Consider the following 55,208-nt stretch of genomic DNA (forward strand, 5'->3'; position numbering starts at 1 on the left):
TACAGTATCTCTCTACGATGATCAGAATAACAAAACCGCCGCAGCGCAAAGCTGCGGCGGTTTTGCGTTGGAGGGGGGTAATCTCCCGACCAGCAAGAACCATATGACGCCCGGTTACCCGGACCTGTGTTGGGCATCCGCTTGACGCTGCCCAAAGCCCTGTCACAGTAGCGGCGACAGTCGACGTTGGGAGGCGGGGCATGGATATCGAGACGCTCTTTGGCTTGGAGGGAAAGACCGCTTTGATCACCGGCGGGGCCACGGGCATCGGGCGGATGGCGGCCGAGGCTTTGGTTCGGGCCGGGGCACGGGTCCTTTTGGCCAGCCGGAACGGAGAGGTCTGCGCGGCGGTGGCCGATGAGCTGAATGCGCTTGGCGCGCGGGGCAGCGCCGAAGGATTCGCGGGCGATGTGGGGACTGAGGCTGGCGTGGATGCGCTCGTGGCTGAGGTTCAGACACGCAGCGATCAGCTGCATATCTTGATGAACAACGCGGGCGTGACTTGGGGTGCGCCCTTGGGGCAGTTCCCTTACCGGGCTTGGGATAAGGTCATGGGCGTCAATGTCGCCGGGCTTTTCGATCTTACGCAAAAGTTGTTGCCGCTTCTCAGCGCCGGGGCCACGGTAGATGATCCCGCGCGGGTCGTCAATGTCGGGTCGGTCATGGGGGAGCGCGAGATGGGCGACGGCGCCTATAGCTATGCCGCGTCCAAGGCTGCGGTCATTCATCTGAGCAAAATCCTCGCCAAGGAGTTGGCCGGGGAAGGGATCACCGTGAATGCACTGGCGCCGGGGCCCTTCGTCTCGCGCATGACGGCTTTCGCCACGGGCGATGAGAAGACGCGGGCCGCGGTGGGGCAGGATGTCCCGCTTGGCCGTGTTGGACGGGATGAAGATATCGCGGGCTGCATGCTGTTTCTCTGCGGACGCGGCGGCGCCTATGTCACCGGGGCCGTGATCCCGGTCAGCGGCGGCATCAATGTGATGTCGGGACCGAATATTTTTGAAAAGGCATTGTGATGCCGAACGATAGACCCCGAACGGAGACCCCATATGCGTGACGACAGCCATCTACCCCAAGCCCTGCGCGGCCTGCGCCTGCCGCTGGTCGCCTCGCCGATGTTCATTCTATCGGGGCCTGAGCTGGTCATCGCGCAGTGCAAGGCGGGGATCGTCGGGTCTTTCCCGGCGCTGAATGCGCGGGAGGCGGAGGGTGAGCCGCCCTTGTTGGATGCTTGGTTGACCCAGATCACCGAAGCCTTGGACAAGCACAATCAGGATAACCCCGACCGGCCCGCGGCCCCTTTCGCGGTCAACCAGATCGTGCATCGGTCGAATGCCCGGTTGGAGCGTGATCTTGAGATTTGCGTCAAACATAAGGTGCCGATCTGGATCACCTCGCTCGGCGCGCGGGTCGAGGTGAACGAGGCCGCACATTCCTGTGGCGGCGTGACGCTGCATGACGTCATCAACAACCGTTTCGCGCGCAAGGCGATCGAGAAGGGCGCGGATGGGCTGATTGCCGTGGCCGCGGGGGCCGGGGGCCATGCGGGGCCGCAGTCGCCCTTCGCGCTGATCCGCGAAATCCGCGAATGGTTCGACGGGCCGCTTTTGCTTTCCGGGGCCTTGGCCACGGGCGAGGGGCTGTTGGCAGCCCGCGCCATGGGGGCCGATTTGGGCTACATGGGCTCGGCCTTCATCGCCACGCGAGAGGCGAACGCCGTGCCGGGCTACAAGGATATGATCGTCTCGGGCGGGGCGGATGACATTGTGACCTCTTCGCTCTTCACCGGGGTGTCGGGCAACTATCTGCGCCCATCGATCGAGGCGGCGGGGCTCGACCCGGACAATCTGCCATCGGCGGATGCCTCTTCGATGAATTTTGGCTCTGGATCGTCCAAACCCAAGGCGTGGAAGGAAATCTGGGGCGCGGGGCAGGGGATTGGCGCTGTCAAAGAGATCGGCGGCGCGGCCGACTTGGTGGACCGTATCGAGGCGGAGTATCGCGCCGCTGGCGCAAGGTTGGCAGCGGAGTTCGCACAGTGAGCACGGATACCCAAACCCTGAATGAGGACGCCGTTTGCCGCTGGTTGGAGGCGAACCTGCCGGGCTTTGCAGGGCCGTTGGAGGTCACGAAGTTTCGGGCCGGGCAGTCCAATCCGACATTCCTGCTTTCGACCCCGGCGCATGACTATGTGCTGCGCCGCAAACCCCCGGGGGTGCTGTTGAAATCGGCCCATGCGGTGGATCGGGAGTTTCGGGTGCAGAAGGCTTTGGCGGGCAGTCAGGTGCCTGTCGCTCGGATGCATCTGCTTTGCGAAGACGAGAGCGTCATCGGCTCGATGTTCTATGTCATGGACCATGTCCCGGGGCGCAACTTCAACGATCCCACGCTGCCGGAGCTCACCCCGGCAGAGCGTGGCGCGGTCATGGATGAGATGAATGGCGTGCTGGCCGCGCTGCATGAGGTCGATATCGACGCCGCGGGGCTGTCAGATTATGGCCCGCCCGGCAACTATTTCGAGCGGCAGGTGGCGCGCTGGTCGAAACAATACCGCGCGTCGGAGACCGAGCCGCAGCCGGATATGGATAGGCTGGTGCAGCGCCTCAGCGCCGAGCTGCCCGAGGAGGACGGGCAGCGGACGTTGGTGCATGGCGATTACCGGATCGACAATATGATCTTCGACACCCATGGCACCGCCTGCCGTGCGGTTTTGGATTGGGAACTGTCGACCATCGGCCATCCCTTTGCCGATCTCGCCGCCGTTATCATGCAGTGGCAGATGCCCGTGGGGGCCGAGGGGCGCGGCTTGGCCGGGGTGGACCGCAGGGCGCTTGGCCTGCCCAGCGATGCCGAATTCATCGCCGCCTATTGCCGCAGGCGCGGGCTGAAGGGCATCGACAACTTCGGCTATTACCTCGCCTTTTGCTTTTTCCGCATGGCGGCGATCATCCAAGGCGTGTTGAAACGCGCCTTGGAGGGCAATGCCTCAAACCCCGAATATGGGTTGAAATTAGGGCAATACGTCCCGGTTTTTGCGCGCCACGGGCTGGAGGCGCTGGATCGCGACCGCTGAGCGGGCGGCGGGGCGTTTGGCGCTTGAGCTTTGTGGTGAAAACCTGTTGCTAGGGCCGAAACACCCCGGCCCGAAAGGATGACCCATGACCAATGCTGCGCGGCAATTGCTTGATCTGTTGGATATCGAACAGCTTGAGGTCGATCTGTTTCGGGGCACGGGTGCTGGCGGTGAGACCTCAATGCGGATTTTCGGCGGTCATGTTATCGCGCAGGCGCTGATGGCGGCTTACCGGACGGTGCCAGACCGGGCCTGCCATTCGCTTCATGCCTATTTCATCCGGCCCGGCGACCCGAAAATTCCGGTGATCTATCAGGTCGATCGCGCCCGCGACGGGGGCAGTTTCACGACCCGGCGTGTGGTGGCGATCCAGCATGGCAAGCAGATCCTGAACCTCTCCGCCTCTTTTCAGGTCGAAGAGGAGGGGTTCGATTGGCAGCATGAGATGCCGCAGGTTTCGGCCCCTGAGAACTGGCCCGACCGGCCTGAATTGCGCGAGGCCTTTGCCGAGAAGCTGCCCGAGAAATACCGTGGGGACTTCCTGCGCGAGCGCCCCATCGAGATTCGCGAGGTCGAGCCGCGCGATTTCATGACGCCGGAAAAAGTGAGCGACCGCAACTATCTGTGGTTCCGCATGGGGGCCGCCGAAGGGCAAAACCCGGTGATGCAGCACGCGCTGCTGGCCTATGCCTCGGACATGAACCTGCTCGGCTCCTCTCTGCGGCCTCATGGGCTGACGTGGTTTCAAGGCAAGGTAATGACGGCCAGCCTTGATCACGCCATGTGGTTTCACGCGCCGATCCGCTTTGACGAGTGGCACCTCTATGCGCTCGACGCGCCCTTTACCGGGGGGGCGCGGGGGTTCAATCGTGGGATGATCTACAATCAAAACGGGCAATTGGTGGCGAGCGTGGCGCAGGAGGGGCTGCTGCGCCCGATCCGGCCCAAGGGTGAGAGCTAGGGGCCGCTAGCTTTCTTTCGCCGCCCCAAAGCGCCGGTTCAGCTTGCGCATTCCGCCGATCCAGCGGTCATAATCCTGCGCCTTGCCTCGCATATAGTCGCGCACCTGCGGATGCGGCAGCACCAGAAAGACCTCATCGCGGATCGCCTGCACGCAGGCTTCGGCCACCGGCTCAGGCTCCAACATGCCGTCAATCGCGGCGACATGGTCCTCCAGTCCGCGCATCATCTCGGTCCGGACCGCTTGCGGGCAGAGCACAGAGACCTTGATTCCGTCGTCGCCATAGCTCATCGCCAGCCATTCGGCGAGGCCGACGGCGGCGTGTTTTGTCACCCCATAGGGCGCCGCGCCGACCTGATTAAGCAGCCCCGCCGCCGAGGCGGTGTTGAGCAGATAGCCACCCCCGCGCGCCCGCATCAGCGGCACCAGATGCCGCGCTGCGCGGACATGGCTCATCAGGTTGATCTCCCAAATGCGCTGCCACTCGGCATCCGGGACTTCGACGCCGCCCTCGACCGAGATACCGGCGTTGGAGCAGAAAAGATCAATCGGCCCGATGTCACGTTCGACCGTGGCGATCAGCGGGACGATCTCCGCCTCGCGCGCGACATCGACGCGAAAGGCCGTGCCGCCGACCTCAGCCGCCGTCGCCTCGGCCCCCGCGCTGTCGATGTCTACACAGACGATATGCGCAGGCGCCTCCTCGGCAAAGCGCAGCGCCAAGGCCCGCCCGATGCCGCTGGCGGCCCCGGTGATGACGATGACGCGGCCCGCGAGCTCCATATCAGCTGTCGCTGCCAGAGCCGCGCGCGTTCGACGCCTGAAAGGCCTTCACCTCGGCCCGGGCGATCACCTGATGGTGCACTTCATCCGGCCCATCGGCAAAGCGCAGCGCGCGCTGCCACGTGTACATGCCCGAAAGCGGGCTCCACTGGCTCATCCCCATCGCCCCATGCACCTGCATGGAGGCGTCGATGATCTCGCAGGCCTTTTCCGGCACCAGCGCCTTGATCATGCTGACCCAGATGCGCGCCTCTTTATTGCCCAAGACATCCATCGCCTTGGCCGCTTTCAACACCATCAGCCGCATGGCTTCAATGTCGATCCGCGCGCGGCTGATCGTTTCCATGTTCTTGCCGAGGTCGATGATCTTCTTGCCAAAAGCCTCGCGCCCGAGCCCGCGTTCGATCATCAGGTCCAGCGCCTTTTCCGCCGCCCCGATCGAGCGCATGCAGTGGTGAATCCGCCCCGGCCCAAGCCGCACCTGACTGATCTCGAACCCACGCCCTTCGCCCCAAAGCACGTTTTCGCGCGGCACGCGCACATCGGTGAAACGGATATGCATATGCCCATGCGGCGCGTCATCATGGCCAAAGACATGCATCGGCCCGAGGATCTCCACCCCCGGCGTGTCCATGGGCACGAGGATCTGGCTCTGCTGGCGGAAAGTCTCGGCCTCGGGCGAGGTTTTCACCATGACAATCATGATCTTGCAACGCGGATCGCCCGCGCCGGAGATGTAGAACTTCTCGCCATTAATCACCCAATCGTCGCCATCCAGCACCGCGCTGGTCGAGATATTCCGCGCGTCCGAAGACGCCACATCCGGCTCTGTCATGGCAAAGGCCGAGCGGATTTCGCCCGCAAGCAACGGCTTCAACCAGCGCTCTTTCTGCTCAGGCGTGCCCACACGCTCCAACACCTCCATATTGCCGGTATCGGGGGCGGAACAGTTCAGGCTCTCCGGGGCCAGCGGGCTCTTGCCCAATTCGGCGGCGATATAGGCGTAATCAAGGTTCGCCAGCCCTTCACCGGTTTCGGCATTGGGCAGGAAGAAGTTCCACAATCCCGCCTCCCGCGCTTTTTGCTTGGCCCCGTCGAGCAATTCCAACTGACCGGGCGCATAGGACCAGCGGTCGGCGCGGCCTTCGCCAAGGCGAAAGAACTCCTCGGTGATCGGATCGACATTCTCACGGATGTGCTTGATGACCGCCGCCAGCAGTGGCTTGGCCTTCTCCGACATTTCGAGATTGTTCATATCCAAGGTCTGATCGATCATCCTATGCTCCCGGTGATGATGGTTCGCGGTGCTGCCCGGTTCCTCCACAGGCGGCCCTTTGGGGCGAGCCTATGCAATCGCCGCGGCCTTGCCAATCGCGGGCAGGGGGCGGCAGGCTTTACGCCGCGTCATTAAGCCGTTGAAACCCGCGCGCAGGCGCTTAGATCAGGCCTATGACAGATGCATTGATCAAAGACGTTCTCACCCGCACCCGCCGCATTGCGGTGGTCGGTGTTTCCCCCAATCCGGCGCGGCCCAGCCACTATGTCGCTGAATACCTTGCACAAAAAGGGTATGACGTGGTTCCGGTAAACCCGGTGCACGCGGGCAAGGAGGTCTTTGGCAAGACCATCGTCGCCACTCTGGCCGAGATCGACCCGCCGGTGCAAATGGTCGATATTTTTCGCCGGTCCGAGGATGTGCCCCCCGTCGTGGATGAGGCGCTAGAGGCTTTCCCCGAGCTTGAGACCATCTGGATGCAAATGGGCATCACCAATGCCGAAGCGGCGGCCAAGGCCGAAGCACGCGGCGTGGATGTGATCCAAGACCGCTGCCCCAAAATGGAAATTCCACGCCTTATGGGCTGATTATTTCCGGGCGGCCTTTTCGGCGATGCCGGAGGTCGATTGCCGCCGCGCCAACTCATCCAGCACATCGCTCAGCGGCACATCTCGGGCCGCCAGCATCACCAACAGGTGGTAGAGCACATCCGCGGCTTCCGAGGTCAGACCTTTGCGGTCATCCTTCACCGCCTCGATGATTGCCTCGACCGCCTCTTCGCCGAACTTTTCAGCGCATTTCTCTGGCCCCTTGGCCAACAGTTGCGCGGTCCAACTGCTTGAAGGATCAGCGTTTTTGCGGCTCAGAATGGTGGCGTATAGGTCATCGAGTGTCATGAAAGCCTCATCGGAATGCCAGCGGCAGCCATATGCTGTTTTGCCTCCTGCACGGTATATTCGCCAAAGTGAAAGATGGAGGCGGCCAGCACCGCCGAGGCGCCACCTTCGATCACCCCATCGACAAGATGATCCAAATTGCCGACCCCGCCGGAGGCGATCACCGGCACAGACACGGCATCAGAGATCGCGCGGGTCAGCGGCAGGTTGAACCCCTGTTTGGTGCCATCGCGGTCCATGGAAGTCAGCAGAATTTCACCTGCGCCCTTGGCGGCCACGGTGCGGGCGAATTCGACCGCATCGATGCCCGTGGGCTTGCGCCCACCATGGGTGAAAATCTCCCATTTGCCGGGGCTTACGGTCTTGGCGTCAATCGCGCAGACGATGCACTGGCTGCCAAAATGATCCGCCGCTTCGGCGATTACATCGGGGTTTGCCACAGCGGCGGAGTTGAAACTGACCTTATCGGCCCCCGCCAGCAGCAAGGCCCGCACATCCGCCACGGTCCGCACGCCGCCGCCCACGGTCAGCGGGATATAGCAATGCTCAGCGGTGCGGGTGACCAGATCGAACATCGTGCCGCGATTTTCATGGGTGGCGTGAATGTCGAGAAAACAAAGCTCATCCGCCCCCGCCGCATCATAGGCAATCGCGGCATCCACCGGATCGCCCGCATCACGCAGGCCGACGAAGTTCACACCCTTGACCACACGGCCATCGGCCACGTCGAGACAGGGGATGATGCGGGTCTTTAGCATGGCTCAGCCCTTCAACATCTTCATGGCTTCGGCCAGATCAATCGCGCCATCATAAAGCGCGCGCCCCGAGATCGCGCCCTCGATGACCCCGGTGTCCCGCAACGCGCCCAAGTCTTCGAGCGATGACACCCCGCCCGAGGCAATCACCGGGATCGAAACGGCCCGCGCCAGATCGGCTGTCGCTTCCACATTCGGCCCGCCCATCGCGCCATCGCGCATGATGTCAGTGTAGATGATCGCGGCCACACCTGCGTCCTCAAAGGATTTCGCGAGGTCGGTGGCCATGACATCGGTCTCCGTCGCCCAACCTTTGGTCGCGACCTTTCCATTCCGTGCGTCGATCCCCACAGCAACTTGCCCGGGAAAGGCGCGCGCCGCCTCGCGGACCAGTTCGGGGTTCTCAACCGCCACGGTGCCCAGAATGACCCGCGCGAGCCCCTTATCCAACCAGCCCTCGATCGTCGCCATATCGCGAATGCCACCGCCCAATTGCGCAGGCACCTTGCAGGCTTTCAAAATCGCCTCTACCGGGGCGGCGTTCACCGGGGTCCCGGCAAAAGCGCCATTAAGGTCAACAAGATGCAGCCAATCACAGCCCGCTTCAACAAAGCTAAGCGCCTGTGCGGCGGGATCGTCGTTAAAAACGGTGGCGCGGTCCATGTCGCCATGCACAAGGCGCACGGCCTGACCGTCTTTGAGATCGATAGCGGGGTAAAGGATCATGGCCGGGCCCTTGTTAGAGAAGTCGCTTTCCTTTTGCACGTCGCCAGGGATTTTGCAACGCGACCCGAGGTCAGTCTTGCCCGATTGAAAGTTGTGGCTAACACTAAAGCCAGATCGGGAGGAGAGATCATGAAACAGCTTTTTGCAGCGGCCCTTCTGGGCCTTGGCCTGACCGGCGCCGCCCATGCCGCGGATCCGGCAGTCGGTACTTGGAAAACTCAAGTGGATGACGGCGCCTATGCCCATGTCAAAATGGCCCCTGCGGCGGGGCGATCTGCGGCACCATCGCGCGCACCTTCAACGGCAGCGGCGAGTATAAATCTCCCAATATCGGCAAAACGCTCGTCATCGACATGAAGCCTCAGGGCGGCGGCAAATACGCCGGTAAGGTTTGGCGTCCGTCAAACGGCAAAATCTACATCGGGAAGATGAATGTCTCAGGCAACTCGCTGAAACTCTCGGGCTGCGTCGCGGGCGGGCTGATCTGCTCGAAACAGACCTGGGCGCGCATCAAGTAAGGGCAGTTCACCTCTGCCAAGGTCGGAAGGCGCGGGGCAAGACCTTCGCGCCTTCTTTGCCTTTTGCGTGAGGAAAGCGCATCGCAGAGGTATTTGTAAAAGGATGAAGTTGAAGAGGAACTTTCTTCATCTTCATCCTTTCTTAAATACCTTCCGACGTTTCAACAGGCGCGGGTTAAGGCGCCCAAGTCAGGAAGTTCGAGATCAGCCGCAGGCCGGTGGTTTGGCTTTTCTCCGGGTGAAACTGCATGCCCAGCATCGTGTCGCGGCCGATGATCGCCGTGACTTCGCCGCCGTAGTCGACATGGGCCAGACGTTCGGCGGGGTCGGCGACGGCCATGTGATAGCTGTGCACGAAATAGGTGTGATCGCCGGTTTGCAGCCCGTCGAAGACCGCGTGGTCGTGATCGATCACCAAGTCGTTCCAGCCCATATGGGGGACTTTGAGCTTCGGGTCTTTCGGGGTGATCTGGGTCACCTCGCCACCGATCCAGCCCAAACCGGGGGTGTCTTCATATTCGCGGCCCATGCTGGCCATCAGTTGCATGCCGACGCAGATGCCGAGGAAGGGGCGGCCCTTTTCCTCGACCGCCTCGACCATCGCATCATAGAGACCGCCAGCCCCTTTCAGGGCGGCCATACAGGCCGGAAAAGCGCCATCGCCGGGCAGGACCAGACGGTCGGCGCGGGCCACGACCTCGGCCTCCGAGGTCACGATGACTTCGCCTGCGTCGTGCTCGCGGGCCATACGCTCGAAGGCTTTATGCGCGGAGTGCAGGTTGCCGGATTCGTAGTCGATGATCGCTGTCAGCATTGGCTTACAAGGCACCCTTGGTCGAGGGGATGGCGTCCGCTTTGCGCGGGTCGGTCTCGACCGCTTCGCGCAGGGCGCGGGCGACGGATTTGAAAGCGGCTTCGGCGATGTGGTGGCTGTTGAACCCGTGGAGCGCGTCGACATGTAGGGTGATGCCGCCGTGGGTGCTGAGCGCTTGGAAGAACTCGCGGACCAGTTCGGTGTCGAACTTGCCGATGCTGCTGGTGGGGAAATCCACGTTCCAGATCAGGAAGGGCCGCGCAGAGAGGTCGAGCGCGCAGCGGATCTGCGCGTCGTCCATCGCCAGCAAGCAGGAGCCGTAGCGGCGGATGCCGCGTTTGTCGCCGAGCGCTTGGGTCAGTGCTTGGCCCAGGGTGATGCCCACATCTTCGACGGTGTGATGGTCGTCGATGTGCAGATCGCCCTTGGCACGCACCTTGATGTCGATCAGCGAGTGGCGCGAGAGTTGGTCGAGCATATGGTCAAAAAAGCCGACGCCGGTTTCATTGTCATAGCTGCCGGTGCCGTCGAGGTTGATCTCGAGCGTGATGTCGGTTTCGGCAGTGGTGCGGGTCAGGGTGCTGCGACGCATGGGGCATCTCCGAAGGCAATTGCTGCGCCCTTATAACAGGGCCTGCCGCCGCGCCAAGCCCAAGCGGTGAAACGCCGTTAGGCACGGGCAGCGCGATCGGGGATTGCGGGGGCAGGGCCCATATGTCAGCTTGAACCAAATCCCAGAAAGAGGCGCGACATGACCACCTGCGTATTCATCCAGATCCGCTGCCGACCGGGCACGACCTATCGTGTGGCCGAAGAGATCGCCCTGCGCGAAATCCATTCCGAACTTTATTCCACCTCAGGCGAATATGATCTTTTGATGAAGCTTTATATTCCGAAGGGCGAAGATGTGGGCGTCTACATCAATGACAATCTGTTGGACATCGAAGGCATCGAGCGGTCTTTGACCACGATGACCTTCAAGGTCTTTTGAGGTGGCGCGCCAGCTCATCCTGACAGCAGCCGTCTGTTCTGCTTTGTCGATCGCCGCGCTCGTGGCCTTTCCCGGCAGGGCCACGGCGGGTACGCGGGTCTATGAGGGGCGCGAAGCCGCGGCCCTGCGCTGTGCCAATACGCTGGCGCTGACGGCCGTGGCACTTTCCGCGGCGGAGTTGATTGGCGAGGGGGAGAAGAATGTGATGCTGGGCGTGACCGTGCGCATTCTCGACCGCCACGTTGAGGGGACCTGGGCGCAGAAACGTGCCGCGATGGAGGTGATGCGCGACCGGCGCAGCGTGCCTGACACGCTTGAGGATTACCGCCGCATCGCCGAACGCTGTTTGGTGCAATTCCCCATCAACTGAATGCGTAAACCCGCCCATGAGGCGGGTTTTTCTTGAGGCGATTGCCTTGTCGTCAATGGGCGGCGGAGACGGAGGGTTTCTCGGTCGGGGGGGTGTCGAGCTTGACCTTCTGCCGCATCGCGACGCGACGAATGGCGCGGTCGAATGTTTTTCTGACCCGCTGAGTGCGGCTGGCATTGGGCTGGATCGGGCCACCGACGGAGAGCATCACTGCCATCGGGCTGTTGTCGTCATGGCGCAGGTCCATGCCGTCCAGCTCCCCTTGGATGAGCACCTCGATCTCGGGCCAAGCGGGCAGGCTGTCACCTGTCACGATGCACAGCAGCGTGCCGGATCCGTTATGGGTCATCAGCAGTTGGGGGCAATCGACCACGCGCGCGATGGCCTCGGCCGCAGCAGCGATGGCGCGGGCGAATTCGGCAGTGTTGCAGGTCGCGTAAAGCTCATCGATGTGTTCGATTTTTGCCGCGAAAACCTGACAGATATCAAGGTGTTGGCGTGAAAGCTGCGACAGGTAATTGCCCAAGGAGAAGGGCAGCACCAATTGATCGACCCCATTGATATGCACAGGATCCGCCAGCGCGAAATCGTGGACACCGGGCTCGCCCACGTCTTTCAAATGCTGCGGATCAAGGCGCGGGGCGCGCTGGGTGTTCTCCAGCATCCGCTCGGCGATATGCACGCGGGTTGCAATGTCCTTCACGTCAAAAGGTTTGGTCACATAGTCGTTGGCCCCGGCGGCAAAGGCGCTTTCGATCGCAGTCGCGTCGGCGCGTGAGGTCACCATCAGGATCGGCGTGTCCTGATAGGCTTCCAGCGTGCGGATGCGGCGGCATAGGGTGATGCCGTCCATCTCGGGCATCTCGATGTCCAAGAGCAGGCAGTCGAAATGTTCTTTAGTGGTTTCGAGCAGTTCCAGAGCGGCAGTGCCGGAGGCGGCCAATGTCAAATGGGGGTAATCGGCTTCGCGGAAAACAACGGGCAGCAATTCGCGGATAAATGGGTCATCGTCGACAGCAAGAATTTTCATTTTTGGCACCTCTTTCGTGGGGCAGACGGGCAGTCCGGGTGTCTTTATAATCTGTTCATATCTAGTCGTATAAACCCGGCGAAATTGTGACGCTTTTGCACCAATACCTTGTGCCGTTGCATAAATTATTAACCATATTTTGAAGCCTCGCGAAACCATTGAATTGGCGAAGAGAGATGGCCGTGGCCCCTTGCTTTCCCGCATTACGGGAGGTGATTGCGTGGAAATTGTGCAGGCTTTCAGGCGCTATTGGGCGCGTGAGGGTGCGAAATCGGGGCGAGAATTTGCGGTTCTTGTGATCGCGCGAATTTCGCGCTGCGACTCGCTGGCCAAAAATGAGCGGTCGGGGGAATTTTATCGGCTGTGGTGCGTAACGCCCAGTTGACGCTTTGCCTGTCGCGCGCTCAACTGCGGCGCGATACGTGAAGAGGATGAGTTAAATGCGTTTGCCCGATGATGTTTTGGCGGAATTCTTGTTGCCCACGCGAGAGCTTAGGGAGGATCTGCCGTTCTTCACCAAGGTGCTGGGCATGCGGCTTGAGACGATCTTTCCCGCGGATGATCCTTCGGTGGCCAGTTTTTCGGGCCATGGGGTGCGGGTGAGGCTTGAGCGGGGGGCGGATGTGGCACCGGGGCATCTGCGCCTGCTGACCGATGCGCCCGACAGTATCGCAGAGGGGCAGCGGCAGTTGACCGCGCCCAATGGCACGAAGATCGAGATCCTGCCGCGCAGCCCGCGCGTGGACCAGCCCGAGACACAGCATGAGTTCGCCGTGCGGCGGCTGGCGGACGAGGCCCCATGGGTGATCGGCCGCGCGGGGATGCATTACCGCGATCTCATCCCGTCGCGGCTCGGCGGCTCAATCATCGCCAGCCACATCCGCATCCCCGACGGCGGCCCGGTGCCGGACATGGTGCATTACCACACCGTTGGCTTCCAACTGATCTATTGCTACCGGGGCTGGGTTGATGTGCTTTACGAGGAACAGGGCGATGTGATCCGGCTCCATGCCGGGGATTGCGTGACCCAGCCGCCGGGCATCCGCCATCGCGTTGTCGAAGCCTCGCCCTCGATCGAAGTGATCGAGATCGGCGTTCCTGCGGAACATGTCACCACCATCGACCACGAGATGACCCTGCCGAACGGCAAAGGCGATCCGGCACGCGAATGGGACGGCCAGACTTTCGTGCATCACGTGAAGGAGGGGGCCGAGTGGCAGCCCTTCCGTATTCCGGGCTTCGTCGCGCGCGACACCGGGATCACCAAGGGCACCAAGGGCGTGGCCGGCATTCAGGTGGCGCGTTTCGACGGTGGCACGCCGCCGCCCGCGAAGCACGACGCGGACATTCACTTCAGCTTCGTCATGGAAGGCAGCATGACCCTGAACGCCGAAGGGCAGGAGCCGCGCCAATTGGAGGCAGGCGATGCCTTCGTCATCCCGCCGGGCATGGTGGCGCAATATAGCGAGTGCTCGCCCGACCTTGAATTGCTCGAAGCCGGGCTGCGCGGTGATTTCTCGACGACGCTCTTAGCCTAGTCGCGCGGCCACTTCGGCCTGCACCTTCTCGGCTGCGGCCTCTTTCACGGGGCCGTAGCCGCGGATTTCCATCGGCGCGGAAAGCACCGCCAGCGCCGCATCATGGGGCAGGGCGGGGGCCTTTGCCATGACCTCCTCGTACCAGCCGATCAGACCGACCTCGAGCTTGCGGTCGGCACCGTAGCTGAACGGGTCAGCCCATGTGCCGCGCAGCGGTTTCATCGCCGCCAGAAGGTCGAAGGCGCGGCCCATCCAGGGGCCGAACTTGCGCTTGTTGGGGCGTCCGCGTCCGTCTTTGCCGGTGGGCCAAGCGGGCGGGGCAAGGTGGTAGTGCACCTTGTAGTCGCCCTCGAAGGTATCGGCGATACGCTCCTCGAAACCGCTTTGCCGGTGCAGGCGTGCGACCTCGTATTCGTCCTTGTAGGCCATCAGCTTGAACAGCGATTTCGCCGCCGCGCGCATCAAGTCGTCGGAACCTTCGGGCAGCTTGCCCACCAGCGCATCGAGCTTCGCCTTGTAGCGCTGGGCATAGGCGGCGTTCTGGTAGCCGGTAAGGAATTCCATACGCCGCGCGATCAGGCCTTCGACACTGTCGTCGGGCGCAGGCGCGGGGGCGAAATGCGCCTCGATCGCCTGCGGGTTGCCCGCCATGACCCGGCCAAAGCCAAAGGCGGCGCGGTTCTTGTCCGGAACAACACCGTTCAATTCGATTGCCTGCTCAAGCGCTGTGAGCGAGACCGGCACGAGACCCTTCTGCCAAGCGAACCCCAGCATCATCACATTGGCAAAGACCGCGTCGCCCATCAGCTTCTCGGCCATTGCGTTGGCGTCGAAAGCGGCAAGGTTCTCGGCCCCCACGGCCTGCGCGATCACCGCCTCGCGGTCGTCGATGCGCAACTCGGCGTCGCGGTTCAGCACCAAATCGCCCGTGGGCATCTCGGCGCGGTTCAACACGATCCGGGTGCCGCGCCGGTAATGGGCCGAAGCCTTGGGCGCGGAGCTGACCACCATGTCGCAGCCGATCACCGCATCGGCGCCGCCCTGATCGATGCGCACCTGATGCACCTCCTCGGGGCGTTTCGCCAGACGAACATAGCCCAGCACGGTGCCGAACTTCTGCGCGAAACCGGTGAAGTCGAGCACGCTGGAGCCCAGCCCCTCGAGATGCGCGGCCATGGTGATGAGCGCGCCCACGGTCACCACGCCGGTGCCGCCGACGCCGGTCACCAGCAGGTTGAAGGGTTGGTCGAGCTTGGGCAACTCCGGCATCGGCAACTGCGCCGAGAGCCCCGCCACGTCCAGCCCCGCGCCCGAGCGTTTGCGGCGGCTGCCGCCCTCGACCGTTACGAAGGAGGGGCAGAAGCCGTTAAGGCAGGAGTAATCCTTGTTGCAGGTGGACTGGTTGATCTGACGCTTGGTGCCGAACTCGGTCTTCTTGGGCTCGACGCTGAGGCAGTTCGACTCGAGGCTGCAATCGCCGCAGCCCTCGCAGACCAGATCGTTGATCATCACGAATTTCTTCGGGTCGTCCATCAGCCCGCGCTTGCGCTTGCGGCGCTTCTCGGTGGCGCAGGTCTGTTCGTAAATCAGCACGGTGACGCCCGGGATGTCGCGCAGCTCGCGCTGCACGCGGTCGAGATCGCCCCGGTGGTCGAATGTGGTGCCCTCGGGGAAGTCGTCCTTGGGCAGCAGTTCGGGCCGGTCCGAGACCAGCGCGATGCGTTCCACCCCCTCGGCGCGGCAGGCCTGCGCGATGGCGGCGACGGAGACGGGGCCGTCCACCGGCTGGCCGCCGGTCATCGCCACCGCGTCGTTGTAGAGGATCTTGTAGGTGATGTTGGTCTTCGCCGCGACCGCCTGTCGGATCGCCAGCGAGCCGGAGTGATACCAGGTGCCCTCGCCAAGGTTCTGGAAGACGTGCTTGTTCCCGTTAAACATCGAAGTCGCGATCCACGGCACGCCTTCGCCGCCCATCTGGGCGAAACCCGCCGTCTCGCGGTCCATCCAGGAGGCCATGACATGGCAGCCGATGCCGGAGTTCGCCTTCGACCCCTCTGGCAGCTTGGTGGAGGAGTTATGCGGGCAGCCGGAGCAGAAATAAGGGGTGCGGGTGGCGCCCGGGACGTTCAGCAGCACGGGGGGCTGGTCGGTCAGCGCGCGGGCTTTTTCGAGCAGCTTCTCTTCGGGGAAGAAGGCATTGAGGCGCGCGGCGATGATCGGCACCAGCTTCAGCGGCGACAGCTCCCCGGTCCAGGGCACCAGTTCTTCGAGGTTCTCGTCATGTTTGCCGACCATCCGCGCGGGCTTGGAGCCGGGCCAGTCGTAGAAGGCCTCCTTGAACTGGCTTTCGATGATGCCGCGTTTCTCTTCGATCACAAGCACTTCGCGCTTGCCCTTCACGAAGTCGAGCGCGTCGTCCAGCGCCAGCGGCCAGACCATGCCGATCTTGTAGATGTCGATGCCCAGACGGCGGCAGGCGGCCTCGTCGAGGCCCAGAAGCCGCAGCGCCTCCATCGTGTCGAGATGGCCCTTGCCGGTGGTGACGATGCCGAAGGAGACGTCTTGCGTGTCGTATATATGCCGGTCGATCGGGTTGGCGCGCATGAAGGCCTGCACCGCGTCGAGCTTGTGGTGCAGCCGCGTCTCGATCTCGGGCGAGGGGAGGTCGCCAAGCCGCACATGGAGCCCGCCCGGCGGCGCGGTGTAGTCGGGTTGTTTGAACACGCGGTCCGGCGTTAGTTCCACGGAGGCGCCGCTCTCCACGGTTTCCGAGATCGCCTTGAAGCCAACCCATGTGCCCGAGAAACGCGACAGCGCGATGCCGTATTCGCCGAAGGCTTGATATTCGGCGACGGAAGCCGGGTTCAGCGTCGGCATGAACCACGACATGAAGCCCACGTCGGACTGGTGCGGCATCGACGACGACACACAGCCGTGGTCGTCGCCCGCTACAACTAGCACGCCGCCTTTGGGCGCGGAGCCATAGGCGTTTCCGTGTTTCAGCGCGTCGCCCGAGCGGTCCACCCCCGGGCCCTTGCCGTACCACATGGAGAAGACGCCCTCGACCTCCGCCTGCGGGTCGAGATGGGCCTGCTGCGCGCCCAAGACCGCGGTGGCGCCGAGGTCTTCGTTCACCGCCGGAAGGAATTTTGCGCCCGCCTCGGCTACGCGGTCCTTGATGCGCCAGTATTCCAGATCGAGCCCGCCTAGAGGCGAGCCACGGTAGCCTGAGACGAAACCGGCGGTATTTAACCCCGCTGCGCGATCACGCCGGGCCTGATCCAGCATAATGCGCACCAGCGCCTGTGTCCCGGTCAGGAACACGCGACCTTCGGTCTGATCATAGCGGTCATCAAGTTTATAAGTGGTAAATTCGCGCGGTTGTTCTGTCATGGGGGTCTCCTCATTGGGAAGTATACCGCAGGATGCGCGAATTTTTGCACCAATTTTGCTGGCTTTGTCGTGGCCGAGCGGATAAATTATCCGGAAGAACTTTTTAGAATGAAAGATTTACCCAATGAACGAAATGTATGCGACGGACCGGCAGCTTGTCTTCCTGCTCCAGCAGGATTCGCGCCTGCCCAACGCACAACTGGCCGAAAAGCTGAACATATCCGCTTCCGCCTGCTGGCGGCGGGTCAAGGCGTTGGAGCAGGCGGGGGTGATCAAACGCTATGCCGCTGTAGTCGACCCCAAGGCGATGGGGCTGGGCTTCGAGGCAATGGTGCATGTGCATCTGACCCGGCATGACGCCTCGGCCCTCGCCAGCTTTATCCGCGCGATCCAAAGCCGGACGGAGGTGACGGAATGTTTCGCCACCACGGGCCAAGCGGATTATCACCTGCGCGTGCTGTGCCGTGATATCGACGCCTATAACGCCTTTTTGGAGAGCTTTCTGTTCCTGCATCCTGCGGTCAATTCGGCCACGACGAATGTGATCCTGCGGCAGATCAAATCCGACGCGCCGATTACTGGTTGAGGCGATCAGGGCAGCGTTTTCTGCGTTGGACATTTGCCGCATGCGTGCTTCATAAAGCAGCAGAGATCACACCCGAAGGAGAGACCCATGATGAGAACCCGTGCCGCCGTTGCCGTGGAAGCCGGCAAACCGCTTGAAATCATGGAGGTGAACCTCGAAGGCCCGAAACGGGGCGAGGTCTTGGTCGAGATCAAGGCGACCGGCCTGTGCCATACCGATGAGTTCACCCGCTCGGGCGACGATCCCGAAGGCATCTTCCCCGCCATCCTCGGCCATGAGGGCGCAGGCGTCGTGCTGGAAGTGGGCGAGGGCGTCACCACGCTGGAGCCGGGCGATCACGTGATCCCGCTCTACACCCCCGAATGCCGGGAGTGCGAATATTGCCTGAGCGGTAAGACCAACCTGTGTCAGGCGATCCGCGTGACCCAAGGTCAAGGCAAGCTGCCCGACGGCACGACCCGTTTCTCGATGCTGGATGGCACGCCGATCCACCACTACATGGGCTGTTCGACCTTCGCCAATCACACCGTGGTGCCCGAAATCGCGCTGGCCAAGGTGCGCAAGGACGCGCCTTTTGACAAGATTTGCTACATCGGCTGTGGCGTCACCACGGGCATCGGTGCCGTCATTAACACCGCCAAGGTTGAGCTTGGCGCGCGCTGCGTGGTCTTTGGGCTTGGCGGCATCGGTCTGAACGTCATTCAGGGCCTGCGCATGGCCGGGGCGGATCAGATCGTGGGCGTCGACCTTAATGACGACAAGGAAGAGGCCGCGCGTTACTTCGGCATGACCGATTTCGTGAACCCCTCGAAAGTTGACGGCGATCTGGTCGGGCATCTGGTTGAACTGACCAAGGGCGGCGCCGATTACTCCTTTGACGCCACGGGCAACACCAAGGTGATGCGCGACGCGCTGGAATGCGCGCATAAGGGCTGGGGTGAGAGCATCATCATCGGCGTGGCACCCGCGGGGGCCGAGATTTCGACGCGGCCTTTCCAACTGGTCACCGGTCGGGTCTGGCGCGGCACCGCCTTTGGCGGGGCCAAGGGGCGGACGGATGTGCCCAAGATCGTCGATTGGTACATGAACGGCAAGATCGAGATCGACCCGATGATCACCCATAAACTGACTTTGGATCAGATCAACGAAGGCTTCGATCTGATGCACAAGGGTGAATCGATCCGCGCAGTCGTCGAGTTTTAAGCGTTGGGCTGGAGGGCTGCGCGCTCTCCAGCCTAGACCTCTGCCGCGAGGGAGAGGAACAGGTCGACATCCATATAGGTCTCGACATGATCGGCCAGCGCGTCCAGCGCCTCTTCCACGCCGGTTTCAAAATCCAGCGATGAGGTGACGCCGAAGCCGCCAAGATAGGCGCGGCGGAAGGCATCCGAGCTGAAAATCCCGTGCATATAGCAGCCCTGCACCCGGCCCGAAGGGGAGGCCGCGCCCTCGGGCGTGCCGTCGAAGCTGAGCCACGCGCGGGCGCAATCTGGGCCGGTGGTTTCTCCGATATGGATCTCATAGCCAGTGAGGGCGGTGCCGCTGGCCGGGTGCTGGCCGCGTTTTTCCGATAGATGCTTGAGCGGGGCCATCATGGTTTCCACATCCAGATGCCCCAGCCCGGCCACCCGCGCCGCCGGGCCTTCGATCCCCTCGGGGTCGGTGATGGTCTTGCCCAGCATCTGATAGCCGCCGCAAAGCCCCAGCACATGACCACCGCGCCGGATATGGGCGGCAAGGTCGATGTCCCACCCCTCGGCCCGGAAGGCTTCGAGGTCGGAGATCGTGGATTTACTGCCGACCATGAGCACCAGATCGGCCTCGGCGGGCATAGGGCTGCCCGGCATGATCATCCGCAGGTCGACGCCCGGCTCGGCGGCCAGCGGGTCGAGGTCATCGAAATTGGCGATCCGGGGCAGGCGCGGCACGGCGATAACACAGCCCGACCCGCCCGAGCGGGCGCGGGCGGGCAGGTCCATCACGTCTTCGGCGGGCAGGCGGTGGGCGGCATCGAACCACGGAATTACCCCAAGGCTCGGCCAGCCGGTACGCGCGGCGATGTCATCGCGCCCTGCGTCAAAGAGGCTGCGGTCACCGCGGAATTTGTTCACTGCAAAGCCGCGGATCAGCGCGTTGTCTTCGGCACCAAGCACGGCCTGTGTGCCGACGATTTGCGCGATCACCCCGCCGCGGTCGATATCGCCCATCAGCACCACCGACACCCCGGCGGCGCGGGCAAAGCCCATATTGGCGATGTCGCCCGCCCGCAGGTTCGTCTCAGCCGGAGAGCCCGCGCCCTCGATCACGATCAAGTCGCAGCTTTCGGCCAAACGGTGAAAAGATTGCAGCACCGCGGGCATCAGGCTGGCTTTGTTGCGGCCAAATTCCCGCGCCTCTTGCTGACCTGCGATCCTGCCCTGCACCACCACCTGCGCGCCGGTGGCGCTCTGGGGTTTCAGCAGCACCGGGTTCATATCCGTATGCGGGGCCACGCCCGCCGCGCGGGCCTGCAACGCCTGCGCGCGGCCAATCTCGCCCCCGTCTTCGGTGACGGCGGCGTTGTTGGACATGTTCTGCGGTTTGAAAGGGCGAACACGCAGGCCACGCCGGGCGCAGGCGCGGATCAATCCGGCGACGATCATCGACTTGCCGACATTGCTGCCGGTGCCCTGGATCATAATGGCTTTGGTCATGTCTGCTTGCCCTTGGTTTCGCGCAAATTGGCGCAAATCAGGGGCAGGGGAAAGCCCATCGCCGAGGGGCAGACACAAAAAAACGCAGCCCGAAGGCTGCGTCAATTGCGCCGCTTGGCGAATATGTCTTAGGCGGCTTCGGCCTGAAGCGCGGCATTGCGGCGCTCGGATTCTTCACGCGACAGGGCGACGGAGGTCCGCACGCCTTTGCCGACGAATTCCATCAAGCCTTCGACGACCCGCTCGTTGGGGTCGATACCGGCACAGCTCAGAACCTCGCGGCCATCGCGCGAGCGGGCCCAGCGGGCGATCTGTTCAGGGCCGTTGCCATATTTCTTGTCATCGGCAATTGCGTCATCCAAAGCAGCTAGCACCACAGCAGCAAAGAGCTTGCGTGCGCGGTTGCCTTGCTCGTTGTTGAAAGCGGTGCCATCAACGAAATCTTTCATCTCGTCGTCCTTTCGATTATTCTTGCTCTTGTCATTCGGGCGTGGAGGCCCTTATGACGGATATCTTTTGATTCGGATACCTCTATTTAGCATACCACCCATGCAGCTTGCGCATATCTAGTTGTTGCGGCAGCGGAGAATAACGCCTGCTTGCAGGGAACCATCCCTCCCGATATAGACCCGGACATCATATCATCAACCTTATGTCGTGGTTTTGTCACATGCCCAAGATTAACGGAAACGAGATCCGCCCCGGAAACGTCCTTGAACATAACGGTGGCCTCTGGGCGGCTGTGAAGGTCGATCACGTGAAGCCCGGCAAGGGCGGCGCCTTTGCCCAAGTCGAGATGCGCAACCTGCGCAACGGCTCCAAATTGAACGAACGCTTCCGTTCCGCCGATAAGGTCGAGCGCGTGCGTTTGGAGCAAAAAGACCAGCAATTTCTGTATGAAGACGACGGTATGCTGGTGGTGATGGACACCGAAACCTATGAGCAGGTGCAGCTGGATGCCGAGCTTTTGGGTGACACACGTCCCTTCCTTCAGGACGGCATGATGATCGTGGTCGAGTACCATGAGGCCGAGGCGCTGAACGCGCGTCTGCCGCAAAAAGTGGTCTGCAAAATCGCCGAGACAGAGCCGGTCGTCAAAGGCCAAACAGCGGCGAATTCTTTCAAGCCTGCTATCTTGGAAAACGGTGTAAAGATTTCCGTCCCCCCCTTCGTGGGCCAAGACGAAGACATCGTGGTGAACACCGAAACCATGGAATATGTCGAACGCGCCTGACGCGACGTCATCCAACGTAAGCTAAATCAGCCCCGGTTTTGCCGGGGCTTTTTGTTGTTCTGGCGCGCTCAGGCGGCAGGGCCGGGCCAAGTGACCTGCGCATCACCGGCCTGCATCGGGCCTTTGGCGCGGTCGAACCGCAGATGCGCCAAAGCCTGACCGCCCGCTTGGGTGTAGAGCGTGCCCGCGGGTTTCCCCTCTGCCGTGATTGCCGTGCCGGGGGCGGCGCTGCCGCTGACCTCGACCCGGGTCAGCCCTTTGCGCAACTCGGTCTTGTGTTTCATCCGGGCGGTCACCTCTTGGCCGACATAGCAGCCTTTGCGGAAATCCAGCCCGTTGATCCGATCAAACCCCGCCTCAAGGATAAAGGTATCGGGGGTGAGTTCGATCCCCGTCTCGGGGATCAGATGCGCCACGCGCAGGGCGTCCCAATCGGTCGCGTCCTCGGTTTGCGGCGTGTCGCGATAGGCGCGCCAGCCCATTTCGGGATGCCGCGGATCGGCTAAGGCGTCGTCGGGTACAGGCCCGGTGCCGCGGTGCAGGTGCAGATCGCTGGGGGTGATCGTTACCTTGGCGCGCAGTTTATACATCGACAGCCGCTGGTTCAGCATATCGCCAAGGCTTTCATCCACGTCCAGCAGAACGTCATCGCCATCGGCGATCAGAAAGAAATCGGCCATATATTTGCCCTGCGGCGTCAGCAGGGCGGCATAGACCGGGCCTTGGTCCAGTTTGCCGACGTCATTGGTCACGATTCCTTGCAGAAAGTCGCGGGTGTCGGGGCCGGAGAGGCGCAGAATGCGGCGCGGGGTCATGCGGGTGTCCTTTGATTGCTGGCCATGACATATAACCTGTCAAAGCCATCCAAAAGGGGCAACCATGCGCGCGCCGATCTCTGTCGTCATTCCCAGCCTCAACGCGGCCACGGCGCTGCCCGCTTGCCTCGCCGCGCTCGTCGAAGGTTTGCAGGCCGGGCTGATCCGCGAGGTGATCTTGAGCGATGGGGGCTCCACGGATGGCACGCGTGCGCTGGCCGAAGGCTGGGGGGCTGAGGTCGTCTCGGGCGCGCCCTCGCGGGGCGGTCAGTTGCGGCGTGGGTGTGATGCAGCGCAGGGCGCATGGCTCTTGGTGCTGCACGCTGACACGGTGCTGGCCCCGGGCTGGAGCGATGCGGTGCAGGATCACATGGCGCACAGGGCCGAAGGGGCGGGGTGGTTCCGCCTGCGCTTCGATCAGCGCGGTTTGGCGCCACGGTTGGTCGCGGGCTGGGCGAACCTGCGCAGCGGTCTTGGCCTGCCCTATGGCGATCAGGGGTTGCTGTTGCCCCGCGCGCTTTATGACGCGGTGGGCGGCTATCCCGATCAGCCGCTGATGGAGGATGTTGCGCTCGCCCGCGCCCTGCGCGGTCGCTTGACCCGGCTCAATGGCGTCGCCGTGACCAGTGCTGAGAAATACCGCCGTCAGGGCTGGCTGCGGCGCGGGGGGCGCAATCTCTGGACACTGACCCGCTATGCGATGGGGGCCAGCCCCGAGGCGCTCGCCGAAAGCTACCGGCGTTCGTGAAAGGGGCGCGGGTTTCCCCACGCCCCGCGCATTCAGTTAAAGAACGCCGCCCCGATCCGTTGGAGCAGATTGGGCTGGCGCGCCTTTTCGCGGCGTTTCTTCGCGGAGAGGGCGCTGAGGCCGCGGGCATCCGATACGGTTTTTCCGTCGCGATATTGCAGGCGGTAGAGATCGGCATAGATGCCGCCGCGCTCCATCAGCTCGTCATGGGTGCCCTCATCGGTGACGCGGCCCCGGTCCATAACCACGATCTTATCCGCGCTGCGGATGGTCGACAGCCGGTGCGCGATGACGATGGTGGTGCGCCCTTTGGCGAGGCGATCGAGCGCGTCCTGCACGACCTGTTCCGATTGCGCATCCAAGGCGCTGGTGGCCTCATCCAGAAGCAGGATCGGCGTGTCGCGCAGCAGGGCGCGGGCGATGACCACGCGCTGGCGCTGCCCGCCCGACAGGGCCGAGCCGCGTGGCCCCACGCGGGTTTCCAGCCCCTGTTCCAACTGCGGCAGGAAGTCCGCCACATGGGCGGCTTTCAGCACACGGTCGAGCTCTTCATCGGTGACATTCTCTCGGCCCAGCACGATGTTCTCGCGCAGTGTTTCATCGAACAAAAGCGCTTCCTGCGTCACGACAGAGAAGAGGCCGCGCAGGTCCGGTATGGTCATCGCGCTGGTGTCGACCCCGCCGATCCGCACGCTGCCGCTTTGTGGATCCACCAGCCGGGTGAGCAGGTTGAAGATGGTCGATTTCCCCGCCCCCGAGGCCCCGACCAACGCGGTCGTCTGGCCCGCTTTCGCGGTCAGGTCCAAGCCGTTCAACACCTTCGTGTCGCCATAGGAGAGCGAGACATCCGTCAGGGTCACATCGGGCGGGCCATCGGGCGCGGCCTGCGCTTTGTCCGGGCTGCGCAGATGCAGGGGCGCGTCGAGCAATTCCTTGATCCGTTCCAGCGCGGCGGCGGCCATCTGCCATAGGCCGCTGATCGCACCAAGTCGGCGCAGGGGGGAGAACATGAACCCCAGCGAGGTGAAGAAGGTCATGAACTCACCAATGGTCTTATTGCCCGCGATGATCTCGGACCCGCCGTAGACGATCACGGCCATAAAGCCGATGCCCGACATGATGTCGATCATCGCCGGGATCGCGGAGTTGCCAAAGGCGGCACGGACTTCGGTGCGGATAAAGGTGCGCGTCAACTCGCGGTATTGGCGGGCTTGGTAGTTCTCTAGCGCGTTGAGCTTGATTTGTACGATGCCGTGGAAAACCTCGTCCAACCGTGTCGAGAGGCTGGCCCCGATATCGCGCGCCTCGCGCGAGCGGGCGCGGACGAAACGCTGGGCGATGGCGGCGGGCAGCACCATGAGCGGCACGCCGACCATTGCCAGAAGCGCCCAAATCGGGTCAATCGCGATGGCCACGCCCATGAGGATCACCAGCCCCACCAGATCGCGCCCCGCGCCGGTTATGAACGCCCGCCAAACATTACCTACCGCATTCACATCCGATTGCACGCGTTGCACCAGAAAGCCGGGCGGGTGGCTTTGGTGGAAAGCACCGTCTTGCTGCATCATCCGGTCGAGCAGGTCGATGCGTAGGTCCGCCGCCGTGCGTTGAGCGACGCGGGTCAGCAACACCTTTTGCACCACCGTGGCCAGCGCGCGCAGGGCAAAGATCGCCACCAGAACCAGCCCAACCCAGACCAGCGCACCTTGGTCGCCGCCGACGAAGACGCGGTCAAACATCGGCTCCATCAGTTTCGCCAGCACGCCCAGGGTCGAGCCTTCGATGATCATGAAGATCACCGCGATGGCCATCAGACCGGTGTGTTTCTTTAGATAGTCCCGCCAAAGCCAGCGCATCAACTGCGCGGAGGTGTAACTGTCATCATTCATACCGGTGCCTGATCCTTTTGGGCAGTCGGATCCCGTGTACGAAAGCCGCGCAGGCAGGGCAAGCCGTCGTGCAGGTCGGGCAAGGCGGGCAGGGGAAGGCCTGCGCGCGTGGAAGGGGGGCGCGGGGGCGCACCTTACCTAAGGTCCGATCGCGTGTTGACCCCGGCCTGCCGGGCAGTAAGCTGCGCCCGACCGTCCCCCGGTCACGCATTTTCAAAACGGCAGCCAATATCATGACAAAGCAGAATAAACTCGCCCCCGGTCGTTCGTACCTCGCCATTCCCGGCCCCTCGGTCATGCCCGACGCGGTGCTGAGCGCGATGCACCGCGCGGCCCCCAATATCTATGAAGGCGAGTTGGTCGAGATGATGCCTGCGCTGGCCGCCGACCTGAAGCGCGTGGCGCGTACAGATCGTCATGTGGCGATGTATATCAGCAACGGCCACGGCGCTTGGGAAGCTGCGCTGAGCAATGTCATAGCCTCCGGCGACCGGGTGCTGGTGCTGGCCACGGGGCGTTTCGGCCATGGCTGGGCCGAAATGGCGACGGGGCTGGGGGCGGAGGTGGATATCCTCGACTTTGGCCGCAACGCGCCCGTCGATCTGACGCAGGTGGCCGAGCGTTTGAAGGCCGACAGCGGCCATCAGATCAAGGCGGTGATGGCGGTCCATGTGGACACCTCAAGCTCGGTCCGCAACGATGTGCCGGGCCTGCGCCGCCTGTTGGATGAGGCGGGCCATCCCGCGCTCTTGATGGCCGATTGCATCGCGTCATTGGGCTGTGAGCGCTTTGAGATGGACGCTTGGGGCGTCGATGTCATGGTCACCGCTTCGCAAAAGGGGCTGATGGTGCCGCCGGGCATGGCCTTCGTCTTTTTCAACGATCGGGCCGAGGAAGCCCGTGCGCGTCTGCCCCGCGTGAGCCGCTATTGGGACTGGTCGCCGCGCGCCCATGCGCAGGAGTTTTATCAATACCACGGCGGCACGGCGCCGACGCATCACCTCTACGGCCTGCGCGCCGCCCTCGATATCATCCATGAGGAGGGGATCGAGCAGGTCTGGCAGCGCCATGAAACGCTGGCCCGCGCGGTTTGGGCAGCCTGTGAGGCGTGGTCGGCGGAAGGCAGCCTGCGGTTCAACATCGAAGACCGCGCCCTGCGCAGCCATGCTGTCACCGCGCTGCGGCTGCAAGCGCCCCATGCGACCGAGTTGCGCAATTGGGTCCAGGGCAATTTGGGGCTCACACTGGGCGTGGGGCTGGGTATGGCCCTGCCGGGGGAGCCTGCGTGGCACGGGTTCTTCCGCCTTGGTCATATGGGCCATGTGAATGGCCATATGATCATGGGGCTGCTCGGCGGGATCGAAGCCGGGCTTTCGGCGCTAAAGATCGACCACGGGCCGGGCGCCTTGCAGGCCGCGGCGAAGGTGATCGGCGGGGCTTAAGCCCCGCGCGCGTCCGTTAAGGCCTTGGGCAAGGCGGCGGCGAAGTGATCCAGCTCTTCCGCCGTGCTGCAACTGATGCGGATGCAGCGGTTTTGCGGGGCGGCAAAGGGCATGCGCACGAAGATCCCCCGCGCCACCAGTGCGTCGAGAACCGCCTTCGCGAAAGCGCCATCGCGGCCACAGTCAACGGCGACGAAATTGGCGGCAGAGGGGAGGGTGCTGAGCCCGTTTTCTTCGGCGATTTGGGCGATCCGGCGGCGCGCCTCGGCGATCTTAGTCTGAACCTCTTTCAGGTAGCTCTGATCCTGCACCGCCGCCAAAGCCCCCGCCTGCGCCGCGCGGTTTAAGCCAAAGTGATTGCGGACCTTGTGAAAGGCGGTGATCAACTCGGGCGCGGCGATGGCATAGCCGATCCGCGCCCCGGCAAGGCCGTAGGCTTTGGAAAAGGTCCGCATCCGGATCACCCGTGGGTCATCGGCGGAAAGCGCGGGCGCGGTGCCCTCGGGGGCGCATTCGATATAGGCTTCATCCAGCAACAGCAGGCTGCCTTGGGGCAGGTCGTCGAGCGCGCGTGCCAGTGCCGCGCCCTCATGCCAAGTGCCCATCGGGTTGTCGGGATTGGCGAGGTAGACGAGCTTGGCGTCCACCTCCGCCGCTTTGGCGAAAAGCGCCGCCGGGTCTTCGTGATCGTCGCGGTAGGGCACTTTGTGCAGCACGCCGCCAAAGCCTGCGACATGGTAGTTGAAGGTAGGGTAGGCTCCTTCGGAGGTCACCACCGCGTCGCCTTCGCCCACCAGTAGGCGGACGAGATAGCCCAGCAACCCGTCGATTCCTTCGCCGACGATGATGTTTTCGGGGGTGACGCCATGCAGTTCGGCCAGTGCCGCGCGCAACTCTACGCTTTCGGAATCGCCGTATTTCCACATCTCGGTCTCCGCCATAGCCGCGATGGCGCGGGGCGAGGGGCCAAAGACGTTTTCATTGGCGCCGAGCCGCGCTTTGAAGGGGCGGCCAAGGACGCGCTCCTGCGCTTCGGGGCCCACGAAGGGGACATTGGCGGGCAGGCGTTTGGCGAGGGGGGTGAGGCGTGCATATGTCATGCGCCAAGGTGTAGGGGCGGGCCCGTAAGAGGGCAAGTGCCGCAGCACCTGCCGCCACGTTTTGCTGGTGCCGCGCGGTGATCTGCGCTGAACTGCGCCAAACATTCAGGAGAATAGCCATGCCCCGCGTCACCACCCGGATCGAAGACCCTATCGCCTATGTGACCCTCACCCGCGCCGACAAGATGAACGCGGTGGATGATGAGATGATCGAGGCGATCATCGCGGCAGGGCAGGAGGTTGCGGCCTCGGACGCCCGGGTGGTGTTGCTCTCGGGCGAGGGCAAAGGCTTTTGCGCGGGCATTGATATTGGCGGGCTCTCGGGGATGCTGGGGCAGGATGTCGAGGCCTTGATCATGCCCCGCAGCCATGGCGAAGGCACGACGAACAAATGGCAAGAGGTGTCGATGGTTTGGCACCGTTTGGAAATCCCGGTCATCGCGGCGCTGCATGGGGTGGTTTTTGGCGCCGGGATGCAGCTGGCGCTTGGAGCGGATATTCGGATTGCCGCGCCGGATACGAAGCTCGCGGTGATGGAGATGAAATGGGGCATCGTGCCGGATATGGGCGGTATGGTGCTGCTGCCGCGGCTGGTGCGCTCGGACGTGTTGCGGCGGTTGACCTATACCGCCGCGCCGGTGGACGCCGCGCAGGCGGAGCGTTGGGGGCTGGTGACCGAGGTCGCCGAAGACCCGCAAACAGCGGCGCTGGAACTGGCGCAGGTGATCGCGGGGAAGGGGCCGAATGCGATCCGCACAGCGAAGCGCTTGATCGGATATGCGGAGACGGGGGCATCGGATGCGGATGTGCTCTTGGCCGAGTCGCGTGAGCAGGCAGCGCTGTTGGGCAAGCCCGAGCAGATGGAGGTGATCGCGGCGGAGTTCGGCAAGCGGCCTGCGGTGTTTAAGTAGGACGGCAAGCGCGGCATTTGCGTTGCGCCTGACAGCCCGGAATCAAGGCCGCAGGCCGCCGGGCAGCGCCAGACCGCCCGGACGGGCTGGCGCTTTTGCAATCGAAGTGCTGTCCTGTGAGCTTGGCGTAAGTGCTGCGGGGATAAATTGCCCAACTGGCGCGTCAGATGCGCCAACCCGCGGTCTGGCACTCCCCGGCTCGCGCGCCGATTGCCCGTCTCGCTACAGCCCGGAAACAAGGCCGTAAGGCCGCCGGGCAGCGCCAGACCGCCCGAACGGGCTGGCGCTTTTGCAACCGAAGTGCTGTCCTGTGAGCTTGGCATAAACGCGGCAGAGATAAACTGCCCAACTGCCCCCTTTGCAGCGCCATCCCGCGGTCTGGCGCTGCCCGGCTTTGTTGGTCTCAGCCCAGCTCGGCCAACCGGTCCAGTGCCGCCTGCAACTGGTCCGCCTCTTCCTGACGCGCCGCGAGGTTCGCCTGCGCTTCGGCCACGACCTCTTCCGGCGCGGAGGCGGCGAACTTGGGGTTGTTCAAACGCCCCCTCAGCCCACCGATCTCCTTGCCCAGCTTGTCGAGCGACTTCTGCAGACGCGCCTTCTCGGCGTCGATGTCGATGAGACCGGCCAAGGGCAGGCCGAAGCTCGTCCCCGGGGCGGCGATCGAGACGGTGCCTTTCGGGAAGCTGTCGGCCTTCTCAAGGCCCTCCACCCGCGCCAGACGCTTGATCATCACCTCGTTGCGGTCCCAAGCGCCTTGTGCTGCCTCGTCCATCTCGGTCACCAGCATCGGCACCTTCAGCCCGGCGGGCACATGCATCTGCTGACGGGCGGAGCGGATGCTCTCGATGAGGCCGATCACCCAGTTAAGCTCCCGGTCCGCGTCGGCATCGAGCAGATCGGCGGTGGTGTAGGCGGGCCAATCGGTGAGGGCCAGAAGCTCATCGCGCTTGGCGGTGGTCTGCCACAGCTCTTCGGTGATGAAGGGCATGATCGGGTGCAGCAGGATCAGGCATTGCTCCAGCACCCAGGCCATGGTGGCGCGGGTCTCCTCGGCCTCGGGGGCGTCGTCCTGCAACAGTGGCTTGGAAAGCTCCACGTACCAGTCGCAGACCTTGCCCCAGACAAAGGCGTAAAGCGCATTGGCCGCGTCGTTGAAGCGGAAGTTGCCAAGTGCGGCGTCGACTTCCTCGCGCACGCGGGCGGTCTCGCCCACGATCCACTTGTTCAGCGTCGCGGTGGGCTGGGGCATCCCAGCGGGCATGGCCTCAAACACGCCGTTCATCTCGGCGAAGCGATGCGCGTTCCACAGCTTGGTGCCAAAGTTGCGATAGCCCGCGATGCGCTGCGTCGAGAGCTTCAGGTCGCGTCCCATGGCGGCCATGGAGGTCAGAGTGAAGCGCACGGCGTCGGCGCCGTAGTCGTCGATCAGCTCCAGCGGGTCGAGCACGTTGCCCAAGCTCTTCGACATCTTCTTGCCCTTCTCATCGCGCACCAGCGCGTGGACATAGACGGTGTCGAAGGGTTTTTGGTCGACCACGGCATATTGCATCATCATCATCCGGGCGACCCAGAAGAAGATGATGTCAAAACCGGTCACCAGCACGGAGGTGGGGAAGTATTTTTCCAGCTCAGCGGTTTGCTCGGGCCAGCCCAGCGTGCCGATAGGCCAAAGGCCGGAGGAGAACCATGTGTCGAGCACATCGGGGTCGCGGCGTAGAAAGAACGTTAACTCTCGCTGACCAGTCTTCCTATCGTTCTGAATTTTGAACCGAGTCTTGCGGCTGCTGCCAATCTTCTCGACGTAAACCTGTTCTTCCAGCCCATTCAGGCGCGCAAACTCATTATATACATCAAACTCTTCCTTGGTTTGGGGCCATCCTTGCTCGGGGTCCCCAAACATCTCCTCGATTATGATTTTGTCGTTAGGAAAGCGTGCCTCATAGAGCTCAATTGCTTGTGCTTTAACTGCTTCAAAATCCGCACCGCAGAAGCTTTTAAACTCTAAAGTTTTGTCATTATGGGATTGGGGCGCGAGGCCATACCACACCGGGATCTGATGGCCCCACCAGAGCTGGCGCGAGATGCACCACGGCTCGATGTTCTCCAGCCAATGGAAATACACCTTGCGGTCTTGTTCGGGCAGGATCGTCACTTCGCCCGAGCGCACGGCGTCGATGGCGGGCTGCACGATCTTGTCGGTGGCGACGAACCACTGGTCGGTCAGCATCGGCTCGATCACCACCTTGGAGCGGTCGCCGAAGGGCTGCATGATCTTCTTGGCTTCAACCAGCGGCACGAGGCTCTCTTCCTCGGTGCGCATCTCGCCGCCCTCGCCGGGCTCGACGGGGGCCTTCTTGGCGGCGCGGCCAAGGCGGGGATCGGTCGCCTCGGTCATCACGGCAAGGCCCTTGGCGGTCACGTCCTCAACCACGCGCTTGCGGGCCTCAAAACGGTCGAGGCCGCGGTAGGCTTCCGGCACGAGGTTGATCTCGGTCGCGTCCTCGGGGGCGGCTTCCGATCCCTCAGCAATGGCCTGCGCGCGGGCGGCGGCCTGATCGTAGGGCAGACCATCGGCGCGCATTTTCCCTTGGGTGTCCATCAGCGCATAGAGCGGAATGCCGTTGCGCTTGGCGACGCCGTAGTCGTTGAAGTCATGGGCGCCGGTGATCTTCACAGCACCCGAGCCGAAGTTCTTGTCCGGGTATTCGTCGGTGATGATTGGGATCAGGCGGCGCTGCTCTTTCGGTCCGACGGGAATTTCGCAAAGTTTTCCGACGATTGAGGCATAACGCTCATCCGATGGATGAACCGCCACCGCGCCGTCACCGAGCATGGTTTCGGGCCGCGTGGTGGCGATGGAGATATAGTCGCGTGTCTCTTCAAAGAGCACGTTACCGTCCTCGTCCCGCTCGACGTAGGTATAGGTCTCCCCCCCCGCCAGCGGGTATTTGAAATGCCACATGTGGCCATCGACCTCGATGCTCTCGACCTCGAGGTCGGAGATCGCGGTCTCGAAATGCGGGTCCCAGTTGACCAGCCGCTTGCCGCGGTAGATCAGCCCCTTGTTGTACATGTCCACGAAGACCTTGATCACGGCATCGTGGAAATTGCCCTCTTCGCCCGCGGGCGCACCCGGCGCGCCGGACATGGTGAAGGCGTTGCGCGACCAGTCGCAGGAGGCGCCCAGACGGCGCAGCTGGTCGATGATCGTGCCGCCGGATTTCTGCTTTTGCTCCCAGACCTTGGCGGTGAACGCCTCGCGGCCCAGCTCGCGGCGGCCGGGTTGGCCGGTGGCAGCCAATTCGCGCTCCACCACCATTTGCGTGGCGATGCCCGCGTGGTCTTGGCCGGGCTGCCAAAGCGTGTCGAAACCCTGCATCCGATGCCAGCGCACGAGGATGTCCTGTAGCGTGTTGTTGAAGGCATGGCCCATGTGCAGCGAGCCGGTGACGTTCGGCGGCGGGATCATCACCGAGAAATGCGCGTCCCGCTGCGCATTCGCGCCCGCTTTGAACGCGCCCTTGGTCTCCCAATCGGCGTAGATGCGGCTTTCCGCCTCGGCGGCGTTGAAGGTCTTTTCGAGTGCCATGGTCATGATCCCTTTTGTTGCGCCCCGTTTAGCGCTCTGGCGCGGTAAGGGAAAGACCCCTGACAGGGGGTGAGGCGCGGGGGCAGGGCTTAGCCGCTGCGGTCGATCTTGGTGCTGAGGTGGATCAGGCTCTCGCTGCCCTTAACGCCCCGGGTCTCGCCGATGCGGTCAAGGGTCTCGTCCAACTCCTGCGTGGTCTGCGCTGCGATTTGTACCAGCAGGTCAAAGCGGCCCGAGGTGGTGTGCACCACCTGCACCGCCGGAAGGCTGCGCAGCCGCGCCAATACGGCGGGGCCAGCACGCAGCTCGATATTGACCAGAGCCGTGGCATGCAGCGGCGCGCTGGCGGCTTCCCCCAAACGCAGCGTATAGCCGAGGATGGCGCCGCCGCGTTCCAGCCGTTCCAGCCGGGCCTGAACGGTGGTGCGTGCAAGGCCAAGGCCGCGCGCCAGATCGGCGACCGGTTGACGGGCGTTGGATTGAAGTGCCGCGATCAAAGCGCGGTCGGTGTCGTCAAGCTGTACTATCATATCGTCATTTTGCCCAAAGTTCGCATCACTTTAGGCGGTCTGACACGATGAATCGACCGAAATTCACGCTTTACTGGAGAAAAGCAGTGAAGAGGCCCCCATGCAGCATATCGCCCCCCTTTCCGATAGTCCCGCCGCCTATTTGGCGAAACACAGCCCCGATAAGCCGGTGTTGTTTCTGGCTCCTTCAGTGCTGCAAGCCACCGCGCGGCGGTTTCAGGCGGATTTCGACGGGCTGGTAACCTATGCAGTCAAGGCCAACGACCGGGCGGAGGTGCTGTCGAACCTTGTCGCGGCGGGGATCACCACCTTCGATGTCGCCTCCCCGGCAGAGATGGCGGCGGTGCGGGCGGTCTGCCCGCAGGCGGTGCTGCATTACAACAACCCCGTGCGCTCGGCCTCCGAGGTGGAGGCCGGGATCGCGGCGCGGGTCTATAGCTGGTCGATCGATGACATGTCGGAATTGGCCAAGCTGCGCGACGTGCCGCGCGATAATGAGGTGGCGGTGCGCTTCGCCTTGCCGGTCAAGGGCGCGGCTTATGATTTCGGGTCCAAATTCGGCGCGGCCCCTGAACAGGCAGCGGACCTGCTGCGCGCGGTTGTCCAGATGGGGTTCACGCCGTCGATGTGTTTCCACCCCGGCACGCAGTGCAATGATCCGCAGGCTTGGGTGCAATATGTCCATGCGGCGGCGGATATCCTGCGGACGGCGGAGGTCTCGATCAAACGGTTGAACATCGGCGGGGGCTTCGCCGTGGACCGTGGGTTTGACGCGCCCGATCATCGGGCGGTTTTTGCTGCCGTGAACGCGGCGCTGGCCGAGAGTTTTGGGGTGGATGCGCCTTTGCTGCTGTGTGAGCCGGGCCGGGCGATGGTGGCTGACGCCGCCGTATTGGCGACCCGTATCAAGGGGATGCGCAACGATGGGCGGACGGTTTTCCTGAACGACGGTATCTATGGCGGGCTGCCCGATCTGCGCGATATGGGGCTTTCGGGGTTGGTCGATGTGGTCGGCCCCGATGGCACGCGGCGTCTGGGGGCGGCCAAGCCGCGTGTGGTCTTCGGCCCCACTTGTGATTCGCTGGACCGTCTGCCCGATGGCCTGCCGCTGCCCGAAGATGCGCAGACCGGGGATTATCTCTTGTTCGGCGGCATGGGCGCTTATTCCATCGCCATGTCGACCGCCTTCAATGGGTATGGGCTGGCGGGGGTGACGCTTGTCTCGGACCTTGAGGGCGCGCCCAAACGCAAGGCGGCCTGAGCCTCTGGACACTGGCGGCGCGCCCGTTACTGTTGCGCTGAAAGAGGCAGGGCAGCAGGGGCGGTGTCAGATGGAAAAGTTCGGGAAAAGCCAACCGGTCAAACGGGTGGAAGACCACCGCTTCCTGACCGGTGCGGGCCGCTATGTCGATGATATCGCCCCCGCCGGGGCGCTGTATGGCGTCTTTTTCCGCGCGCCCGTGGCCCATGGGGTGATCACTGAGTTGGACGTAGATGAGGCCCGCGCGGCGGATGGCGTGCATCTAGTGCTGACCTGCGCCGATCTGGAAGCGGCGGGAATGAATATCGCCTTGCCGCATACGGTCGTCGACAACCGCGATGGCAGCAAAGGCGCGACGCCGCTGCGCCCGATGCTGGCCAAGGACCGCGTGCGCTATGTGGGCGAGCCGGTGGCGCTGGTGGTGGCCGAGAGTTTGCAACAGGCCCGCGACGCGGTTGAGATGATCCTTTTCGAGGCCGACGATCTGCCCGCCAAGATGGATGTCGCCCCGGGCGGTGAGCCTCTGCACGCAGAGGCCCCCGACAACCGCGCCTTTGACTGGCATATGGGCGATGAGGCCAAGGTTGAGACGGCTTTTGCCAAAGCCGCCCATCGCGTCCGGCTCGAGGTTGGTGACAACCGCATCATCGTCAACTCCATGGAGCCGCGTGGCTGCTATGCCGAATGGACCGAGGGCCGCTTGCATGTGGCGCTGGGCGGGCAGGGCGTCTGGGCGCATAAGGGGTTTCTGACCAAAGCCTTCGGCCTGCCCGAAGACGCGGTGCGCGTGACCAATCCCGATGTGGGCGGTGGGTTCGGCATGAAGGCGATGACCTACCCGGAGTATTTCTGCGTGGCCCAAGCCGCGCGGGCGCTGGGCCGTCCGGTGCGCTGGATGTCGGAGCGGACCGAAGCCATGCTCACCGACAACGGCGGGCGCGATCTGGTGTCTTGGGCCGAGTTTGCCTTTGACGAAAACCACAAGATCACCGCCTACCGTGTCGACACGCGCTGCAACCTTGGGGCTTATAACAGCCAGTTCGGCCAGCCGATCCAGTCGCAGCTCTTCTCCAAGGTCTTGATGGGCGTCTATGACGTGCAAGACACCTATCTGCATGTCGAAGGGTTCTACACCAACACCGTGCAGGTCGACGCCTATCGTGGGGCCGGACGGCCCGAGGCGATCTATGTGTTGGAGCGGTCGATGGACCGCGCCGCGCGTGAGTTGGGCGTCGATCCGTGGGAGTTACGGCGGATCAACTTCATCAAGCCTGAGCAATTCCCCTATACCACTGCCACGGGCGAGCTTTACGATGTGGGCGATTTTGCACGCCTGCTGGCCCGGGTGGGGCAAGAGGCCGACCGCGACGGTTTTGCCGCGCGCCGGGCGGCGGATGCCAAACGCGGCCTGCTGCGGGGGCAGGGGCTGTGTTACTATATCGAGAGCATTTTGGGCGACCCCTCCGAAGGGGCCAAAGTGGTTTTCGAGGGCGATGGCCGGGTGACGATCTATGTCGGCACCCAAAGCAATGGGCAGGGGCATGAGACGGTCTATGCGCAGTTCCTCTCGGACCAGACTGGCATCCCCGCCGAGCGGATCGACGTGGTGCAGGGCGACAGTGATCTGATCAAGAAGGGTGGCGGCACCGGCGGCTCGCGCTCGGTCACCACGCAGAACACGGCGACCTTGGCCACCGTGGCGAAGATCACCGAAGTCTTCACCGCCTTTCTGGCCGAAGAGTTGGGCGTTGCCGCTGCGGATATCACTTTTGACGATGAACGCTTTCGCGCGGAAGGGTCGAACATCAGCCCGACCATGCTGGAGGTGGCCGAGATGGCCCGCGCCAAGAGCCGCGACGATCTGCTGAGCCACCACGAACGCGCCAGCCTGCCGGGGCGCAGCTATCCCAACGGGGCGCATGTGGCCGAGGTGGTGATCGACCCCGAGACCGGGGTGGTGACGCTGGACCGCTACACCGTGGTCGACGATTTCGGCAATCTCATCAACCCGATGCTGGCGGAGGGGCAGGTCCACGGCGGCGTGGCGCAGGGCATTGGTCAAGCGGTGCAGGAGCGGGTGGTCTATGACGAGGACGGCCAGCTTTTGACCGCCACTTTCATGGATTACGCCATGCCCCGCGCGGCCGATCTGCCGATGATCTCTTTCACCTCCGAACCAGTCCCCTCGACCGCCAATGTCATGGGCATGAAGGGCTGCGGGGAGGCGGGCACCGTCGGTGCCTTGGCGGCGGTGTCGAATGCGGTGCAAGATGCCCTGTGGGAACGCGGCGTGCGGCAGGCGGATATGCCGTTCACCCCGCACCGTGTCTGGGAGATGCTGCAAGGTGCCGCAATCGCAGCCGAGTAAAAACCTATTCCAACGGCTTTTCGGGCGGTTCTGGCGGCGGCCTGAAAGCGATTTCGGCCCGCGCCGGGGGGCGGTGACCCATGTCATCATCCTTGATGGGACCATGTCCTCGCTCGAACTGGGGCGCGAGACCAACGCGGGCATTGCCTATGGCCTTTGCCGCGAGATGGGCAGCGCCCTGTCGATCTATTACGAGCCGGGGCTGCAATGGCGCGATTGGCGCAGCGCTTTGGATGTGATCTTGGGCCGCGGGATCAACCGGCAAATCCGCCGCGCCTATGGATATCTCGCCTCGCGCTACCGACCCGGAGATCGGATTTTCCTGCTGGGCTATTCGCGCGGCGGCTATGCGGTACGCTCCCTCGCCGGGGTGATCGACCGGGTGGGGCTTCTGCGCGCTGAAGTGGCGACAGAGCGTAACATCCGCGATGTTTACCGCCATTATGAGGCGCATCATCTGAGCAAGGCGGGCGAACTCTTTGCCCGCGCCAACTGCCACCCCGAGGTCGAGATCGAGGCGATTGGCGTTTGGGACACGGTCAAATCGCTGGGCCTCAACGCGCCGCTGTTCTGGCGGTTCTCGCAGCCGCTGCATATGTTCCACAACCATGACCTCAGTCGCAACGTGAAGAACGGCTTTCAGGCGCTGGCGCTGAATGAGACGCGCGTTGCCTATGCCCCGGTGCTGTGGACCACGCCCGAGGGCTATGACGGCCGGTTGGAGCAGGTCTGGTTTCCCGGCACCCATGGCGATGTCGGCGGCCAATTGGGCGGGCATGAGACTGCGCGCCCCTTGGCCAATATCCCGCTGGTCTGGCTGCTGTCGCGGATGGAGGACAGCGGCCTGCCGCTGCCCGCAGGCTGGGCCACGCGGTTCGATCAAGACCCCGCCGCGCCCTCCATCGGGCGCTGGCGCGGCTATGGCAAGATGCTGGTGACCCGCCGCCGTCGGGTGGTGGGCGCGGACCCGTCCGAGCGACTGCACGAAAGCGTGGAGCAGCGCCGCGAACAGTCTCAGCCGCAGCCGGGGCTGCTGGCCCGGATGCAGGGTGTGATCTCCGGCCTTCAGCCGGGGTCGCGGTCCGAGGGGTGATTGATGCCATCGCTATAGGGCAGCGGCTCCATCTCCCATGGCAAGACCCCTTCAATCGCACCAAGGTTCACGCCGCATTCATCGGGGTCCGAGCGGCGGCGGTGGTGGGTATAGATGCCGCAGGTCTTACAGAAGTAGTGCTGCGCCGTATGGGTGCCCCATGTGTAGCGCGTAAGATTCTCGGCCCCTTTCAGCACGGTCACCGTCTCGGCCAGCGCGGTCACTGTGGCGGCGGCACGGCGGCGACAAAAGGAGCAGGTACAGCGCGCGGCCGAGGCTAGCCCACGCGGAAACAGCGCTTCGATCACCACGGCCCCGCAGTGGCACGAGGCTCGGCGGGTTTCGGAGGTTTCGGTCATTTGCGTCTCACTTTCGGAATGCGGCTCTCGCTCAGGTCATAGTCGGCGGCGGCATGGGGCGGATGGCCATGGGTCTGCCGCCAAAAGGCAAAACCGCCCCGCCGCAGCCACAGCGGCAGGGTCAACACAAGCCCCGCGATGAACCCGCCCGCATGGGCCCAATAGGCCACCCCGCCGGTGCCCGGCGTGGCCCCGATCCCGCCGATGAACTGCATGCCGAACCACAGGCCCAGCATGATCCACGCCGGGATGGCGAAGATGCGGAAGAAAACGATGAAGATCACCAGAATGTCGACCTTGGCACGCGGGAAGAGCAGCAGGTAGCCTCCCATCACCCCAGCGATCGCGCCCGAGGCGCCGACCATGGGCACCCATGAGAGCGGTTCTGTCACGACTTGGCCCAGACCCGCGGCGATGCCACAGGCAAGGTAGAACAGCAGATAGCGCCCATGGCCCATCTCATCTTCGACATTGTCGCCGAAGATCCACAAAAACAGCATGTTACCCGCCAGATGCATCCAGCCGCCATGCAGAAATTGCGAGGTGATGAGGCCGAAATACCCCTCCCCATGGCTCAGCCGCGCGGGCAGCAATGCGTAGCTGTAGTAAAACTCGGCCAAGGCCCGCTCATCCGCCATCAGCGACAGGGAAGACAGGAACACCCCGATGTTGAGCGCCATCAGCGCATAGGTGACGAAGGGCGTTCGGCCCGAGGGGTTGTGATCGCGGATCGGGAACATGCGGGCCAGCCTTTGCCAAGTCGTCCGCAGCGTCAAGCGGCGCGGGGGATCGTCATGACCTTAGCTGCGCCCGCGGGGGCTTCTGTCAAGCGGAACCGAGCAAATCCCGCGCGATCCGCTCAAAAATTCCGGCGCCCACGGGGATCAGATCATCGGGGAAATCGTAATCAGGGTTGTGCAGGGCGGCATAGCCCTCGCCGGGGCCGAGGCAGAGCATTGCGGCCTTGGCATCGCGCCCGAACAGGCCGAAATCCTCTGAGGCGCGCATCGGCAGATTTTTCTGCCCGTGTGACACGCCAAGCGCGTCCATCGCCGCGGCGGCGATCGCGTAGGCCTCGGGGTGGTTGATGGAGGCGGCGAAATGGTCGGATTCCGCGAAAGCTGCGGTCAGCCCATGGACCTCGGTCACGCGCGCGACATCGGCGCGCAGGGCCGCTTCGATCTTGGCCAGCGCATCGTCTCGGGTGCTGCGCAGGGTGGCGTAGAGCGCCGCTTCGCCCGGGGCGACGCCAAAGGTCGGCTCACCCATGCGCAGATGGGTGAGGGTGACGAGGCGGAAGTCATCATCAAGCGGCCCGCCGGGGCCGAGCGCTTGCAGCGCCGGGATCAATTCGGCCAGTGCAGGTGCGGGGGAGGTGCCGTCTTCGGGGCTGGCGGCATGGGCGGTCTTGCCGTGCAGGGTGACGGAGATGCCTTTCGAGGCGCAGTTGATCAGCGCGGGCGCGGTGTCGACATGGCCAAAGGGGCGGCCCGGCTCGACATGGATGGCAAACGCGTAATCGGCAGCGATCTCGGCATAGCTCGGATCGTTCACCACTGCCCGCGCGCCGCTGCCGTCTTCCTCGGCGGGTTGGAACATCAGCACCACGCGGCCCTTCGCGACGGGGCGGCGCCCGATCATCCGGCCGAGCGCCAAGAGCATGGTCATATGGCCGTCGTGGCCGCAGACGTGGGACTTGCCCGGTACCTTAGAGACCCAAGGAATGTCATGATCCTCGGGGATCGGCAGGGCGTCGAGTTCCGCGCGGAAGAGCACCGTGGGGCCGGGGCTGCCGCTGTCGAAAACCGCCGCCACCCCATGCCCGCCAAGGCCGGTGAGGATGCGCGTAGGCGCGAGCTTTTCCAGTTCCGCCGCGATGGTCCGGGCGGTTTCCACTTCCTCGCCCGAAACCTCGGGGTATTGGTGGAGCGCCCTGCGAAACTGCGTCAACTCTTCGATATCGCGGTTCGTCAGCATGGCGCTCCCCCTAAGTGCGCGGCCCGTTCAGGCCATCATCCCCAAGAGCTGTGCATTGCCGCCCGAGGCGGTGGTGTCAACACAGACATGCCGCTCAGCACGGACGCGCGCGGTGTCGGGCTTGCCGCGCAGAAGCGGGATGATCGCCCCCTCGCGGGCCGCCAGCGCCTTGTCGATTTGCCGCGCCGTCTCCTCATCGCCCCACCAGAGCACGCCGCCATAGGCCGGGCCGGTGGTGAGCGCTTCGGGGTCGATGGGGCCTGTGGCCTCAACCGCGACACCGCCGAGGGCGCGCACGGCTTTGGCCTGCGCCGCCGCCGTCTCGGCCCCCGGGCCCATGCAGAGAAGCGCGGGGCGGGGCAGGGTCGACAGGCGGTTGCTCTCGCCGGTGGGTCCGGGCATTGACTGGGTCTCTAGAACGGTCGGCAGATGCGCGGGCAGGGCGGGCAGGCTCTGCTGCGCGTTGTCCCATGTGCCGGAAGCCTCCTGATGGTCGGGCGCGGCGAAACGCGGCAAGTAGTTCGGCCCGCCCGCCTTCGGCCCGGTGCCCGAAAGCCCCTCGCCGCCGAAGGGCTGGCTGCCGACGATGGCGCCGATCTGGTTGCGGTTCACGTAGATGTTGCCCGCCTCGATCCGCTCCGAGACATGCTGCACCCGGTCGTCGATCCGCGTGTGCAGACCGAAGGTAAGGCCATAGCCGGTGGCGTTGATCGCGTCGATCACATCGTCGAGCTCATGGCTCTTGAAGGTCGCCACATGCAGCACGGGGCCGAAAATCTCCCGCTGCATGTCGCTGATGCCATCAACCTTCAGGATCGCTGGGCCGACGAAGGTGCCGCCTTCGGGCGCTTCTAGTTCGGCGATCAGCCGGCCCTCCGCGCGGGCGGCCTCGACATGATCGACGATGGTCTGTCGCGCGGCATCGTCGATGACGGGGCCCACGTCGGTCGACAGATGCCATGGATCGCCCATGCGCAGCGCCTGCATCGCGCCCTTGAGCATGGTGATCAGGTCCTCGGCGATGTCCTCCTGCACGTAGAGGCAACGCACGGCGGAGCAGCGCTGGCCCGCGGATTGGAAGGCGCTTTCGACGATGGCCTGCACGGCCTGCTCGGGCAGGGCAGTGCTGTCGACGATCATGGCGTTGAGGCCACCGGTCTCGGCAATCAGCGGGGTGCCGGGGGCGCAATGCTCGGCCATGTTGGCGCGGATGCGCAGGGCGGTGGCGGTTGAGCCGGTGAAGGCCACGCCGTTGACGCGGGCGTCGCCGGTGAGCGCCGCGCCCACCTCGCCGCCGCCCGGCAGCAGTTGCAGCGCGGCGCGCGGCACGCCGGCCTCGTGCAGCACCTTGACGGCAAGCTGTGCGATCAGCGGGGTCTGCTCGGCCGGTTTGGCGAGCACGGCATTGCCTGCGGCCAGGGCTGCCGTGACCTGCCCGCAGAAGATCGCCAGCGGGAAGTTCCACGGCGAGATGCAGGTGAAGATGCCCGCGGGCGGCTCGTTGGTGGCTTGACCTGCGTAGTAGCGCAGGAAATCCACCGCCTCACGCAATTCGGCCACGCAGTCGGGCAGACCCTTGCCAGCCTCGCGGGCGAGGATGGCGAAGATCTCGCCGTAGCGGTCCTCGAGCATGTCGGCGGCGCGCAAAAGCGTGTCGCGGCGGGTGTTGAGAGGCGCGTCCCAAGGCGCGGCAGTGTCGAGCGCCGTGGCCACATCGGCCTTGGAGGCAGGGCGCACGGTCCCAGGGGAGGCACCCCCGGTAGGGTTGGCGACGGTTTCAGCCGCCTCGGGCGCAGCTTCGCCCGCTAGTAGCGGTGCGGCTTCCCATGTCGCCTCCGCGAAGTGCGCACGGGCTTCTTCGATCGCGGCGAGGGTTGGGGTATGCGCCAGATCGAAGCCGCGCGCATTGGCGCGTTGCGGCTGGAACACTTCCGGGCCTTTCGGGATCGAGGGCACGCTGTCGTGCAACTGGTCGAAGGGATCGGCGGCCACGACCTCGGGCGGCACGTCCTCGTCAACGATCTGGTTCACGAAGCTGGAGTTCGCCCCGTTCTCCAAGAGACGCCGGACAAGATAGGCCAGCAGATCGCGGTGCGCACCGACGGGAGCGTAGATGCGGCAGCGGGTGCCGTGTTTCTGCATGACGATGTCATGCAGGGTCTCGCCCATGCCGTGCAGGCGTTGGAACTCGTAAGCCTCCGGATCGTCGGCCATATGCAGAACGGCGGCGACGGTATGGGCGTTATGGGTGGCGAACTGCGGGTAGATGCGGTCGGTCATGCCCAGCAGTTTGCGGGCATTGGCGATGTAGCTCACATCCGTCGCGGCCTTGCGGGTGAAGACCGGGAAACCGTCGATCCCCTCGACCTGCGCGCGCTTGATCTCGGTGTCCCAATAGGCGCCCTTGACCAGCCGCGCCATGATGCGGCGGTCGTGGCGCTGCGCCATTTCGTAAAGCGTGTCGATCACCACGCCCGCGCGCGGGCCATAGGCCTGCACGACCACGCCGAAACCGTCCCAGCCGGCCAGCGCAGGCTCGCCCATCACCGTGTCGATCACCTCGAGCGAGAGTGCGAGGCGATCGGCTTCCTCTGCATCGATGTTGAGGCCCATGCCAGCCGATTTCGCCAAGAGTGCCAGCGCCCGAAGGCGCGGCACCAGATCGCGCATCACGGCCTCTTCCTGCGCCAGCTCGTAGCGCGGGTGCAGGGCCGAGAGCTTGACCGAAATGCCGGGGTTCTTGCGGATGTCGTCATGGGTGCAGGCATCTGCAATGGCCGAGATCGCGCGGGAGTAGCTGAGGTGATAGCGCTTGGCATCGGCCTCGGTCCGTGCGGCTTCGCCCAGCATGTCGTAGCTATAGGTGAAGCCCTTCTTTTCCATTCCGCGGGCGCGTTTCATCGCGGCCTGAATGTCCTCACCCAGCACGAACTGGCGGCCCATCTCGCGCATGGCGCGGCTGACGGCGGTGCGGATCACCGGCTCGCCCAGACGTTTGATCGCCGCCCGCAGGTGGCGCACCGGGCCGGGCTGGTCGTCGTCGAGCACGCGGCCCGTCAGCATCAGCGCCCATGTCGACGCGTTGACGAGGCTGGAGGTCGAATGCCCCATGTGGCGGCCCCAGTCCGAAGGGGCGATCTTATCCTCGATCAGCGCGTCGATCGTCTCGGCATCTGGCACGCGCAAGAGCGCCTCGGCGAGACACATGAGCGCCACGCCTTCCTCGGTGCTGAGCCCGTATTCGGCGAGGAAGACTTCCATCATGCCGGGGGCCGAGGTGCCGCGGATGTCACGCACCAGACCCGCCGCATCGGCGGTGATCTTGGCGCGGTCCTCGGGCGAAAGATCGGCCTGCGCCTTGAGCTCGGTGAGCAGCGCGTCAGGCTCGGCATAGGTGCGCGCGTCGATGGTTTGGCGAAGGGCGGGGGCGTGATCGAGGGCCATGGCAAGCTCCAGTTGATGTTTGGACCAGAATACCGCATGTTGAGAAGGCTAATCGACTTAATATGTATTGCATTATAGTCGTTATGACCGAACTAGCGAGGAATCACATGTCAAATGAACTTTTCAATCTGGACCGGTTCGACAGCGCGATTCTATCGGTGTTGGCCGAAGACGGGCGCATCAGCATCACCGATCTTGCCCGACGCATTGGCCTGTCGAAATCCCCCACCCAAGCGCGGCTGCGCCGGTTGGAGGAAAGCGGCGTGATCCTTGGCTATCGCGCCCTTTTGGACCCGATCCGGCTGGGGCTGGATCACGTCGCCTTTGTCGAGGTGCGCCTGAACGACACGCGCGAGGCGGCCTTGCGGGCCTTTAACCTCGCCGTGGCCAAGGTGCCCGAGATCGAACAGGCCCATATGATCGCGAGCCATTTCGACTATCTGATCAAGGTGCGGACGCGGAACATGTCGGAATATCGCCGCTTTCTGGGGGAGGTGATTTCAACCCTGCCGCATGTGGCCAGCACCTCGACCTATGTGGCGATGGAGGCGGTAAAGGAAACCATGCTGGCCGATACGGCCTGACGCATCGTGCCAGAACCATGGGGCCGGGGGCATTCGCCCATTTACACCGCCCGCGTGATGCTTATTGTGCGCCCCGATGCGGGCGTGATGGAATGGTAGACATACCAGACTTAAAATCTGTTGGGGCGTAGCCCCGTGTGGGTTCGAGTCCCACCGCCCGCACCACACTTGGCCTTGATGGCCCTGTAAATCAAGCATAACAGGCGCTTAGCGGCTTCTCTGGGACACAAGCCGAGACGCTAAGGAGACACTGGCATGGTGGTTAAGATGAACCTCAAACACGTTGATGAACTGTCAGGGGGCCGCAAGCGGTTCCGCAGGCGTTACCCCAAATCGCTCGTTCCGGTACTCGGTGAGGCGGTTTTTCAGGTTGCCATGAAGGCCCGTGAGGGTGGTGCGCTGGTGTCTGAGTGGGAAGGTCTCATGAAAACCTATGACCGCAACGTAGCGAAGGCTGAGCGGGCCGCTGGGGTCGCGGGTGCAGATGATCGGCTGTCGCCTCTGGAACTGTGGAGAGAGGCGCGACGGGATGCCGCAGCGATGCTGGCCGCGTTCAAGGACGATCTGACAGAGGATGAAAGGCGTGAGTTGCTTGGCGATGAACTTGAGCGCCGTGAGGCAGACCCTGTACTCTATCGGGCTGTCGTTGAGCCTGACGCCTCAGAACCAAAACCCACGCTGTTGGACGCCAAGAATATGTACCTGCAAGAGCGGCTGGAAGGCGGGACAGGACGCAACAACAGGAACAGGCTGGAAAGGGTCTGCAAGCGCATAGAGGCGACGCTGGGGCCGTTAGATAAGCTGTCTCTGGTCGATCTGACGCGGGACCAAGCGCGGACGTTGCGGGATGCGATGTTATCGACACGCAAGGCGGATGGTACAAGGCTGGCACCTGCGTCTGTGCGGCGTGAGTTGGACATGATCAAGGCAATGGTTTCGCTGAGTATAAAGGAGTTTGGGCTTCACCGAGAAGCCGACAACCCTTTCATCGACCTTCCCATATCATCCAAGGGCGTCGCACCTGATGTGGATAGCAGCAAGCGCGACCCGCTGCCTAAGAACGTGTTGTTGGCGATGCGCGATAGGATGCGCGAAAAGGCCCAAGTACCCGCGCTGGGCTTGATCTGGCGACTATTGGAAGGCACCGGATGCCGTGGGGCTGAGGTTGTCGGCTTGCGCCGTGAAGACGTGGTGCTTGATGGCTTGTATCCTCATATCAATGTGGCATGGCATGAAGACCGAAGGGTAAAAACCAAGGCTTCAATCCGTTCGGTTCCCCTTATCGGTGACGCTCTGGTGGCCGCTAGGGAGGCTTTAACGCTGTCCGAGGGTGAACCCATGCTGTTCCCCAAGTATGCCCGTGAGAATGGCCCTGACGCGGCCTCTGCGGCCTTGATGAAGCACCTTCGCACCGTGACCAAGAACCCGCGCCATGTGGTCTATTCCCTGCGCCACAACATGAAAGATTGGCTGGTCTTGGCTGGCACGTCTGAGCGTGTCGAGAACAGGATTATGGGGCACACTGTCGGGGGCCTTGGTGATCGGGTCTATGGCGGCAACGATGCCAAGTTGAAGGTGGCATATGAGGCAATGGAAAGGGCAATCGAGGGGATGCCGTAAACGATTAGGGTACTATGTCCAACTGACAGTTCTTTTGGGAGGTCTGACAGATGGAAGTTGTATTGATCTGCTTCGCAATAGCATTGGTGGCGGCTCTTTGGTACAGTCGCTACTCTTCAAATGGAACACAAACCAGACAACCGCACAGTCCCGAAACTCGGGAGGATGTGCGGCGACATAGGTCCGAAACTCGGGAGAATGTTCGGCGACGGCAACCGTTCGACACAGCGACCGCACAGCCAATGCCCGTCACGCGCGAACTGGAAGGCTCAGCATACGTGGTTGATGGTGATACATTAGTCATTCAGAAAACTCAGATACGTTTGTTCGGAGTAGATGCACCCGAACTAAACCACCCCTTTGGGAAGCAGGCGAAGTGGGCGTTAGTTTCTTTATGTAAGGGGCACATAGTTCGAGCTGAAATTGCAGCGCAAGATGATCATGGACGAACGGTGGCTAGGTGCTTTTTGCCGGATGGTCGTGATCTTTCCGCTGAAATGACCAAACTTGGCTTGGCTATCGATTGGCCCAAGTTTTCTGGTGGGGCTTACCGTGCCCACGAAATTCCAGGTGTAAGGAAAAAGCTCTGGCTCGCTACTGCGAGGCAGAAAGGGCATATGCATGTCTGGGAGCAGTTTGAGCGTCGGGAGGCTGCCAAGAGAAGAACGAACGGTCAGGGTTCATGAGGTTGGCTACTTCTGAGGATATATCTGGATCTGAGTGCTATTGTGAAGGAGGGCCGTTAAGCCCCCCTCGGGTCCCCTAAAGGAACTTAATCAATCCCTGCCGCACGGCAACATTCCACGGCACTGGATAGCCGTCGATCTTGACCAAGATGCGGCCATTGGCACCTGTCTCATAATCAAAGCCCACTTCGTCCAAGGCGTCTTTCACTTCCTGAGGCATGAACTTGTCGCCATTCTCAACAAATGCGGCGGCCACTTCGGTCAGCCCATCCGTAACGCTGGCGTCTGAGGACGATGGTAGACCCCGGCTTGCCTCAAGTAGCTTTTGCATCTGCTGGGGGTTTTCGCTCAGGTACGCCTGAAAGCCGTCCTCATTCACCACGCCATGAGCGGCAAGGTGTGCGGTCGCGGTTTCGTAAAAGCCGCCGTGTGCAGCTTCGATCTGAGCGGCCATGACATCCGGTTCGACCCCTGCATGGCCAGCCATACGAGCCAGCGTGTTCTCTGAGACCCCGCCAAGGCGCAGGATTTCATCTGTGGCTTTGATCATGTCGCCCTGCGATACGCTTTCGACCAAAGCGGTCATGGCTTCCTCACCCGCATCACCAATAGTGAACGCTGGAGCTTCATCCTCTGGGGCGTCCTCTAGCGCATCCTCAGGGCCACCTTGAGCTTGCCAGATAGGGACAGCCTGAGCGGGGTTCTTAAGGGCCTCTGGGGTCTGTACGTCTGCGTAGGAGCCATCTGCGTTGCGGGTCAGCATGCCGATATTGACGGCGGCGGCGATGCTAGTGGTCATGCCGTTGGGGAGGGTGATACGGTCTGTCCCATTGGCGGAACGGTTGACGATAACGCCACCGCCTTCTGTTCTAGCCGTCCCGATGATGGACCCCTGATAGCCCTGATCGCCACCGTGGGTGTATTCTTGGTTCTCTTGTTTCACGATATAGCTGTTGCCATCGGCGTCTGTGCGGGTTTCGAGGCCGCCTGTGCCTACTGTGGTGCTACCTTGGCCACGGCGGGCTTCTGGTGCAAGGTTGGTGTCGCCATCTGGGACTTCACCGCGTGTCGTAATCCAATCGGACATTCTGTTGGTTCTTTCTGGTTTGTGTTGAAGTGGTTTTAGGCCGCTGTCTTGGCGACAAGGGCAGGCAGGGCTTCCATGACGATGATGCTGACAAGGTCACCGCGTGACGAGGCTTTGCCAGTCTGGGCCACATAGCGTTCATGCAAGAGGGACAGGGCTACATCGACTTCATTGCGGACGCGGATGGTTGTCCAATTGAGGCGTTGATTGCTGGGCGGATGACCCATGTTGCGGTTCAGGAGGTCTTGTTCAGCGGCCATCACGGCTACGGGGACGAATTGCTCGAACATGATGCGGCGCAGGCTTCGAGTGATGCGCTTGCGTTCGTCAGCGGAGATACGTTTGGTCATTGGGATATTTCCTTGGGAATGTGGGGAGGTGCCCCCCTGAGGTGTGTTCAGGGAGGCGTGAGAGGTGTTGCTGGGGTGGTCGCTGTGCTTGGGTAGACCCAAGACGGAGGTGCCAACTTAACGGTCAACCTGAGGCTGGTGTTCAAGCTGTTGTTAGGGGTTGCCCGATGGTGAATATCTCCTTCATGGGTCTCCCAAGGCGAAGCCGAATTGAGAGTTTCCCATTCAAGTGACCTGATGTTTAACCCTGCGAAGCAGGACTGATGATCAGTGACCATGAAGGTGCAGCGATGAAAGATGATCTTGATCTTGGCACAGCCAAGACGGAGTAGAACCCAAAGGCCCCATTAAGGTGTTCTCTATTACATATACGGAGGGACGTTCAGGGCCACGTCAGGCAGCTTCAAGAAGACCTTCTGCACGAACCTGCGCATCATCCACAGCGCGCTGCACTCGTTCCATGTCGGAGGCAAGTTGCGCAGATGCTTCCGCGTTCTTGTCGTCAGACAGAGGCCGATGCCAGCATTTTGGCTTCCTGATCTTTGTCAGCATCGGCACCGCCCCATAGTCCACTTTCCGGCTAACCTCATGATTGCCTTTCAGTGCCCCCGAGCGAGCATCCTTGAGGTAGGTCTGGATGGAAATGCCGTGGAACTTCTGGGTGTAGGCATTCGCCGCTTGGCTGATGGTCTTGTAGGTACTAGGCGCGCGCCGGTGAAACAAAGGGGGGGTCTCTGCGGCGGCTTTGAGGAAAGTTGGGTCTGTCAGTATTCGCCGCAACCCGCTGTCGTGATCTGTTGCTGCGTCCAGCATCGCTTTCATTATGCCAAGTCGTGCATTGACGGGGGCCGTATAGAGCATGTCCGCAAGATCGCGGGCGCGGCAGTAATGGGTTTCATTCGTCGCTCTCTGCTCTAATGCTCTGCCACCCCGTGCTGCATTGCGTGTCGCCGCCTTGGCGCATTTTGGTGAACAGTACTTCTTGTCCTTCCTCTTGGGGTGAAACTCAACGCTGCACCGTGGGCAGCACATTGGGGCCGCGCTGGGCGAGCCAGCGGGCTTCTCTGAAGTGATCATATGGAGACCTTTTGGTTTATGTAGATGAGAACGCGATCATGGCAAATTCGAAGCCTTAAGGTTTCAAAGATGCTGGGTGATCGTGGTCGCGCAGAGAAGCGCCATGAGCGGTCTCTGTGGTGCTTCTCGAAATAAAGTGATCGCCTTAGCCGTCACGTACGCCTCCCTAAGTTGGAGGAGCTCCGATAAGAACTGAGCGCAATGGGACGCCCCGTCCGTAGCAAGGTTGTCGACCGAATAAGGTAGTCCCAGAAAAACAGGACGCCTCATTCGGTCTAGTGTGGGGGTTAATGTCGTTCGCCACTTACGAGCAAGGGGGTGGGTTAATTATCACACGTCTACTCCGGGCAGGGATGCGGGTTATTCGTGGGCTGTGTTGTCCGGCGCTGCAGCAATAATACGATAGACGCTTGATCGCCCAATACCGACCTTCCTCGCAATGGCTGACCCGCCTATACCTTCACGGTGCAGCTTCAACACCTCCTCCGACTTGGCCTGTGCGGTGGGCTTGCGGCCTGTGTACTTGCCAGCAGCCTTCGCTTTGGCGATGCCCTCCCTCTGGCGTTCCAGCATGATGGACCGTTCAAATTCCGCAACGCTGCCCATGATGGACAACATAAGTTTCCCCGTGGCGGTGCCCGTGTCGATGTTCATAGAGAGGATGCGGAGGTTCGCCTTCTTGGCCTCTATGGCCCCCAAGACTTCCATGAGGTGGGCAACAGAGCGGGCCAGACGGTCCAGCTTGGTGACAATCAACGTGTCGCCTTCCCGCAGATAGTCCAACGCTTCTGTCAGGGCTTCACGCTTCACAAGATCAACAGACGATACTTGTTCCTCAAACACCTTGTCACAGGCGGCGTTCTTGAGGTCGCGAAGCTGAGCATCCAGTCCCGCTGTCTGGTCGAGGGTCGAGGTTCGTGCGTATCCAACAAGCATGTGTTCATCTTTCTGTGCCAATAGGGTCTTAGGCTTTCTAGACGAACTGCCCCAAAACTGTCAACACCACTTATACGGCACAGTTTAAGTAACAGCTTTGGGGCGTCCCTCAGGGCTTGCCTAGTGGGACAGTGGCACGGCGGGCTTGCGGTGGTCTGTGAGGACCAGTGAGACGTAGGGCAGATCAATGGCAACCTCCCCAATACCTTCACGCTGCACCCCGAAGCGGGCGTTACGTTCTTTTAGGGCAAGGATGGAATAGCGGCCAAGGTGGATGTCGAAGATGGTCATGGTGGTGTCCTGTCAGTGGATTGAAAGACCGTCATGGCCTTCCTGTCTACTACATCGCCGCGCCACAGATGAACGTCAACTAACTGATTTAATTGCATTTACGGGAAGTTATCGCAGGTGGATATATTCGGGTTTTGTTTGAGGAGGCCGTACGGGGGGTACGCGGGAGCCTCTATATATATCTCTGGGTGACGCATTTTTGCGATGAAATATAGTGGGTGATGACTGCAACCATCTTTACGCACTTGCTACTCACCCATACGCTATCATTAAAACCATATTTAATTACTAATCACTGCAACTTTTTGCGGCTGTCTAAAAAGGTAAAAGAAATGATTGGACTTGAACAACTTGGGGAAATGCTTGGACTGGCTTCATCTGCCGTTGGTCTAACGGGAAAAGCCACCGAAACTGCGGAGAAAATACAGTCGCTGTTGGCTAAGAAAGACGCGGTGGACAGTTCTGAACTGATGGGCCTGCTCAATACTTTGGCAACTCAGCTGACCTCGGTCAATATGACAAACGTGCAGCTAAGTGAGGCCGTAAAGGGGTTAAGCAGAGAACTACAACGTCAAGACGAATTCGAGAAGCTAAAGGCTAACTATGTTCTCTTTGAGACCCCCGAAAAAGACATCGTTTATCGTCTGAAAGACGAGGAGGTAGATCAACAGCCCGCTCACTTTGTCTGTCCAGTTTGTTTAGGAAGAGACAAGCTTATTAGCTACATTGTAGGCGAGGACGATTTCAAACGATGCCAAACTGATAAGAACCACACCTTTCGCTTCCGAAACACTCCTGTGAAGCGAAACCTTCAAGGGCTGTTTTGAGCTTGTGCTAACGACGCTCCCGTGGGACACCTTAAGGACACAACCTTGAGACACCGCAAAAACGACTTGTTTTGTTTAGTTATTGAATAACAGTAGGTTGGACGGTTCGATATTCACATAGTGAAGCTCACCGCCCGCACCACTGTTTTCAAAGACTTAGCTTGCCTTCGCCAGCGTCGCAGGCTCTGCCAATTGCGTGGCGCCGGGGATGAAGACGGTAAAGGTCGTGCCCTGACCGAGCGTGCTTTTGACCGTGATGTCGCCGCCATGGGCAAGGGCCAGTTTCTTGCAGATCGCCAGCCCCAGCCCAGTGCCGCCCTCGGCGCGATCATCGGCGTCTTCGATCTGGGTGAAAGCCTCGAAAATGCGGTCCAGATCCTGCGCGGCGATGCCAACGCCATTGTCTTCGACCTCGAAAACAAACCCGCCCGCGTGCAGGCGCGCACGCAGATAGATGTCCCGCGCCTTGGAGAATTTCAGCGCATTGCCGACGATATGGCCCAACAGTTGCAGGCTGCGGCGGCGGTCAGCGGTGACGGTGAGCGGCGGGGTGTCAATATGCAGCGTGGCCGTCTTGTCATGCGCGGCGCCGTGGTGCTCTTCGACCACTTCTTCCAAAAGCGCGCGGGTGTCGAGGGCGGTCTTGTCGAGCGCGAGGTCGTTCAACTCCATATTCGTATAGTCGAGGATGTCGTTGATAATGGTCAACAATTGCCCGCCCGCGAATTTGATGCGCTGGCCGTAGAGTTCCGCTTGATCGCCCATCTTGGTGAAATGCTCGGACTCCGGTTTTTCATCCGGGCCGAGCTTGGCGAGGTTGTGGCGTTTAAGTTCCGACAGGAAGCTGGCGTAGCCGATGACGATGGTCAGCGGGGTGCGTAATTCGTGGCTCAGCACGCTCATGAATTCCGATTTCGCCCGGCTGGCGCTTTCGGCGGCATCGCGGGCCTTTCGCAGTTCCTCGACGCTTTCGTTGCGGGTGCGGTTTTCGACAACATAGCTAAAGAGCGCGGCCAGCGCGATGATGGCGGCGGTGCCGGCGATGATCAGCGCGATTAATCTATATTCAACCGGGTTGGCGTAAAGCGGCTGCGCGGCCAGCGGGGTGACCTGAAAAGCGGCCATGCCGGTGAAATGGAGCAGGATGATCGCCAGCGCCAAAAGCGCGGTCATCCACAGCACGCTGCCCTTGCCCCCACGGCCCGCCGCGCCAAGCGCGAGGGTTGCAAGGACAACCGCGATGATGACGGAGGCGGTCAGATAGCCCATGTCCCACTGGATCGCGCCCTGCACGCGATAGGCCACCATGCCGGTATAATGCATGGCCGAAATCGCCAGCCCAAAGATCGTCCCGCCCAGAACCGTGGCCCGCCGGGATTTGAGCAGCCCGGCGATGACGACGCCCAGAATCGAGCCGACGATGGCGATGATCAGCGACAGGAAGGTGAGCGAGAAATGGAACGTCGCCGGCGCGTCGAGCTGATAGGCGAGGATCGCAATGAAATGGGTGCACCAGATCGTCACCCCCGCTGTCATCGCGGTCAGATAGCACCAAATCAACGCTTGGCGACGCGGCTGTTCAAGCACATGCCGATAGAGCCGTGCCACCACCCAGCTGCCAAAGATACAAAGAAGTGCTGCAAGCAGCACGAGCCCGAGGTCGTGATCGTGATGAATTGTATGGGCGACCCGGAACATCTTTATCCTATCTGATATTAACACTTGGTTAATTGCTGTCGGAATAGGACGAAAATAAGTCTCTCGCAAGTTCACACTGTGCCTACATTTTTTAACTCCGTGGTAAGACCTTGTCGCTAATCCTCTCCCAAGGTCGGCAGTGGGGCGGGATGAGGCAGAGGCGGCAGATGGCAGGTTCAGGGAAAGGAGGGCGATCGTTTAACCTCTTACGGCGCATGGTCTTTTGCCTGCGGGGCTATGTTTCTCGGATGCTGGGCTCCGCTGTGCGGTGCGGCGCGTCGGGACCCAACGGGCCGCGTGAGAGGGTGAGCATGTCAGCCGGGAATACCGCTGCTGTAGAGGACAGCCTTACCTGGGGGCAGCTCCCGCTGATCTCCATCGTTTTCGCGGCAGAGCGGCGCATGTTTAGGCAGAACCTTGATGGCCCGCCCAAGGCAAGGCTTCGCGGGGCGCTTGTGCCCTCTCTCGGCCCCGCGGGTGGGAAGGGGGCCGCGGGTGAGGCCATCCTATCCCCGGTCAAGGCCGATATGGCCGAAATCGACGTGGTTTTCTCTCCCGATGGGCGCGTTTGCCATGCCAATGAGGCGGCCTGCGGTATCACCTATGGGCTGGGGGATTGTCTGATCGGGCAGCATATCAGCGATCTGTTCGGGCCGCGGCTTTGCGATGGGGCTGAGATCGGCACGCTTTGGGCGCAGGCGCTTGAGGGGCTGGCCCCGCAGGGCGGCTTTCAAATGCACCCGGGGGAAGAGACGGCCCGCATTGTCCACGGATGGCTCACGGCGGAGCGGGATCCCGAAGGGCGGGGGCATGGCGTCCGGTTTCGGGGTGTCGAAGCGGCGGCGAATGGCGTGGGGCCAGTGCGCGCGGTCTCAGTGGGAAAGCGCGCGCGGCGCGGTTAGCGCAATGCCCGTGCCGCAAAGTGAACCAGCGGCGCATAACCCGCGCCGCTGTTCCTAGATTTCTGATCAGTCGCGCTTACCGGCGAAACGTTCGGCCCAGCTTTCGCGGTGCTCATCGCTGATCTTGGCAAAAAGCACCTCGGGCACTTCAAACCCGTGGCCGGGGGCAAGCTTGCCCAAGGCAGCGGGCACATCGTCGGGCCACGGCATGTCGTCGACCTTCATCGCCGCCAGCATCGAGGCCGAGGCCGTGGGGATGAAGGGTGCGGAAAGCACGGCGTAGAGCGGGATCAAGTTCAACGCCAGCCGCACCTGCGCCGCCGCGCGGTCGGGGTCGGTCTTGAAGGTGGTCCAAGGCGCTTGGGCTTGCAGATATTCATTGCCCGCCGCCCAGATGCCGCGCAGTTCGGCGGCGGATTTGCGGACCTCCATCGCCTCCATCAACGTCTCGTAACGGGCGACGCGGGCGGTGATGTCTTCGATCAGCGCCTGTTCCGCCTCACCGTATTCGCCGGCCTCGGGTACCGCTTCGCCGAATTTGGAGCGGCAGAACTTGGTGATCCGGCTGACGAAATTGCCTAGCACGTCGGCCAAGTCCTTGTTCACGGAGGCTTGGAAATTTTCCCAAGTGAATTCGGCATCCGAGGTCTCGGGCGCATGGCTCAAGAGCCACCAGCGCCAGTAATCCGCCGGCAGGATTTCCAACGCCTGATCCATGAAGACGCCGCGCCCGCGCGAGGTGGAGAACTGACCGCCGTCATAATTGAGGTAATTGAAGGACTTGATGTAATCCACCAGCTTCCACGGCTCGCCCGAGCCCTTGATCGTGGCGGGGAAGCTGAGCGTGTGGAAGGGGACATTGTCCTTGCCCATGAACTGGGTGTAGCGCACGTCCTCGGCGCCCTTGTCGGTGCGCCACCAGCTTTCCCAATCGGTGCCTTTGCCCGCATCGACCCATTCCTGCGCGCAGGCGATGTATTCGATGGGCGCGTCGAACCAGACATAGAAGACCTTGCCCTCCATGCCCGGCCAATCCTGATCGCCGCGTTTCACCGGCACGCCCCAGCTGAGGTCGCGGGTGATGCCACGGTCTTGCAGCCCGTCGCCGTCATGCAGCCATTTCTTAGCGATGGAGGTGGTCAGCACGGGCCAGTCGGTCTTGCTGTCGATCCAAGCGTCGAGCTCGTCTTTTAGCTGGCTTTGCTTGAGGAACAGGTGCTTGGTCTCGCGCATTTCCAGATCGGTGGCGCCCGAGATGGTCGAGCGCGGGTTGATCAGGTCTTCGGGGTCAAGCTGCTTGGTGCAATTGTCGCATTGATCGCCGCGCGCATCCTCGAACCCGCAGTTGGGGCAGGTGCCCTCGACATAGCGGTCGGGCAGAAAGCGCCCGTCGGTCGGCGAATAAATCTGCCGTTGGGAGACCTCTTCGATCAGCCCCTGATCCGCCAGGGCACCGGCAAAATGCTGCGTGAGCTTGCGGTTCTGCGGGCTGGACGAGCGGCCAAAGTGATCGAAGGAGAGGCCGAACCCTTCGGCGATGCGAGCCTGTGTTTCATACATCTCGGCGCAATATTCATCGACCGGCTTGCCCGCTTTCGCGGCGGCAAGCTCGGCGGGGGTGCCGTGCTCGTCCGTGGCGCAGAGGAACAGAACATCCTGCCCCCGGCCACGCTGATAGCGCGCGTAGAGGTCCGCAGGCAGCTGGCTGCCCACGAGGTTACCCAGATGTTTGATCCCGTTAATATAGGGGATGGCGGAGGTGATGAGGTGGCGTGTCATATAAATATTCCCGTGCTTGGCGCAGCCTTATCGCAAGGGCTGCGCCAGTTCCAGCAAAAGACGGGACCGGTCAGTCGCGGTCCCGCGCGCGGCCCAAGAGCCGCCCGATGAGAAAGCTGGTCCGTGGGGCGTAGACGTAGGGCGTCCGCTCGGCCAAGGTGGGGCGCGCGCGCATCCGGGCAAGGCCAAAGACCACCAGCCCCCC

50 protein-coding genes, 1 tRNA gene and 1 pseudogene (1 of these 52 running past the window's edge) are annotated in these 55,208 nt (G+C 62.5%); 24 read left to right on the forward strand and 28 right to left on the reverse strand.

All coding sequences use genetic code 11. The features are described from left to right. Nucleotides 1-200: 200 nt before the first annotated feature. The 4 genes from ACGYLO_RS12905 to ACGYLO_RS12920 all read left to right on the forward strand — a co-directional run bounded on the left by ACGYLO_RS12905 (nucleotide 201) and on the right by ACGYLO_RS12920 (nucleotide 4,037). Nucleotides 201-1,019, forward strand: coding sequence for an SDR family oxidoreductase (locus ACGYLO_RS12905; protein WP_271689507.1), 819 nt, complete (start codon nucleotides 201-203; stop codon nucleotides 1,017-1,019). 33 nt (nucleotides 1,020-1,052) lie between these two features. Beyond that, on the forward strand, nucleotides 1,053-2,045 hold the full coding sequence (locus tag ACGYLO_RS12910; protein WP_271689509.1) for a nitronate monooxygenase family protein: 993 nt from the start codon (nucleotides 1,053-1,055) through the stop codon (nucleotides 2,043-2,045). Continuing rightward, a complete protein-coding gene (locus tag ACGYLO_RS12915; RefSeq protein ID WP_271689511.1) occupies nucleotides 2,042-3,076 on the forward strand; it encodes a phosphotransferase family protein in 1,035 nt (344 codons plus the stop codon). Before ACGYLO_RS12910 ends, ACGYLO_RS12915 begins: the two co-directional genes overlap by 4 nt. A gap of 85 nt (nucleotides 3,077-3,161) precedes the next feature. Next, a complete protein-coding gene (locus ACGYLO_RS12920) occupies nucleotides 3,162-4,037 on the forward strand; it encodes an acyl-CoA thioesterase II (protein ID WP_067265201.1) in 876 nt (291 codons plus the stop codon). A 6-nt stretch (nucleotides 4,038-4,043) separates the two neighbouring features. Here the strand turns inward: ACGYLO_RS12920 and ACGYLO_RS12925 are convergent, their stop codons facing one another. Continuing rightward, entirely contained in the window at nucleotides 4,044-4,820 is a 777-nt protein-coding gene (locus ACGYLO_RS12925) for an SDR family oxidoreductase (RefSeq protein WP_271689513.1), read from the reverse strand. Between the two features lies 1 nt (nucleotide 4,821). Then, nucleotides 4,822-6,096, reverse strand: a complete 1,275-nt coding sequence (locus ACGYLO_RS12930; protein WP_394374206.1) for an acyl-CoA dehydrogenase family protein — start codon at nucleotides 6,094-6,096, stop codon at nucleotides 4,822-4,824. A gap of 173 nt (nucleotides 6,097-6,269) precedes the next feature. Here ACGYLO_RS12930 and ACGYLO_RS12935 point away from each other — a divergent pair, with 173 nt between their 5' ends. Next, complete coding sequence (locus ACGYLO_RS12935; RefSeq protein WP_271689514.1) at nucleotides 6,270-6,683, forward strand: CoA-binding protein; 414 nt, start codon at nucleotides 6,270-6,272, stop codon at nucleotides 6,681-6,683. On the opposite strand, the gene ACGYLO_RS12940 is transcribed toward ACGYLO_RS12935, so the two are convergent. Genes ACGYLO_RS12940 through hisA form a run of 3 tightly spaced genes read right to left on the reverse strand, consistent with a single transcriptional unit; the run spans nucleotide 6,684 to nucleotide 8,473 of the window. After that, the gene (locus ACGYLO_RS12940; RefSeq protein WP_271689516.1) at nucleotides 6,684-6,992 is read right to left on the reverse strand and encodes a phosphoribosyl-ATP diphosphatase; all 309 of its coding nucleotides are present in this window, start codon (nucleotides 6,990-6,992) and stop codon (nucleotides 6,684-6,686) included. Beyond that, the gene (gene hisF, locus ACGYLO_RS12945) at nucleotides 6,989-7,750 is read right to left on the reverse strand and encodes an imidazole glycerol phosphate synthase subunit HisF (RefSeq protein ID WP_067265192.1); all 762 of its coding nucleotides are present in this window, start codon (nucleotides 7,748-7,750) and stop codon (nucleotides 6,989-6,991) included. Before hisF ends, ACGYLO_RS12940 begins: the two co-directional genes overlap by 4 nt. A gap of 3 nt (nucleotides 7,751-7,753) precedes the next feature. After that, entirely contained in the window at nucleotides 7,754-8,473 is a 720-nt protein-coding gene (gene hisA, locus ACGYLO_RS12950; protein WP_271689520.1) for a 1-(5-phosphoribosyl)-5-[(5-phosphoribosylamino)methylideneamino]imidazole-4-carboxamide isomerase, read from the reverse strand. Nucleotides 8,474-8,602: 129 nt separating this feature from the next. Between hisA and ACGYLO_RS12955 the strand changes: the two are divergent. Beyond that, nucleotides 8,603-8,991, forward strand: a pseudogene (locus ACGYLO_RS12955) (DUF2147 domain-containing protein). A gap of 175 nt (nucleotides 8,992-9,166) precedes the next feature. Here the strand turns inward: ACGYLO_RS12955 and hisH are convergent. Beyond that, the gene (gene hisH / locus ACGYLO_RS12960) at nucleotides 9,167-9,805 is read right to left on the reverse strand and encodes an imidazole glycerol phosphate synthase subunit HisH (RefSeq protein WP_271689521.1); all 639 of its coding nucleotides are present in this window, start codon (nucleotides 9,803-9,805) and stop codon (nucleotides 9,167-9,169) included. Nucleotides 9,806-9,809: 4 nt separating this feature from the next. Continuing rightward, on the reverse strand, nucleotides 9,810-10,397 hold the full coding sequence (gene hisB, locus ACGYLO_RS12965) for an imidazoleglycerol-phosphate dehydratase HisB (protein ID WP_271689522.1): 588 nt from the start codon (nucleotides 10,395-10,397) through the stop codon (nucleotides 9,810-9,812). A gap of 159 nt (nucleotides 10,398-10,556) precedes the next feature. Between hisB and ACGYLO_RS12970 the strand changes: the two genes are divergently transcribed. Together ACGYLO_RS12970 and ACGYLO_RS12975 are read left to right on the forward strand one after the other, a co-directional pair. Further along, nucleotides 10,557-10,796: an Lrp/AsnC family transcriptional regulator gene (locus tag ACGYLO_RS12970; protein ID WP_007120503.1), complete on the forward strand. Its 240-nt coding sequence runs from the start codon at nucleotides 10,557-10,559 to the stop codon at nucleotides 10,794-10,796. A gap of 1 nt (nucleotide 10,797) precedes the next feature. After that, nucleotides 10,798-11,166 (forward strand): hypothetical protein, encoded by a 369-nt coding sequence (locus ACGYLO_RS12975; RefSeq protein ID WP_271689525.1) that lies wholly within the window; start codon nucleotides 10,798-10,800, stop codon nucleotides 11,164-11,166. Between the two features lie 52 nt (nucleotides 11,167-11,218). Here the strand turns inward: ACGYLO_RS12975 and ACGYLO_RS12980 are convergent, their stop codons facing one another. Next, complete coding sequence (locus ACGYLO_RS12980; RefSeq protein ID WP_271689526.1) at nucleotides 11,219-12,196, reverse strand: PleD family two-component system response regulator; 978 nt, start codon at nucleotides 12,194-12,196, stop codon at nucleotides 11,219-11,221. A 440-nt stretch (nucleotides 12,197-12,636) separates the two neighbouring features. On the opposite strand from ACGYLO_RS12980, the gene ACGYLO_RS12985 reads away from it, so the two are divergent. Beyond that, nucleotides 12,637-13,734 carry a cupin domain-containing protein gene (locus ACGYLO_RS12985; protein WP_271689527.1) on the forward strand — a complete coding sequence of 366 codons (1,098 nt, stop codon included), beginning with the start codon at nucleotides 12,637-12,639 and terminating at the stop codon, nucleotides 13,732-13,734. Here ACGYLO_RS12985 and ACGYLO_RS12990 read toward each other — a convergent pair. Continuing rightward, nucleotides 13,726-17,127, reverse strand: a complete 3,402-nt coding sequence (locus ACGYLO_RS12990) for an indolepyruvate ferredoxin oxidoreductase family protein (protein ID WP_276154445.1) — start codon at nucleotides 17,125-17,127, stop codon at nucleotides 13,726-13,728. The two genes, ACGYLO_RS12985 and ACGYLO_RS12990, sit on opposite strands and share 9 nt — an antisense overlap. 124 nt (nucleotides 17,128-17,251) lie before the next feature. Between ACGYLO_RS12990 and ACGYLO_RS12995 the strand changes: the two genes are divergently transcribed. Continuing rightward, nucleotides 17,252-17,713 (forward strand): Lrp/AsnC family transcriptional regulator, encoded by a 462-nt coding sequence (locus ACGYLO_RS12995; RefSeq protein WP_271689529.1) that lies wholly within the window; start codon nucleotides 17,252-17,254, stop codon nucleotides 17,711-17,713. Nucleotides 17,714-17,803: 90 nt separating this feature from the next. After that, nucleotides 17,804-18,916 (forward strand): S-(hydroxymethyl)glutathione dehydrogenase/class III alcohol dehydrogenase, encoded by a 1,113-nt coding sequence (locus ACGYLO_RS13000; RefSeq protein WP_271689939.1) that lies wholly within the window; start codon nucleotides 17,804-17,806, stop codon nucleotides 18,914-18,916. 32 nt (nucleotides 18,917-18,948) lie between these two features. On the opposite strand, the gene ACGYLO_RS13005 is transcribed toward ACGYLO_RS13000, so the two are convergent. Both ACGYLO_RS13005 and ACGYLO_RS13010 read right to left on the reverse strand, forming a co-directional pair. Further along, nucleotides 18,949-20,406: a cobyric acid synthase gene (locus ACGYLO_RS13005; RefSeq protein WP_276154444.1), complete on the reverse strand. Its 1,458-nt coding sequence runs from the start codon at nucleotides 20,404-20,406 to the stop codon at nucleotides 18,949-18,951. 128 nt (nucleotides 20,407-20,534) lie between these two features. After that, a complete protein-coding gene (locus ACGYLO_RS13010; protein WP_007120494.1) occupies nucleotides 20,535-20,855 on the reverse strand; it encodes a DUF6280 family protein in 321 nt (106 codons plus the stop codon). Between the two features lie 221 nt (nucleotides 20,856-21,076). Here ACGYLO_RS13010 and efp point away from each other — a divergent pair, with 221 nt between their 5' ends. Next, nucleotides 21,077-21,640, forward strand: coding sequence for an elongation factor P (efp, locus tag ACGYLO_RS13015; RefSeq protein WP_271689531.1), 564 nt, complete (start codon nucleotides 21,077-21,079; stop codon nucleotides 21,638-21,640). Nucleotides 21,641-21,708: 68 nt separating this feature from the next. Here the strand turns inward: efp and ACGYLO_RS13020 are convergent, their stop codons facing one another. Beyond that, on the reverse strand, nucleotides 21,709-22,455 hold the full coding sequence (locus ACGYLO_RS13020) for a folate-binding protein YgfZ (RefSeq protein WP_271689532.1): 747 nt from the start codon (nucleotides 22,453-22,455) through the stop codon (nucleotides 21,709-21,711). 64 nt (nucleotides 22,456-22,519) lie between these two features. Here ACGYLO_RS13020 and ACGYLO_RS13025 point away from each other — a divergent pair, with 64 nt between their 5' ends. Then, nucleotides 22,520-23,203: a TIGR04283 family arsenosugar biosynthesis glycosyltransferase gene (locus ACGYLO_RS13025; protein ID WP_271689533.1), complete on the forward strand. Its 684-nt coding sequence runs from the start codon at nucleotides 22,520-22,522 to the stop codon at nucleotides 23,201-23,203. A gap of 32 nt (nucleotides 23,204-23,235) precedes the next feature. On the opposite strand, the gene ACGYLO_RS13030 is transcribed toward ACGYLO_RS13025, so the two are convergent. Beyond that, nucleotides 23,236-25,092: an ABC transporter ATP-binding protein gene (locus ACGYLO_RS13030; RefSeq protein WP_271689535.1), complete on the reverse strand. Its 1,857-nt coding sequence runs from the start codon at nucleotides 25,090-25,092 to the stop codon at nucleotides 23,236-23,238. Nucleotides 25,093-25,325: 233 nt separating this feature from the next. Here ACGYLO_RS13030 and ACGYLO_RS13035 point away from each other — a divergent pair, with 233 nt between their 5' ends. Further along, nucleotides 25,326-26,534 carry an alanine--glyoxylate aminotransferase family protein gene (locus tag ACGYLO_RS13035; protein WP_271689536.1) on the forward strand — a complete coding sequence of 403 codons (1,209 nt, stop codon included), beginning with the start codon at nucleotides 25,326-25,328 and terminating at the stop codon, nucleotides 26,532-26,534. Here ACGYLO_RS13035 and ACGYLO_RS13040 read toward each other — a convergent pair. Continuing rightward, a complete protein-coding gene (locus ACGYLO_RS13040) occupies nucleotides 26,531-27,634 on the reverse strand; it encodes a pyridoxal phosphate-dependent aminotransferase (RefSeq protein WP_271689537.1) in 1,104 nt (367 codons plus the stop codon). The two genes, ACGYLO_RS13035 and ACGYLO_RS13040, sit on opposite strands and share 4 nt — an antisense overlap. Nucleotides 27,635-27,753: 119 nt before the next feature. Here ACGYLO_RS13040 and ACGYLO_RS13045 point away from each other — a divergent pair, with 119 nt between their 5' ends. Beyond that, nucleotides 27,754-28,545, forward strand: a complete 792-nt coding sequence (locus ACGYLO_RS13045) for a crotonase/enoyl-CoA hydratase family protein (protein ID WP_271689538.1) — start codon at nucleotides 27,754-27,756, stop codon at nucleotides 28,543-28,545. Nucleotides 28,546-28,948: 403 nt separating this feature from the next. On the opposite strand, the gene ACGYLO_RS13050 is transcribed toward ACGYLO_RS13045, so the two are convergent. After that, nucleotides 28,949-32,134 (reverse strand): valine--tRNA ligase, encoded by a 3,186-nt coding sequence (locus ACGYLO_RS13050; protein ID WP_271689540.1) that lies wholly within the window; start codon nucleotides 32,132-32,134, stop codon nucleotides 28,949-28,951. 89 nt (nucleotides 32,135-32,223) lie between these two features. Further along, on the reverse strand, nucleotides 32,224-32,664 hold the full coding sequence (locus ACGYLO_RS13055) for an Lrp/AsnC family transcriptional regulator (RefSeq protein ID WP_271689541.1): 441 nt from the start codon (nucleotides 32,662-32,664) through the stop codon (nucleotides 32,224-32,226). Nucleotides 32,665-32,764: 100 nt separating this feature from the next. On the opposite strand from ACGYLO_RS13055, the gene ACGYLO_RS13060 reads away from it, so the two are divergent. The 3 genes from ACGYLO_RS13060 to ACGYLO_RS13070 all read left to right on the forward strand — a co-directional run bounded on the left by ACGYLO_RS13060 (nucleotide 32,765) and on the right by ACGYLO_RS13070 (nucleotide 37,386). After that, nucleotides 32,765-33,925, forward strand: coding sequence for a type III PLP-dependent enzyme (locus ACGYLO_RS13060; protein WP_271689542.1), 1,161 nt, complete (start codon nucleotides 32,765-32,767; stop codon nucleotides 33,923-33,925). A 70-nt stretch (nucleotides 33,926-33,995) separates the two neighbouring features. Continuing rightward, nucleotides 33,996-36,293, forward strand: coding sequence for a xanthine dehydrogenase family protein molybdopterin-binding subunit (locus tag ACGYLO_RS13065; RefSeq protein ID WP_271689543.1), 2,298 nt, complete (start codon nucleotides 33,996-33,998; stop codon nucleotides 36,291-36,293). Further along, on the forward strand, nucleotides 36,271-37,386 hold the full coding sequence (locus ACGYLO_RS13070; RefSeq protein ID WP_394374204.1) for a DUF2235 domain-containing protein: 1,116 nt from the start codon (nucleotides 36,271-36,273) through the stop codon (nucleotides 37,384-37,386). Before ACGYLO_RS13065 ends, ACGYLO_RS13070 begins: the two co-directional genes overlap by 23 nt. Here the strand turns inward: ACGYLO_RS13070 and ACGYLO_RS13075 are convergent. The 4 genes from ACGYLO_RS13075 to putA form a co-directional block, all read right to left on the reverse strand. Beyond that, complete coding sequence (locus tag ACGYLO_RS13075) at nucleotides 37,359-37,745, reverse strand: GFA family protein (RefSeq protein ID WP_271689545.1); 387 nt, start codon at nucleotides 37,743-37,745, stop codon at nucleotides 37,359-37,361. The genes ACGYLO_RS13070 and ACGYLO_RS13075 overlap by 28 nt on opposite strands. Further along, nucleotides 37,742-38,485 (reverse strand): rhomboid family intramembrane serine protease, encoded by a 744-nt coding sequence (locus tag ACGYLO_RS13080; RefSeq protein WP_271689547.1) that lies wholly within the window; start codon nucleotides 38,483-38,485, stop codon nucleotides 37,742-37,744. The genes ACGYLO_RS13075 and ACGYLO_RS13080 overlap by 4 nt, the downstream gene beginning before the upstream one ends. A gap of 85 nt (nucleotides 38,486-38,570) precedes the next feature. Further along, entirely contained in the window at nucleotides 38,571-39,722 is a 1,152-nt protein-coding gene (locus tag ACGYLO_RS13085; RefSeq protein WP_271689549.1) for an amidohydrolase, read from the reverse strand. A gap of 27 nt (nucleotides 39,723-39,749) precedes the next feature. Continuing rightward, nucleotides 39,750-43,166 carry a bifunctional proline dehydrogenase/L-glutamate gamma-semialdehyde dehydrogenase PutA gene (gene putA, locus ACGYLO_RS13090; protein WP_271689551.1) on the reverse strand — a complete coding sequence of 1,139 codons (3,417 nt, stop codon included), beginning with the start codon at nucleotides 43,164-43,166 and terminating at the stop codon, nucleotides 39,750-39,752. 107 nt (nucleotides 43,167-43,273) lie between these two features. Here putA and ACGYLO_RS13095 point away from each other — a divergent pair, with 107 nt between their 5' ends. The 4 genes from ACGYLO_RS13095 (at nucleotide 43,274) to ACGYLO_RS13110 (ending at nucleotide 46,056) form a co-directional block, all read left to right on the forward strand. Further along, the gene (locus tag ACGYLO_RS13095) at nucleotides 43,274-43,750 is read left to right on the forward strand and encodes an Lrp/AsnC family transcriptional regulator (RefSeq protein WP_067267484.1); all 477 of its coding nucleotides are present in this window, start codon (nucleotides 43,274-43,276) and stop codon (nucleotides 43,748-43,750) included. A gap of 78 nt (nucleotides 43,751-43,828) precedes the next feature. Further along, nucleotides 43,829-43,915, forward strand: a tRNA-Leu gene (locus tag ACGYLO_RS13100). Nucleotides 43,916-44,005: 90 nt separating this feature from the next. Further along, nucleotides 44,006-45,370, forward strand: coding sequence for a hypothetical protein (locus ACGYLO_RS13105; protein ID WP_394376848.1), 1,365 nt, complete (start codon nucleotides 44,006-44,008; stop codon nucleotides 45,368-45,370). 278 nt (nucleotides 45,371-45,648) lie between these two features. Continuing rightward, nucleotides 45,649-46,056: a thermonuclease family protein gene (locus ACGYLO_RS13110; protein WP_394376849.1), complete on the forward strand. Its 408-nt coding sequence runs from the start codon at nucleotides 45,649-45,651 to the stop codon at nucleotides 46,054-46,056. A gap of 76 nt (nucleotides 46,057-46,132) precedes the next feature. On the opposite strand, the gene ACGYLO_RS13115 is transcribed toward ACGYLO_RS13110, so the two are convergent. The 5 genes from ACGYLO_RS13115 to ACGYLO_RS13135 form a co-directional block, all read right to left on the reverse strand. Continuing rightward, entirely contained in the window at nucleotides 46,133-47,143 is a 1,011-nt protein-coding gene (locus ACGYLO_RS13115) for a hypothetical protein (protein ID WP_394376850.1), read from the reverse strand. Between the two features lie 35 nt (nucleotides 47,144-47,178). Then, on the reverse strand, nucleotides 47,179-47,493 hold the full coding sequence (locus tag ACGYLO_RS13120) for a hypothetical protein (RefSeq protein ID WP_394376851.1): 315 nt from the start codon (nucleotides 47,491-47,493) through the stop codon (nucleotides 47,179-47,181). A gap of 393 nt (nucleotides 47,494-47,886) precedes the next feature. After that, nucleotides 47,887-48,315: a hypothetical protein gene (locus ACGYLO_RS13125; RefSeq protein WP_394376852.1), complete on the reverse strand. Its 429-nt coding sequence runs from the start codon at nucleotides 48,313-48,315 to the stop codon at nucleotides 47,887-47,889. Nucleotides 48,316-48,930: 615 nt separating this feature from the next. Next, nucleotides 48,931-49,506, reverse strand: a complete 576-nt coding sequence (locus ACGYLO_RS13130; RefSeq protein WP_394376853.1) for a recombinase family protein — start codon at nucleotides 49,504-49,506, stop codon at nucleotides 48,931-48,933. Between the two features lie 120 nt (nucleotides 49,507-49,626). Beyond that, entirely contained in the window at nucleotides 49,627-49,797 is a 171-nt protein-coding gene (locus ACGYLO_RS13135; protein ID WP_394376854.1) for a hypothetical protein, read from the reverse strand. Between the two features lie 221 nt (nucleotides 49,798-50,018). Between ACGYLO_RS13135 and ACGYLO_RS13140 the strand changes: the two genes are divergently transcribed. Continuing rightward, nucleotides 50,019-50,624 (forward strand): hypothetical protein, encoded by a 606-nt coding sequence (locus ACGYLO_RS13140; protein WP_394376855.1) that lies wholly within the window; start codon nucleotides 50,019-50,021, stop codon nucleotides 50,622-50,624. A 156-nt stretch (nucleotides 50,625-50,780) separates the two neighbouring features. Here the strand turns inward: ACGYLO_RS13140 and ACGYLO_RS13145 are convergent, their stop codons facing one another. Continuing rightward, complete coding sequence (locus ACGYLO_RS13145; protein WP_271689553.1) at nucleotides 50,781-52,322, reverse strand: MHYT domain-containing protein; 1,542 nt, start codon at nucleotides 52,320-52,322, stop codon at nucleotides 50,781-50,783. A 311-nt stretch (nucleotides 52,323-52,633) separates the two neighbouring features. On the opposite strand from ACGYLO_RS13145, the gene ACGYLO_RS13150 reads away from it, so the two are divergent. Then, entirely contained in the window at nucleotides 52,634-53,224 is a 591-nt protein-coding gene (locus ACGYLO_RS13150; protein ID WP_271689554.1) for a PAS domain-containing protein, read from the forward strand. Nucleotides 53,225-53,290: 66 nt separating this feature from the next. Here ACGYLO_RS13150 and metG read toward each other — a convergent pair whose 3' ends face one another. Both metG and ACGYLO_RS13160 read right to left on the reverse strand, forming a co-directional pair. Then, nucleotides 53,291-55,003, reverse strand: coding sequence for a methionine--tRNA ligase (gene metG / locus ACGYLO_RS13155; protein ID WP_271689555.1), 1,713 nt, complete (start codon nucleotides 55,001-55,003; stop codon nucleotides 53,291-53,293). 70 nt (nucleotides 55,004-55,073) lie between these two features. Then, nucleotides 55,074-55,208, reverse strand: partial view of an MFS transporter gene (locus tag ACGYLO_RS13160; protein ID WP_271689556.1) — the final stretch only. 1,089 nt of this gene lie beyond the right edge of the window; only the last 135 of its 1,224 coding nucleotides appear in the window; the start codon falls outside the window, past its right edge; it ends in the stop codon at nucleotides 55,074-55,076.

Source organism: Sulfitobacter sp. 1A13353, assembly GCF_043557255.1.
GTDB classification, from domain to species: Bacteria; Pseudomonadota; Alphaproteobacteria; order Rhodobacterales; family Rhodobacteraceae; genus Sulfitobacter; species Sulfitobacter faviae.

What these genes read in the sequence shown, in the direction of transcription:
- ACGYLO_RS12990 (WP_276154445.1), bottom strand. Translation starts at nt 17,127, where the DNA reads ATGACAGAACAACCGCGCGAATTTACCACTTATAAACTTGATGACCGC.
- ACGYLO_RS12970 (WP_007120503.1), top strand. Translation starts at nt 10,557, where the DNA reads ATGACCACCTGCGTATTCATCCAGATCCGCTGCCGACCGGGCACGACC.
- ACGYLO_RS12920 (WP_067265201.1), top strand. Translation starts at nt 3,162, where the DNA reads ATGACCAATGCTGCGCGGCAATTGCTTGATCTGTTGGATATCGAACAG.
- ACGYLO_RS13025 (WP_271689533.1), top strand. Translation starts at nt 22,520, where the DNA reads ATGCGCGCGCCGATCTCTGTCGTCATTCCCAGCCTCAACGCGGCCACG.
- ACGYLO_RS12995 (WP_271689529.1), top strand. Translation starts at nt 17,252, where the DNA reads ATGAACGAAATGTATGCGACGGACCGGCAGCTTGTCTTCCTGCTCCAG.
- hisA (WP_271689520.1), bottom strand. Translation starts at nt 8,473, where the DNA reads ATGATCCTTTACCCCGCTATCGATCTCAAAGACGGTCAGGCCGTGCGC.
- ACGYLO_RS13145 (WP_271689553.1), bottom strand. Translation starts at nt 52,322, where the DNA reads ATGTTCCGGGTCGCCCATACAATTCATCACGATCACGACCTCGGGCTC.
- ACGYLO_RS13140 (WP_394376855.1), top strand. Translation starts at nt 50,019, where the DNA reads ATGACTGCAACCATCTTTACGCACTTGCTACTCACCCATACGCTATCA.
- putA (WP_271689551.1), bottom strand. Translation starts at nt 43,166, where the DNA reads ATGGCCCTCGATCACGCCCCCGCCCTTCGCCAAACCATCGACGCGCGC.
- ACGYLO_RS12940 (WP_271689516.1), bottom strand. Translation starts at nt 6,992, where the DNA reads ATGACACTCGATGACCTATACGCCACCATTCTGAGCCGCAAAAACGCT.
- ACGYLO_RS13125 (WP_394376852.1), bottom strand. Translation starts at nt 48,315, where the DNA reads ATGAAAGCGATGCTGGACGCAGCAACAGATCACGACAGCGGGTTGCGG.
- ACGYLO_RS13040 (WP_271689537.1), bottom strand. Translation starts at nt 27,634, where the DNA reads ATGACATATGCACGCCTCACCCCCCTCGCCAAACGCCTGCCCGCCAAT.
- hisH (WP_271689521.1), bottom strand. Translation starts at nt 9,805, where the DNA reads ATGCTGACAGCGATCATCGACTACGAATCCGGCAACCTGCACTCCGCG.
- ACGYLO_RS13135 (WP_394376854.1), bottom strand. Translation starts at nt 49,797, where the DNA reads ATGACCATCTTCGACATCCACCTTGGCCGCTATTCCATCCTTGCCCTA.
- ACGYLO_RS13085 (WP_271689549.1), bottom strand. Translation starts at nt 39,722, where the DNA reads ATGCTGACGAACCGCGATATCGAAGAGTTGACGCAGTTTCGCAGGGCG.
- ACGYLO_RS13095 (WP_067267484.1), top strand. Translation starts at nt 43,274, where the DNA reads ATGTCAAATGAACTTTTCAATCTGGACCGGTTCGACAGCGCGATTCTA.
- ACGYLO_RS13115 (WP_394376850.1), bottom strand. Translation starts at nt 47,143, where the DNA reads ATGTCCGATTGGATTACGACACGCGGTGAAGTCCCAGATGGCGACACC.
- ACGYLO_RS12935 (WP_271689514.1), top strand. Translation starts at nt 6,270, where the DNA reads ATGACAGATGCATTGATCAAAGACGTTCTCACCCGCACCCGCCGCATT.
- ACGYLO_RS13130 (WP_394376853.1), bottom strand. Translation starts at nt 49,506, where the DNA reads ATGCTTGTTGGATACGCACGAACCTCGACCCTCGACCAGACAGCGGGA.
- ACGYLO_RS12925 (WP_271689513.1), bottom strand. Translation starts at nt 4,820, where the DNA reads ATGGAGCTCGCGGGCCGCGTCATCGTCATCACCGGGGCCGCCAGCGGC.
- ACGYLO_RS12905 (WP_271689507.1), top strand. Translation starts at nt 201, where the DNA reads ATGGATATCGAGACGCTCTTTGGCTTGGAGGGAAAGACCGCTTTGATC.
- ACGYLO_RS13010 (WP_007120494.1), bottom strand. Translation starts at nt 20,855, where the DNA reads ATGAAAGATTTCGTTGATGGCACCGCTTTCAACAACGAGCAAGGCAAC.
- ACGYLO_RS12910 (WP_271689509.1), top strand. Translation starts at nt 1,053, where the DNA reads ATGCGTGACGACAGCCATCTACCCCAAGCCCTGCGCGGCCTGCGCCTG.
- ACGYLO_RS13075 (WP_271689545.1), bottom strand. Translation starts at nt 37,745, where the DNA reads ATGACCGAAACCTCCGAAACCCGCCGAGCCTCGTGCCACTGCGGGGCC.
- ACGYLO_RS13050 (WP_271689540.1), bottom strand. Translation starts at nt 32,134, where the DNA reads ATGGCACTCGAAAAGACCTTCAACGCCGCCGAGGCGGAAAGCCGCATC.
- ACGYLO_RS13105 (WP_394376848.1), top strand. Translation starts at nt 44,006, where the DNA reads ATGGTGGTTAAGATGAACCTCAAACACGTTGATGAACTGTCAGGGGGC.
- ACGYLO_RS12980 (WP_271689526.1), bottom strand. Translation starts at nt 12,196, where the DNA reads ATGAAAATTCTTGCTGTCGACGATGACCCATTTATCCGCGAATTGCTG.
- ACGYLO_RS13000 (WP_271689939.1), top strand. Translation starts at nt 17,804, where the DNA reads ATGAGAACCCGTGCCGCCGTTGCCGTGGAAGCCGGCAAACCGCTTGAA.
- ACGYLO_RS13030 (WP_271689535.1), bottom strand. Translation starts at nt 25,092, where the DNA reads ATGAATGATGACAGTTACACCTCCGCGCAGTTGATGCGCTGGCTTTGG.
- ACGYLO_RS13065 (WP_271689543.1), top strand. Translation starts at nt 33,996, where the DNA reads ATGGAAAAGTTCGGGAAAAGCCAACCGGTCAAACGGGTGGAAGACCAC.
- ACGYLO_RS13045 (WP_271689538.1), top strand. Translation starts at nt 27,754, where the DNA reads ATGCCCCGCGTCACCACCCGGATCGAAGACCCTATCGCCTATGTGACC.
- metG (WP_271689555.1), bottom strand. Translation starts at nt 55,003, where the DNA reads ATGACACGCCACCTCATCACCTCCGCCATCCCCTATATTAACGGGATC.
- ACGYLO_RS13060 (WP_271689542.1), top strand. Translation starts at nt 32,765, where the DNA reads ATGCAGCATATCGCCCCCCTTTCCGATAGTCCCGCCGCCTATTTGGCG.
- ACGYLO_RS12985 (WP_271689527.1), top strand. Translation starts at nt 12,637, where the DNA reads ATGCGTTTGCCCGATGATGTTTTGGCGGAATTCTTGTTGCCCACGCGA.
- ACGYLO_RS12930 (WP_394374206.1), bottom strand. Translation starts at nt 6,096, where the DNA reads ATGATCGATCAGACCTTGGATATGAACAATCTCGAAATGTCGGAGAAG.
- ACGYLO_RS13005 (WP_276154444.1), bottom strand. Translation starts at nt 20,406, where the DNA reads ATGACCAAAGCCATTATGATCCAGGGCACCGGCAGCAATGTCGGCAAG.
- ACGYLO_RS13055 (WP_271689541.1), bottom strand. Translation starts at nt 32,664, where the DNA reads ATGATAGTACAGCTTGACGACACCGACCGCGCTTTGATCGCGGCACTT.
- ACGYLO_RS13080 (WP_271689547.1), bottom strand. Translation starts at nt 38,485, where the DNA reads ATGTTCCCGATCCGCGATCACAACCCCTCGGGCCGAACGCCCTTCGTC.
- ACGYLO_RS13120 (WP_394376851.1), bottom strand. Translation starts at nt 47,493, where the DNA reads ATGACCAAACGTATCTCCGCTGACGAACGCAAGCGCATCACTCGAAGC.
- efp (WP_271689531.1), top strand. Translation starts at nt 21,077, where the DNA reads ATGCCCAAGATTAACGGAAACGAGATCCGCCCCGGAAACGTCCTTGAA.
- ACGYLO_RS13020 (WP_271689532.1), bottom strand. Translation starts at nt 22,455, where the DNA reads ATGACCCCGCGCCGCATTCTGCGCCTCTCCGGCCCCGACACCCGCGAC.
- ACGYLO_RS13035 (WP_271689536.1), top strand. Translation starts at nt 25,326, where the DNA reads ATGACAAAGCAGAATAAACTCGCCCCCGGTCGTTCGTACCTCGCCATT.
- ACGYLO_RS13150 (WP_271689554.1), top strand. Translation starts at nt 52,634, where the DNA reads ATGTCAGCCGGGAATACCGCTGCTGTAGAGGACAGCCTTACCTGGGGG.
- hisB (WP_271689522.1), bottom strand. Translation starts at nt 10,397, where the DNA reads ATGCGTCGCAGCACCCTGACCCGCACCACTGCCGAAACCGACATCACG.
- hisF (WP_067265192.1), bottom strand. Translation starts at nt 7,750, where the DNA reads ATGCTAAAGACCCGCATCATCCCCTGTCTCGACGTGGCCGATGGCCGT.